Here is a 54,438-nt window from a genome sequence, read left to right as displayed (position 1 = left end):
GAGGACGGACGCCTCATCCGATCTCTGAGCCTGTCACCGGATCACGGGATCATCGAGAACATCGGGAAGCCCCTCTGTCGGCCGCCACCGTGCACAGTCAGTGATGCCAGACGCATCGTGGGCCTCCCGAGCGGTCACTAATCTGTTCACATGATCCCGAACGAAGACCGCCGGTTTCCCCCTGCGCTCGCTGCTGCCATGGCGGTCCGCCTCGACTGCATGGGCGAGGACGGCGTGGACTTCGAGCCCTACGAGTCCTTCGTGACTGCCGACGACACAACGGATTGGCTCCGTGCGTGGACGGGCAACAGCCACCTGACCGGCGATGACTTCCGTGTCTTCGGCCAGGACGGCACCGGCGGGAACGCGGCCTTCTGGCTCATCCGCCCCGGCCGGGACCTGGCAGAGCAGCCCGTTGTCTTCATGGGCTCCGAAGGAGAGACCGGCGTCGTCGCCCGCGACCTAGGCGCCTTCCTCTGGCTGCTGGCCGACGGCTTCGGCCCGTGGGAAGCGGCCGCCTTCCACGAACCCGAGCCCGACTGGACTCCGCAGGTCAACGAGGACCTAGCAGCCCTCGCGGAGCAGCACGCTCCCGACCGGCGGGCAGCGGCACCGGCGATCATCGCGGAGGCCGCGCAGGAGTTCCCCGACTTCGACGACATCATCATGGGACTGTGCCGCTGAGCCTCGTGTGAGATGTCAGTGCTCAAGGTCGTTCCGGCACCGCTCGTGCCGGCAGCCGTCGTCTCGCTAATGCAGCCGCCGAAGGTGCTGCAGAGCGGCGACGGGGAACGGGTGCCCCATCCACTTCTCCAGGTAGCCGTCCTCACCGTGATCCCGCAGTACGGGCTCGGCCGCTTCCATCACCGTGTGGCCCAGCGCGCTACGGGGCTGGGTTGAGCTCCAGGAAAGAGTGCCGCCCGTCTCGTCGGGCGACCCCCAGCTCGTCGCTCCGTCCGGGAACTGGTAGATGGCGATGGACACGTCCAGCTCCTGGCGCCGGAGTAGCCACCTCATCTCCACGGGTTCGAACCCCGTCACGGCATACAACAAGTCGGCAAGGGCGTCCGTGCAGTAGCCGATCTGGGCCATCCGGTTCACGACGCCGGCCCCGGCGTGCGGGTGTGCCCTCGGGAAGGACGATGAGCGTCCCGCCGGTGAGTGAGGTACTGCCGTCACTCATAGCCGTCAAAGGCCCCCAACCGTGATTGGTTGGGGGCCTTCGTGTTGGTGGGCGCGGACGGTTTCGAACCGCCGACATCTGCTTTGTAAGAGCAGCGCTCTACCCCTGAGCTACGCACCCGTGGATGAGTGGACAGCCTACATGCCGGGCACACCCCCCACGCAAACCCGTTCTCGTGGGGGAGAATGGACCGGGGCACGGCTGGCGCGGACGCGGTACGGGAGAGGGATTGTGACGACGGCATCCCGGCGTTGGTTCGGCGGGCGGGACGAGAGTCGGCGGGCTGACGCGCAGGCGGCGAAGGATGCCGCCGCCGCGGCGTTCTACGAGCTGGACACCGCGCAGCGGGATCTGCGGATCTCCATCGAGACCATCGCGGCGGCCGACGGGTCGCCCGCCGCGCGACAGGCGAGCGAGGGCTTCGCGGCGCTCGGGCAGCGGATCGATCAGGTCAGCCACGTGTACATCGAGGCGGTCGACGCGCACGACCTGGACCGGGCGGAGCTGGAGGCTTCGGTCGCCGCGCGCGCCCGGGAGCAGCTGACGCGGGCCCGGGACGAGCTGGTGCGGGTCAAGGGGGAGCTGGACCGGTTCGCGCAGGGGCTGCAGCCGCTGCTGGACAAGGCGGAGACGCAGCTGGCGCGGGTCGCGCCGGCCCGGGAGCGGGCCAAGGCGGCGCTGATCGGGGCGAGCGACGCGCTGGACGCCGTACGGGCCAAGGGGATGCGGGCCGACGACCTGGCGGCGCGGCTCGCCGCGCTGGGGCCGGAGCTGACCAAGCTGAACCAGGGCGCGGCCGTGCACGGGGTGCAGGAGACCGTGCAGCGCGCGGACCGGATCCTGCGGGACGCGGAGGCGATACGGGCCGAGGCGGCGCGGCTCCCGGAGCGGGCCGCGGAGATCGACCGGCGGCTGGTGAGCCTGCGTACGCGGGCGCAGGCCCTGCGCAACCGGGCGGACCGGGTGGATCCGGTGCTGAGCGAGCTGCGCCGGAGGTTCGCGGCGGCGTGCTGGCAGGACCTGCAGCACGTGCCGGACCAGGCGGTGCGGGACGTCGCGGAGGCGGAGGACCGGTTGTTCGAGGCCGGGCGGGCGCGGGACGAGCAGCGCTGGGCCGACGTGGCGGCGCTGATCGAGGCGGTCCGTACCTCGCTGGACGCGACCGACGAGGCGGTGTCGGCGGCGCAGGACCGGCTGACCCGGCTGGAGGCGGTGGCGCGGGATCCGCAGGCGGAGGTGGACCGGACCAGGTTCGCGATCCGGGACGCGCAGCGGCTGGCGATGGCGGGCCGCAGCGTGCCCGATCCGCGGCACGCGCGGCCGCTGGACGAGTCGGTGGCGCGGGTGGCGCGGGCGCTGGCCGGGCTGGAGGGGCGGCACCCCGACTACTGGCACTTCCTGCAGGAGATGGAGGAGGTCCGGGTGGCGGTGGGCCGGGTGGTGTCGGACATCCGGGACCAGCGCGCCGTCGGGTAGCCGAAGCCGGGCAGGCGCCAGCGGGCAGGCGAGGCCGGGCAGGCGACGTCGGGTAGCGCGACACCGGGCGGCCGCCGCCGGACGGGCGACACCGGACGGGCGACACCGGACGGGCGACACCGGGCAGGCCAGGCGCCACCAGGCAGGCGACGTCGGGTAGCGCGACACCGGGCGGCCGCCGCCGGACGGGCGCCACCGGACGGGCGACACCGGGCAGGCCAGGCGCCACCAGGCAGGCGCCAGCGGGTAGCGCGACACCGGGCGGCCACCGCCGGGCGGCCGCCGCCGGGCGGCCGCCGCCGGGCGGCCACCGCCGGGCAGGCGCCGCCGGGACCCGGAGTCCCCCGGTCCCCCGGTCCCCGGGTTCCGGAGTTGTCCCGGGGTGGGCAGCGGTGGATGCTGGAGGTTCCGGGAACGGAGCAGAGGAGGGCGGTATGGCTGCCCACGCTTTCCACACGTCGCACTCGTCCCACGGTCTCCGCAGGTCTCGTACGGGCCGTACGGGCCGTACGGCCCAGGCGCCTCCTGCGTCCCAGGAGTCCTACGTGCCGCACGCGCTCTACGGGTGCACCGAGCCCCACGAGCACTACGCGCCTTACATGCCGCACGAGAACCAGGCGCCCAGCGCGCCCCACGTGTCCCACGCATGGATGCGCCGCGTCATGCACCCCGTCAACGCCCGCCTCGACGAGCACCTGCCCACCGACCACAAGCTCAGCAAGATCTACCGGGTCGGCGCCGGCCTGACCGGGCTGCTGCTCGTCGCCTTCGGGGTCCTGGGGCTCATCGACCGGATCGGGTTCTTCGACACGGGCGGCGACACGGTGCTCGCCCTGAACACCAACGGCGCGCTGAGCGTCCTGTCGATCTGCATCGGCGGGCTGCTGTTCGTCGGGATGGTGATCGGCGGAACCTTCGCCTCCACCTTGAACATCGTGCTCGGGGTGGCGTTCATCCTGAGCGGCTTCGTGAATCTGGCCCTGCTGGACACCGGTTTCAACTTCCTCGCGTTCCACATCCAGAACGTGCTGTTCAGCTTCGTCGTCGGCGTGATGCTGATGTGGTTCGGGATGTACGGGCGGGTGGGCAGTGCCCTGCCGCACGACAATCCGTACTGGCGCGCCCGCCACCCCGAGCAGGCGGCTCGCGAGGATCGGGGGGAGCGGACCGCACGGGTGTAGGACTCCGCCTGCCACCGCCTACCCTGTGGCCATGCCTCGATACGAATTCCGCTGCCGGACCTGTGACGACACCTTTGAGGTCAGCCGGCCCATGGCCGAGTCGTCCGCCCCCGCCGACTGCCCCGCCGGGCACGCCGACACCGTCAAGCTGCTCTCCGCCGTCGCCGTCGGCGGGACGAGCAGTGCCCCCGCGCCCGCGATGGGCGGCGGGGGCGGGGGCTGCTGTGGTGGAGGGGGCTGCGGCTGAGAGCCGAACGGGGACGGCCTAGCGCTTGCGGGAGAGCGTGAGGCCGTCCGAGATCGCCAGCAGGACCGACTCCATGCGGGTGTCCGCGGAGACGTGGTCGTTGAAGGCGCGGACGCCTCGCGCCGAGGAGCCGGTGGCCGACTCGTCGACGACCGTGCCGTGGAACAGGGTGTTGTCCGTGACGATCAGGCCGCCCGGACGCAGCCGCGGCACGAGTTCCTCCCAGTACGCGATCTGGCTCTCCTTGTCGGCGTCGATGTAGGCCATGTCGACGTGCGGCTGCGCCGGCATGGCCCGCAGGGTGTCCAGCGCCGGGGCGATCCGCAGGTCGATGCGGTCCGCGACGCCGGCCTTCGCCCAGGCCTCGCGGCCGTACGCGGTCCACTTCTCGGAGATGTCGCAGGCGATGATCCGGCCGTCCTCGGGGAGGGCCTGCGCCATGGAGAGGGTGGAGAAGCCGGTGAAGGTGCCGATCTCCACGATGTGGCGGGCTCCCGTCAGCCGGACCAGGAAGGCCAGCAGCGGCCCCTGCTCCTCCGCCGACTGCATTCCCGCGACGTCGGGGAAGGTGGCGTACGTCGTCTCCACCAGCCCCCGCTGGATCGCGTCCAGCGGGGGGTTGTGGTCGAGCATGTACCGGTAGAGCTCGTCCGTGATCTTGGTCGTATTGCCCTTGGTCATGCGGACAGTGTCGCAACCGCCCGGCTGAATGCGCGGACGATTTCCTCACCTGCCGCCACTCCGGCCTCCGTCAGGGCCGTCACGTTCGGCGCCGTCCAGCCCGCGTCCGCCAGCTCGCCGTGGCCCGGGCGCCAGGCCCGGTCCGCCGCCAGCAGCAGGTCCGCGTCCAGCAGCGAGTCGCCGGCGGCGAGGGTGGCCGTGGCGCCGGTGCGGCGGGCCACCTCGCGCATGGCCGCGCTCTTGGTCAGCGGGCGCGGGACGGCGTAGATCTTCCGGCCCTGGAGCGAGATCGTCCAGCCGCGGGCCTCGGCCCACTCGGTCAGCGCCTTGAGCCACTCGTCGGGCACCAGGGCCCGCTCGACGACCAGGTAGGCGAACAGGTCCTCCGCGACCCGCGTCTTGCGCAGCCACGCCGGGTCGGCCACGGCCTGCAGGTGCCCGTGGACCTCCTCCAGCGGCGCGCACTCCTCCGCGAGCCGCCCGGCGACCGCGCGCCGCCAGTCCCGGTCGGGCACCCCGTCGACCAGCAGCTGACCGCCGTTCGCGCAGATCGCGTACGGGGCGGGGCGGCCGGGGAAGCGGATGCGCTGGTACTGCTTGCGGGTGCGGGTGGTGGTGGGGACGAAGACGACCGAGGGGTCGTCCTTGAGTTCCGCGAGCAGCGTCGCCGCCGTCTCCGTCATGTAGGACAACGGCTTGCTCTCGTGGACCTCGACGCACAGCAGCCGCGGGGCCACCGGGTCGGGCATGGTCAGGCCGAGCGCGGCCGTCGAGTAGATGAGCGTACGGTCGAGATCACTGGCTACGAGGACAGTCACTTCGAGGCCACAGCCTTTCCGTCGGCGCCGGTGGCGCCGCGCGTGAATCGGGGGTGGATGAGTCCCACGCAGGTGTAGGGGAGCCCGTCGACCTCTTCCACCGGGACCCCGCGCTGCTCGGCGAGCAGCCGTACGTGGTCCAGGTCGGCCCCGGCGCCGCGCTGCGCCAGGATCTTCCACGGGACCCGGCGCAGGAGCACGCGGGTGGTCTCGCCGACGCCCGGCTTGACGAGGTTGACGTCGTGGATGCCGTACTCCTCGCTGATCCGCTCGACGGCCGCCCAGCCCTCCCAGGTCGGCGTGCGGTCGGCCGCGAGGAGTTCCTTGACCTCGTCGTCGACGGCGTCGGCCACCTCGTCGAAGTGGGCGGCGACGGTGTCGACGAAGTCGACGGAGACGTCGGCTCCGGCGAGCTCGCGGTAGAACTTCGCGCCGTGGAAGTCGGCGGGTCCGACCAGGTCGGACCTCAGCACCGTACGCGAGATGAGGCCGGAGACCGTGGAGTTGAGACAGGCGGAGGGGATCAGGAAGTCCTCCCGGGTGCCGTACGTCTCCACGCAGGAGCCCGGGTCGGCCAGGACCACGATCTCCGGGTTGAAGCCCTCGAACTCGCCGAGGGCCACGCGCAGTTCGCGGGTGATGGCGCCCTTGCCCGTCCAGCCGTCGACGAAGACGACGTCGGCCGGGTCGTGGTGGGCGGCCAGCCACCGCAGGGCGTTGGCGTCGATGCCGCGGCCGCGCACGATGGAGACGGCGTAGTGCGGCAGGTCCAGGCCGTGCCGCGCCTGGGCCCAGCGGCGCATCAGCACGCCGACGGGGGTGCCGGCGCGGGCCAGGGAGACCAGGACCGGGGAGGGGGTGCGCTCGGCGAGGACGGTCTCGGTGACCGTGCCGACGGCCTTGGCCATGCGAGCGGCGGAGGCCTTCAGCGCGCTCTGGTAGAGCTCCTGGTACTGCGGGGAGGGCTGGTACTCGACGGGCAGGGACTCGGCGTAGTGCGCGCCGCCCGCCTGGATCGCTTCCTCGCGCTCCTCCGTCGGGGCCTCCAGTTCGACGTCGGAGAAGTCCTGGAGCAGCCAGCCGACGTCCTCGGCGGCGTACGAGGAGAAGTCGGGGCCGCGCAGGGGCTCGGGCATGATCGGCTCCTGCCGGTCGGGTACGTAGGAAGGGACCACCGCGAGCACGACGCGGCCGGTGTGCGGGGCGAGGGCGTCGAGCAGGCCGGTGCGGAGTTCGGGGGTGTCGCCGGCCGAGTCGACGACGGCGACGACGGCGTCGAAGCCGGCTCCGGCGACGTTGTAGGCGTACCGGTCGCCGGGGCCGTCGGCGGGGGTGTCGTGGGCCGGGAAGACGAGCCGGGTGCGGATGGCGTAGCCGGGGTCGTCGACGGCGAGCACCGGCGAGCGGGTGGTGGTGGAGAACCGGACCTCGCGGGCCGCGCCGGCCTCCTCCAGGGCCTTGGCCAGGCGCAGGGGGGCGTACATCAGCTCCTCGTTGCCGAGTACGAGGACCCGGCCGGCGTCCGCGCCGAGCGCTGCCGCGAGCTGGGCGGTCATCGCGGGCAGGGCCGCCTCCAGCTCCGCGCGGTGGGTCGCCGTGAAGCCGTGGCGGCCGCCGTCGGGGACGCCGGTGGGCCAGGCCAGCGCGACGCGCGTGACCGGCTGCGGGCCGTCTGCCGGGGCTCCGCCCCGGACCCCGCTCCTCAAACTCCCCCAGCTACCGCTGGGAGGTACCCCCTGGAGGGGCTGGATTTGCCCGGCCTCGCTCGGAACCTCGGCGGCGGCTTCGTGCTCCCCCACCAGCGCCTGGCCCCGTTCCAGCACCCCCTCCGGGAGGAGAACGGTGCCCGAGGCCAGGGATATGAGGTCCACGCGGGCACCGATCTCGGCAGCGAAGGCCGAGAGGCGGTCGCGGTCGGCCGGGGAGCGCATGTCGACCAGCGCCACGACGACGTAGTGGGTGCGCGGGTGGCGGGCGTGCAGGTCGCGGATGGTGTTCAGGACGGTGTTGCCGGTGGAGAACTCGTCGTCGACCAGGACCAGCGCCCCGGAGCCCGCGAGCAGCTTCGGGTCCTCGGGCAGCAGCAGGTGCGAGGTGGCGTGCGAGTGGGACTCCTCGAAGCCGCCCGCCTGCTCCACGCCCTCGACGGGCCGGCGGGTGGAGTGCAGGTAGGGGGCCGGGCCCAGGCCGTCGGCCACGCAGTGGCCCAGCCCGGTGGCGGTCTCCGCGTAGCCGAGGACCACCGCCGAGGCGGCCGCGTCCTCGCCGAGCAGGGCCCGTACGCGCTGTCCGAGCCCGTAGCCGGCGTCGTACACCGTCCGCGGGGACTGCGGGACGTGCTTGCCCAGCACCTGCGAGACGAGCAGGTGCGCCCGCTTGGGGTTGCGCCGCAGCGCCAGCCCGAGGAGTTCGGTGAGCCGCGGGCTCCCGGCCGCCTCCTCGGCGTCGTCCAGCCGCACTCCCAGGCGGTCCGCGACCCACGTTCCCGACCACACCGTGTCGATCTTCTTGCCTTCCCTCGTACCCAGCTCCGTCACCGGCCCGCTCACACCTGGAGCCCGGCCGTGAGGAGGTCGACGAAGCCGACCTCCTCCTTCGCCACACCGAAGACCTCGGCGCGCAGCATGGTGCGCTCGGCCCAGGCCCGGTGGGGCTTCACCTCGTTCATCTTGTTCGTGTAGGCGGAACGCATCACTCCGCCGCCGCCGCGCTCGGGGCGCAGGATGTCCTGCGCGTCGCTGAACTCCTCGTGGGAGACCACCGACAGCGCGTGGACGGGCGTGACGTGGGCCGGGTGGATGCAGGTCTTGCCGAGCAGCCCGTTGGCCCGGTCGAGCTCGATCTCGCGCAGCAGCCCGTCCAGGTCGTGCTCGATGAGCGCCGTGCGCAGTTCCTCCACGCCCTCCTCCAGGAAGGGGCTGCGGCGCAGCTGGGGCTTGAAGAGGCGCTGCTGGCTGCGGAAGTACTCCCAGACCGGGCCGGTGACGGTGAAGCCGGTGCCGTCGGCGCGGCTCAGCACGTTCACCACGTCCGCGATGACGCCCGCCACGATCTGGACGTCGTAGGCGGTCATGTCGGGGGTGCGCCGCAGCCCGTAGGCGGAGCAGAAGTCGGTCACGCCGAGCCGCAGGGCCAGGACGCGTTCGCGGTGGGCATTGACCGTACGGGAGATGCCCGCGAGGGCCGCGACGCGGGTTTCGAGGTGGAGGAGGTCCGGGGTCTCCAGGACCGGCATCGCGTACAGCCGGGACCGTCCGCTCGCGGCTTCCGCCTCGGCGACGGCCTCGAGGAAGGCGGTGCCGCGGCTCTCCGTGAACTTCGGGAGCACGAATCCGGCCAGGTGCCGCACGGTGCCCCCGAGGCGCTGCACCAGGTCGGGAATCTGCTCGGGCGTGCGGACGCGGACGAAGATCAGCGGGAACTCCGCTTCGTCCGCGTCGAGCGCGGCGAACTGCCGGACGAGGTTCTCCTCGGCACCGGCGACGTCCGCGTCGCTGATGGAATCCTCCAGGCAGAGGACCATGGAGACGACGCCGCGGCCGGCCTGCTTGCGGATGTCCGCGGCAAGGGCGGGGCGGGTCGCGGGGCTGTACAGCGTGGCGCCGAGCGCCGCCGCCAGGATCCGGGCGGGAGAGTCCCCTGTGAATTCCGCCGGTTCCTGGTGGAAGAGGTCCTTACGGACGCTGGGCGATATGTGCCCAAAGTGACGCATGTGCTTCCCCCGTACTCGCCTCGGCGGCCCAACTGGCGTGGCCGGTAATAGTACGTACGAACGTGGGTCAAAAATTCCTCAAGCACATGAAGTTCAGGTAACCCCCTTGCACCATGCCCAGCTCTTTCGTTTGAGACAAGGCCTTACGGGGGGCCGCATTGTCCCGCTCCACCCCGGGAGGGCAGGATGACGGGCATGACGCACTCGATGCAGAAGGGCTCGAACATCCCGGTGGCCGCCGTGGCGGTCCGGGCGGTGCTGCGCTGGACCGGCGGCCCCGACGTTCCGGACGTGGACGCCTCCGCGCTGCTCGTGGGCCCCGACGGCCGGGTGCGTTCGGACGAGGACTTCGTCTTCTACAACCAGCCCCGGCACCCCTCCGGCGCCGTCTGGCGGCTCGGCAAGAAGCAGCTCGGCGACGCGATCACCGACGCCGTGCAGGCGGACCTGCGCACGGTGACCCCGGGCGTGGACCGGATCCTGGTGGTCGCCTCCGCCGAGGACGTCCCCTTCGAGCGGGTGCGCGACCTGCGGATCCTGCTCTACGACGCCTCCCCGACCGGCGGCTCCGAGCCGCTGGCCTACTTCGACGTACGGCCCGAGACCGGCGCCGAGACGGCGCTGATCTGCGGGGAGCTCTACCGCCGGGGCGAGGGGTGGAAGTTCCGCGCGCTCGGCGAGGGCTACTCCAACGGCCTCGTCGGCCTGGCGACCGACCACGGCATCTCGGTCGACGAGAACGCCCCCGAGGCGGCGCCCCAGCCCTCCACCGGACCCACTTCCGAGCAGACGGCGGCCATGGCCCCGCCCACGCAGGCCCCGCCGGCCGTCCAGCCCGCCTACGGGTACCCCCAGCCGGTCTCCCCGGCCCCGGTCCCGAGCCCGGGCGGCGACCCGACGTTCCGCCTGCCGATCCAGGGCCCCCAGTTCATCCGCCGCTGACGCCGCACGACGCCCGGCCCCGGCGGGGCCCACCACTCGGGCCGGCCCAGGGCGGGGCCGCAGCGCGGGGCCTTCCCCCACCCCGCCCCTTCCCGGCGTACCGAATATGCGGCTCCGCCGCGTGGGGGCTCCGCCCGTACCCGGTCCTCGAACGCCGGACGGGCTGGAGGGTGCGGCCCGGCCGGAAAACCTGGGGCTCCGCCCCGGACCCCGCGCCTCAAACGCCGGCGAGGCTGGATACGCCCCGCAGCCCGCCCCGCCGGTCCCAGGCGCCAGGCGTCAGGCGTCAGGCCTTGGTGCTCTTGTAGCCCCGCCCCCACTGGAGCCCCCAGCCGTACAGCCGGTCCAGCTCGGCCTGGAACCCGTAGACGAACTTCACCTCGCGCCGCACGATCAGCTCGCCCTTCACCTTCTCGAAGGACACCACGGCGCAGGAGCGGGCCTCCGGATGGCGCTCCTCCAGCGCGATCTCGATGCGCGGTCCGGAGCTCGGGAAGAGGGTGACCAGGGCGTGGGTCCGGTCGAAGGCCGGGGTCTGGTCGTAGATGTAGACGAAGAACAGCAGCCGCTTGATCTCGTCGGCGTGGTCGAGGTTGACGTAGAGGGTCTCGCCGGACGCCGATCCGAACCGGTCGTCGCCGCTGAGCTTCACGTACGGCGGGTCGTTGATGTCGCCGAGGAGGTTGCCGAGCGGCTGCACGGCGCCCCGGGTGCCGTCGGTGAGCTCGTAGAGGCAGCCGAGGTCGAGGTCGACGTTGACCATGCCCTGGGTGTGCGCCTGCACCATGTCGGGCTTGAAGAGCTTGAACGGGTGCCGGAACAGCTGACCGCTCTGGCCCGAGCGGCCGCCGATGTCCGAGGTGCGCATGCGCCAGGACAGGTTGACGCGCAGATTGCCGTGTACCGCCCCCTGTTTGGTGAGCGACACCGTCGGATGTCGCCTGGTCAGCTCGATCGCGTTCGTCGAGGCGCTGCCCGACTGGAACTGGCCGGCCCGGCTGCCCATGATGCCGTCGAAGAAACCCATCCCCTACCCCCCTGGATACGTACGGAAAGCGGGGCGGCCCGCCGGGTCCGTGGACCCGCTGGGCCGCCCCGCAATGGAGCGTTCCGCATTACCGCCGCGGTCATGCCTCGGCGGCGGAACCCTCCAGTTCCAGCTTCTTGTTGCGCCGCACCGAGGACCAGAAGGAGGCCGCGATGAGGACCACTCCGACGAGGCCGGTGACGACCTCGTTGATCTCGTGCTCGATGGTGACCAGGAGGATCACGGCGAGCGCGCCGATCGCGTAGTGCGCGCCGTGCTCCAGGTAGACGTAGTCGTCCAGCGTGCCCTGGCGGACCAGGTAGACCGTGAGCGAACGGACGTACATGGCGCCGATGCCCAGACCCAGCGCCATCCAGAAGATGTGGTTCGTGATGGCGAACGCGCCGATGACCCCGTCGAAGGAGAACGATGCGTCGAGGACCTCAAGGTAGAGGAAGAGGAAGAACGCGGCCTTGCCGGCGAGGCCGACGGCGGAGACGGGCTTGCCCTCGGCCTTGGCCTTCTCCTCTTCCTCCTGCTCGCGCTCCTCTTCCTCCTCCAGCTTGTCCTCGAAGTACGAGGACAGGCCGCCGACGATGAGGTAGGTGATCAGGCCGGCGACGCCGGCGAGCAGCACGGTGGCGGACTTGTCCGCGTGGCCGGCGCTGGTGTGCGCGTTGACCGCGAAGGTCATCGCCGAGACCAGCAGCGCGATCAGGGCGATGCAGACCGACAGCATGTCGACCTTGCCGAGCTTGGCCAGCGGGCGCTCCAGCCACTGGAGCCACTTGATGTCCCGGTCCTCGAAGATGAAGTCGAGGAAGATCATCAGCAGGAACATGCCACCGAAGGCGGCGATGGCCGGGTGGGCGTCCGTAACCAGGGCCTCGTACTGATTGGGGTCGTCCAGCGCCAGCTCGATCGCCTCGATGGGACCGACCTTGGCGCTGATGGCGACGATCGCCACCGGGAAGACCAGCCGCATTCCGAAGACGGCGATCAGGATGCCGACGGTGAGGAAGATCTTCTGCCAGAAGGCGTTCATCTTCTTCAGGATTCCGGCATTGACGACCGCGTTGTCGAAGGACAGCGAGATCTCGAGGATCGACAGGATCAGTACGACCCCGAACGCCTCCCACCCCCACTGCCACGCGGCAAAGGCGAGGCCGATCGCCGTGATGGCGAACGACCAGCCGAAGGTTTTCAGAACCACTGGCACCTGGCACCCCATGCGTCTTGTACGGCTTTACGAAACGTTGACCCCGAAGTCTAGAGCGATGCCCCTGAGCCCCGACGCGTACCCCTGCCCCACCGCCCGGAACTTCCACTCGCCGCCATAGCGGTAGACCTCGCCGAAGATCATCGCGGTCTCGCTGGAGGCATCCTCGGAGAGGTCGTAGCGTGCCAGCTCCTGGCCGTCCGCCTGGTTCACCACCCGGATGAAGGCATTGCTGACCTGGCCGAAGCTCTGCCGGCGGGTGTCCGCCTCGTGGATGGAGACCGGGAAGACGATCTTGTCGACCTGGGCCGGCACCTTGGTCAGGTCGATGATGATCGACTCGTCGTCGCCGTCACCCTCGCCGGTGAGGTTGTCGCCGGTGTGCTCGACGGAGCCCTCGGGGCTCTTGAGGTTGTTGTAGAAGACGAAGTACTCGTCCCCGAGCACCCGGCCGCTGTTGCACAGCAGCGCGCTGGCGTCGAGGTCGAAGTCGGCCCCCGTGGTGGAGCGCGCGTCCCATCCGAGGCCGATCAGAACCCGGGTGAGGTTCGGTGCGGCCTTGGACAGGGAGACATTGCCCCCCTTGGCGAGTGTGACGCCCATGATGTGGTCCTCCCCGGACGACGGTGTGACGGCGGTGTGATGACGGCCTGACGCCGCGTACTGGTGGCGGAAGCCGGTCCGGCGCCGTACACACAGTGCACGGCGCCGGACGGTCGGACTGCTCTCGGATCAGATCAGACGTTGACGCCGAAGTCCTGCGCGATGCCGCGCAGGCCCGAGGCGTAACCCTGGCCGATGGCACGGAACTTCCACTCCGCACCGTTGCGGTACAGCTCGCCGAAGACCATGGCGGTCTCGGTCGAGGCGTCCTCGGAGAGGTCGTAGCGGGCGAGCTCGGTGTTGTCGGCCTGGTTCACGACGCGGATGTACGCGTTGCGGACCTGGCCGAAGCTCTGCTGGCGGGCCTCGGCCTCGTAGATCGACACCGGGAAGACGATCTTCGCGACATCGCCGGGGACGCCGGCGAGGTTCACCTTGATCGCCTCGTCGTCGCCCTCGCCCTCACCGGTGGTGTTGTCACCGGTGTGCTCGACGGAGCCGTCGGGGCTCTTCAGGTTGTTGAAGAAGACGAAGTTCGCGTCGCTGGCGACCTTGCCCTGGTCGTTGGTCAGGATCGCGCTGGCGTCGAGGTCGAAGTCGACGCCGGTGGTGGTGCGAGCGTCCCAGCCCAGACCGACGATGACCGCCGTCAGGTTAGGCGCGGCCTTGGTCAGCGAGACGTTGCCGCCCTTGCTGAGGCTGACTCCCACGGGTCCTCCATTGGGTTCTGTGTGGGGCAGTGCCCCGTCGTGCGGTTGCTATCGGATCAACGTTTCGATCCTAGTGACGGGTTCCCGCCCCGTAAGGGGTTTTCAGAGGCTGTCGAGAGCCTTGATGTACTCGTTCAGGTCACGGGCGTCGGGCAGACCGTTGACCACCGTCCAGCGCACGACGCCGTCCTTGTCGATGATGAAGGTGCCGCGGACCGCGCAGCCCTTCTCCTCGTCGAAGACGCCGTAGGCGCGGGAGGTCTCGCCGTGCGGCCAGAAGTCCGACAGCAGCGGGTACTCGAGGCCCTCCTGCTCGCCGAAGACCCGCAGGGTCGGCACGGAGTCGTTGGAGACCGCGAGGAGCTGCACGTCGTCGTTCTGGAAGCGCGGGAGCTGGTCGCGCAGCTCGCACAGCTCGCCCGTGCAGACGCCGGTGAAGGCGAACGGGTAGAAGAGCAGCACGACGGCCTTCTCCCCCCGGAAGTCGGAGAGCCGCACCGTCGCGCCGTGGTTGTCCTTGAGCTCGAAGTCCGGAGCCTTGTCGCCGACCTCGTGTCCCATCTCTCGCATCCCTTCGTTCCCGCATCCCTGCGTTGGGCTGTTCGGGTGAGTCAAAGCCTAGGGCCTGGGGCCCCCAGAGCCGGGAACGCACACACCCCGCCGACCGGGATCACCGGGTCGGCGGGGTGCGGTTGCGTGTCCGCTCGGCTGCGGTGCGGCTCAGCGCTTGGTCTTGGCCGCGGTCTTGGGCGTCACCAGCTTGGTGGCGGCCCATTCCTTGCCGACACTGATGCTCCTGGTCTGCGACAGGCCGGCCGTCTCGGCGGCCTCGCTGATGTCGCTGGCCTCGACGTAGCCGTCACGGCCCGTCTTGGGGGTCAGCAGCAGGATCAGGGCGGCGTCCTCGACCAGCTCTGTGGCGTCGACCAGCGCGTCCGTCAGGTCGCCGTCGTCCTCCCGGAACCACAGCAGGACCGCGTCGGCGACGTCGTCGTACTCCTCGTCGACGAGTTCGCCGACGAGCTCCTCGACGGCATCACGGAATTCCTGATCGACGTCGTCGTCGTAGCCGATCTCCTGGACCACCTGTTCGGACTGGAAACCCAGCCGGGCGGCCAGGCTCTCCGCGTGGTCCGCGGTCGCGCTCACGGGGTGCCTCCTGCTCATGTTCGGTGAATGTCTTCGGCGGCGCGCGTACGCGCAGCATTGGGCGTAGTCCACACGGGCGCGGCGGATCGCGCAAGTACCCGGCCGCCGAGACCGTCGAAACGGTGACGATTGCGGCCGTCTCGCCGCAACTTTCAGCCTTCCCGCACGGACCTCTGGTGATTCATCCCACACCATTCCAGCTGATTCGGCATCGCATGAGGACTTTCCTACCTGTTTGAGGGACGAACGGCCTTACGAAGGTGGTGACCGGCTTGGGCGTAAGGTTGCGATTTGGCCGGAACCGCCACCGATCCCTCCGTTGTCCTCCCCCTACGTTCCCTGCCGACTCCAGGGATTACCCAGCGGTAAAGATGACGATCTCGGCCGAGCGTAAGACCATGGGAGGCGGCGAACCCAAAAGGCACGACTCCCCCGACAGCGAAGGAACAGCGTGGCTTCCGCATCCGATCGCAATCCGATCATCATTGGCGGCCTGCCGAGTCAGGTCCCGGACTTCGATCCGGAGGAGACGCAGGAGTGGCTCGACTCCCTGGACGCAGCGGTCGACGAGCGGGGCCGTGAACGCGCCCGCTACCTCATGCTGCGGCTGATCGAGCGGGCCCGCGAGAAGCGCGTGGCCGTGCCCGAGATGCGCAGCACGGACTACGTCAACACGATCGCCACCAAGGACGAGCCGTTCTTCCCCGGCAACGAGGAGATCGAGCGCAAGGTCCTGAACGCCACCCGGTGGAACGCGGCCGTCATGGTCTCGCGCGCCCAGCGTCCGGGCATCGGCGTCGGCGGTCACATCGCCACGTTCGCCTCCTCCGCCTCCCTCTACGACGTGGGCTTCAACCACTTCTTCCGGGGCAAGGACGAGGGCGACGGCGGCGACCAGATCTTCTTCCAGGGCCACGCCTCACCCGGCATCTACGCCCGCGCCTACCTCCTGGACCGGCTCACCGAGCAGCAGCTCGACGCGTTCCGGCAGGAGAAGTCGAAGGCCCCGTACGGCCTTTCCAGCTACCCGCACCCGCGGCTGATGCCGGACTTCTGGGAGTTCCCGACCGTCTCGATGGGCCTCGGCCCGCTCGGGGCGATCTACCAGGCCCGGATGAACCGGTACATGGAGGCGCGCGGGATCGCGGACACCTCCAAGTCCCACGTTTGGGCGTATCTCGGTGACGGCGAGATGGACGAGCCGGAGTCGCTCGGCCAGCTGTCCATCGCCGCTCGCGAGGGCCTGGACAACCTGACGTTCGTGGTCAACTGCAACCTGCAGCGCCTCGACGGCCCGGTCCGCGGCAACGGCAAGATCATCCAGGAGCTGGAGTCGCAGTTCCGGGGCGCCGGCTGGAACGTCATCAAGCTGATCTGGGACCGCTCCTGGGACCCGCTGCTGGCCCAGGACCGCGACGGCATCCTGGTCAACAAGATGAACTCCACCCCGGACGGGCAGTTCCAGACGTACGCCACCGAATCGGGTGCGTACATCCGTGAGCACTTCTTCGGCGGCGACCAGCGACTGCGCGCGATGGTCGAGAACATGACCGACTACCAGATCCAGCACCTGGGACGCGGCGGCCACGACCACAAGAAGGTCTACGCTGCCTACGCGGCGGCCAAGGCCCACAAGGGCCAGCCGACGGTGATCCTGGCGCAGACGGTCAAGGGCTGGACGCTCGGCCCGAACTTCGAGGGCCGCAACGCGACGCACCAGATGAAGAAGCTGACGGTCGACGACCTCAAGCGCTTCCGCGACCGCCTGCACATCCCGATCACGGACGCGCAGCTGGAGAGCGGCGCCCCGCCGTACTACCACCCGGGCCCGAAGTCGCCGGAGATCCAGTACATGCACGACCAGCGCAGCGCGCTGGGCGGCTACGTGCCGACCCGCGTCGTGCGCGCCAAGCCGCTGCAGCTGCCGGACGACGCGACGTACGCGGCCGCCAAGAAGGGCTCGGGCCAGCAGTCGATCGCCACCACGATGGCCTTCGTCCGCATCCTGAAGGACCTGATGCGGGACAAGGAGATCGGCAAGCGCTTCGTGCTGATCGCGCCCGACGAGTACCGCACGTTCGGTATGGACGCCTTCTTCCCGAGCGCCAAGATCTACAACCCGCTGGGCCAGCAGTACGAGGCGGTCGACCGCGACCTGCTGCTCGCGTACAAGGAGTCCCCGACCGGCCAGATGCTGCACGACGGCATCTCGGAGGCGGGCTGCACGGCCTCGCTGATCGCCGCGGGTTCGGCGTACGCGACGCACGGCGAGCCGCTGATCCCGGTCTACGTCTTCTACTCGATGTTCGGTTTCCAGCGCACGGGTGACCAGTTCTGGCAGATGGCCGACCAGTTGGCGCGCGGTTTCGTCCTCGGCGCGACCGCGGGCCGGACCACCCTGACGGGTGAGGGCCTCCAGCACGCCGACGGTCACTCCCAGCTGCTGGCCTCGACGAACCCGGGCTGCGTCGCGTACGACCCGGCCTACGGCTACGAGATCGCGCACATCGTCCAGGACGGTCTGCGGCGGATGTACGGGCCGGAGGCGGAGGACGTCTTCTACTACCTGACGGTCTACAACGAGCCGATCCAGCACCCGGCCGAGCCGGCGGACGTCGACGTGGACGGGATCCTCAAGGGCATCCACCGGGTGTCGACGGGGACGTCGGGCACGGTCGGGGCGCAGATCATGGCCTCGGGCGTGGCGGTGCCGTGGGCGCTGGAGGCGCAGCGGCTGCTGGCGGCGGACTGGAACGTCCGGGCGGACGTCTGGTCGGCGACCTCCTGGAACGAGCTGCGCCGCGAGGCCGTCGAGGTGGAGGAGTACAACCTGCTCCACCCGGAGGAGGAGCAGCGCGTCCCGTACGTGACGCGGAAGCTGTCGGGTGCGGAGGGTCCGTTCGTGGCGGTGTCCGACTGGATGCGGTCGGTCCCGGACCAGATCTCGCGCTGGGTGCCCGGCACGTACACCTCGCTGGGCGCGGACGGCTTCGGCTTCGCGGACACGCGCGGTGCGGCGCGGCGCTTCTTCCACATCGACGCGCAGTCGGTGGTCCTGGCGACGCTCACCGAGCTCGCCAGGGAGGGCAAGATCGACCGCTCGGTACTGAAGCAGGCGGTGGACCGCTACCAGCTGCTGGACGTCACGGCAGCCGACCCGGGCGCGGCCGGCGGCGACGCGTAACGCCTGCGGCGCGCTCGGCCGACAACGGCGGGCCGTACCGGGCGACGGGCCGCGCCCGGGCTCCCGCCACGGCTGACGGCCGGCCCGGGCCGTGCCGGGCACTGGCGCGCCGGCCGGGCCCGGCACCCGGCCCGGCGGCCGGGCCGCGGTCGGCGGCCCGGCCCACGGGCCGGCCGGACGTCCCGGCGCTGTCCGTCGGCCGGGCCCGGGCGGGCCGCTGAACCCGGCCCGGCGCGGGCCCGGGCAGGGCCACGGGCTGCTGCCCAGGCTCACCGCCCCGCGGGGTTGCCCTCCTCGGCCGTCCGGCTCCACTGGGGGGCACCTGCGCTTTACTCATTCCTTACGATGCTCCGCATGAAGGAACCCTCCCTCCAGGCTCGCTGGGAGCGGTGGAGCCAGACCCCGCTGCTGATCCTCGCCCTGGGCTTCGCCGTCGCCTACGCCGTGCCGATCGTCGTCCCCGACGCGAGCCCCGAGGTCCACCGGGCCTGCACCCACGCGGAGTGGGTGGTGTGGGGGGCCTTCGCCCTGGACTACCTGGTACGGCTCGCCCTCGCGCCGGACCGGAGGCGGTTCATCCGGACGCACTGGCTGGACCTGGCCGCGGTGGTGCTGCCGCTGGTCCAGCCGTTGCGGCTGCTCCGGCTGGTCGCCACGCTGCTGCTGGTGGGCCGGCGGGCCCGGATGGCTCCGCAGATCCGGCTGACGACCTACGTGGCCGGGGCCGTCGTGGGGCTGCTGATGTTCGGCTCCCTCGCGGTGCTGAGCGTGGAGCGGGACGCACCCGACGGGAACATCAAGAACCTGGGCGACGCGGTGTGGTGGTCCTTCACCACCATGACGACCGTCGGCTACGGCGACCACTCCCCCACCACGGGCCTGGGCCGGGTGCTGGCCGTCGGGCTGATGCTGTCGGGGATCGCCCTGCTCGGTGTGGTCACCGCGAACATCGCGGCCTGGTTCATCGCCCGGTTCGAGCGGGACGACCAGGTGGAGCGGCTCCAGCTGGCCGCCCTCCAGGAGCTCCAGACGGAGGTACGGGCGCTGCGCGCCGAGGTCGCCCGGCTGGGCGGCGAGGCCGCCGGCCGGCCGGGGGCCCCGGCGCCGCGCGAGGTCGCGCCGTCTAGTTCTCCCACACCTTGAACGCCCTCACCTGGTAGGGCGACTGGGGCAGCCAGACCCCGTCGCCCGGGTAGGTCTGGAACTCGCCGGTCTCCGCGCACTCGACCGACTGGTAGGTGGTGACCGGGCGCCCCGTCCGGTTGGTGAGGGACTGCGCGGTCGTCCCGGCGGGCAGCGCGGTGCAGCTGTTGATGTCGAGGCCGCTCAGCTCGAAGGTCTGCCGCTTGCCCTTGAACTCCGCCTTCGCCCACAGGCACAGCTGCCCGGTGGCGCAGCCTGTCAGCGTCGGCGGGCCGGCGGCGTGCGCGGAGCCGGCTGTGCTCGGGATCAGGGCGGTCAGGGTCAGGGCGACGGCGGCGAAAGTGGTGCTCCACGTACGCATGACGGGTCAACTCCTTGTGGACGGGCGGCCCCCGGACCGTTTCCGGGGCTTCGCCGCTACCCACGCTGACCTGCGAAGACGGGCGGGCGGAAGGGGGCCGGGGCAGGTCCACCCTGATAGGCGACAGCCCCGCCGGAACCGTCCGGCGGGGCTGTCGTACGTACGGAGTTGACGCCTCAGACGTGGGCCGCGCCCGCGCCCTGGGCGGCGTTCTCGCCGCGCTTGGTGAAGCAGGCGACGACGGCGGCGAGGACCGCGACGACGCCCGCGACGGTGAAGGCGGTGCCCATGCCGTCCACGAACGTGCCGTGGGCGACGTCGGTGATCTTCTGCGCGATCTCGGCCGGGACTCCCTGGGGCACCGGCGCGATGCCGACCTGGACGCCCTTCTCCGCGAGCTCGGTCTGCTCCGGGGTGAGCGGGGGCAGTTCGGCGGCCCGCCAGTTGTCCCCGAACGAGTTGCCGACCGTACTGGCCATGACCGCGCCGAGGACGGCGGTGCCGAGGCTGCCGCCGACCTGCATGGCGGCCTGCTGGAGCCCGCCGGCCACGCCGGACAGCTCCAGCGGGGCGTTGCCGACGATGACCTCGGTGGCGCCGACCATGACGGGCGCGAGGCCGAAGCCGAGCAGCGCGAACCAGAGCGACATGGTGAGGGTGCCGGTGTCCGGGGTGAGCTGGGCCATCCCGAAGCAGGCGGCCGCGGTGGCGACCATGCCCGCGACGAGCGGGATGCGCGGGCCGAGCTTGGTGATGGCCGCGCCGGCCAGCGGCGAGCCGATGATCATCATGCCGGTCAGCGGGAGCAGGTGGAGGCCGCTGTCGACGGGGCTCATGCCGTGGACGTTCTGCAGGTAGAAGGTGACGAAGAACAGGCCGCCCATGAAGGCGAAGGCCATCAGCACCATCAGCACGGTGCCCGCGGACAGCGGCAGCGAGCGGAACATGCCCAGCGGGATCAGCGGTTCGGAGACCTTGGTCTCCCAGAACGTGAAGAGGAAGAAGCCGAGCACGGACGCGGCGAGGAACAGAAGCGTCCGGGAGTCGCCCCAGCCCCATTCCGCGGCCTTGATCAGGGCCCAGATGAGGGAGAACATCGCGGCCGACAGCAGCAGGATCCCGAGGACGTCGAAGGAGCGCGGGGCGTTCTCCGCCCGGTGGTCGACCAGGATGAACAGGCCGAAGATCAGCGCGACGATGCCGACGGGCACGTTGATGAAGAACACGGACTGCCAGCTGACGTGCTCGACGAGCAGGCCGCCGACGATCGGCCCGGCCGCGGTCGAGGCGCCGATGACCATGCCCCAGATGCCGATGGCCATGTTGAGCTTCTCGGCCGGGAAGGTGGCGCGCAGCAGGCCGAGCGCGGCGGGCATCAGCAGCGCGCCGAACAGGCCCTGGGCGACGCGGAATCCGATGACGAGCTCGACTCCGGTGGACAGGCCGATCGCGGCGGAGGAGAGCGCGAAGCCCGCGATGCCTATGAGGAAGGTCTGGCGGTGGCCGAAGCGGTCGCCGAGCTTGCCCGCGGTGATGAGCGAGACCGCGAGGGCGAGCAGGTAGCCGTTGGTGATCCACTGCACCTCCGCGAGCGAGGCGTTCAGGTCCTGCTGGATCGCGGGGTTGGCGACGGCGACGATCGTGCCGTCGAGGGTGACCATCATGACGCCGATGGCCACGGCGAACAGGGTGAACCATGGATGGCCACGCAACCCGGAGCGGACCGGTGAGGTCCCCGCTTCCTTGGCCAGGGTGATCTGACTAGTCATGCGGACAGGCTAGTGACAGCGACTGACACTTCACAGACGGCTTAACGAGACGGTCACTGTCAGGTCTGTCACAGGTACCCTGACCGCTCACTCAGGCAGAGAGGACCCCTCCGGTGATGGGCGGACTGCGCGAGCGCAAGAAGCGGCGCACCCGGGACGCGCTGCTGCGCGCCGCCCTGCTGCTCTTCGCAGACCAGGGGTACGAGCAGACCACGGTCGACGAGATCACCGATTCCGTGGCCGTGTCCCAGCGCACCTTCTTCCGCTACTTCGCCAACAAGGAGGAAGTGGCCTTCGCCGTCCAGGACCTCGTCGAGTCGCACTTCGTGGCGGCACTGCGGTCCCGGCCGGCCGGGGAAGGCCCCTTCGAGGCGATGCGGGCGGCGGTGCTCGACGCGTGGGACACCCTCGACGAGGCCATCTCGGAGGTGGTCCCGGTCGACCTGTACATGCGCACCTACCAGTTGATCGAGTCGACCCCGGCGCTGCTCGCGGTGCACCTGCGGCGCTCGACGGAGCTGGAGGAACGGGTCGCCCGGCTGATCGCGGAACGCGAGGGACTGGACGTGGAAGCCGACCCGCGACCGCGGGTGGCTGTCGCCGCGTTCACCGGCGTGATGCGGGTCACGGGACGGCTCTGGGGCCAGGGCGAGGACACCAGCGTGGCGGCGATCCGGCGGATGACGGAGGCCTACCTCGACCAGATCGGCCCCGCCCTCTCCACTGCGTGGCGCCCGCCGGTGTGATCACAACAGCGGCCTGCCGGCCGTCCCGGGTGACCTGCGTCACCCCCCGGCCGGGAACCCCCAACGGGCCGCCGCCGGGCGGGCGTACGGGTACCACGGTCGGACGTGAAGCCCGTCACCCGGCACGCCGCAGGCTGAAGGCGTCTCATACGCTGGTCGTAGTGAACGTGCCCGGCCTCGCCCACCCCCCCGCCCCCGGCGCCGACCCGCGCCCTGCCGCCCTGCGTGTGCTGCTCGCGCTCGCGGTGGTCTTCGTGCTGCTCGCCACCACCGGCTGGACGGCCGTGCACCGCCCCGAGGGCGGGACCCCGCTGCGGGCGGCCGCGCTCGCCGCCTGGGCGAGCGCCCGGATCGACGGCCGCCCCGTGCCGGCCGCGGACGCGGACGCGTCGACCGTGGCCCACTTCTTCGCCGGCCTCGACGGCGTCCAGCGGACCCGCCTCGCCGAGGCCTACCCCCTCGTCGTCGGCAACCTCGACGGCGCCCCCGCAGCCACCCGCTACCGGGCCAACCTGCTCGGCCTCCAGCAGGCCGGCCGGGTCGAGGAGGCCCGCAGCCGCGACGTCGCCCTCACCCCCGCCGACCGCGCGACGGCCACCCGCCGCTCCCACCGCTTCGCCTCGCTCGCCGAGCCCGGCCGGCAGATCCTCGCCTTCGACCCCACCGGCAGCGGCCTGGTCGCCGAGGTCTTCGGCGACCTCGACCGGGCCCGCCGGGTCTCGGTGATCGTCCCCGGCGTCGACACCGACGTGATCACCTTCGAGCGCACCCAGCGCCAGTTCACCGCCCCCGTCGGCATGGCCGAGTCCCTGTACGAGGCCCAGCGCGCGGCGGCGCCCCGCAGCCGGACGGCGGTCATCGCCTGGGCCGGCTACACCGCCCCCACCGGGGTCGGCATGGACGCCGCCACCGGCCACATGGCCGTCGACGGCGCCGTCCGGCTGAAGTCGTTGACCGCGGCCCTGCCCGGGGACTCCGGCGTGGCGCTGTTCTGCCACAGCTACGGATCGGTGGTGTGCGGGGTCGCCGCGCGTGAACTGCCCGCCCGGGTGACGGACATCGTGGTGGCCGGCAGCCCCGGCATGCGCGCGCAGAACGTCGCCGGACTGCACACCTCGGCGCGGGTCTGGGCCACCCGGGACGAGGGCGACTGGATCGCGGACGTACCGCACCTGGAGGTCGGCGGGCTGGGCCACGGCGCCGACCCGGTGTCGCCGGACTTCGGCGCGCGGCTGCTCTCCTCGGCCGGCGCCAAGAGCCACACCGGCTATTTCACGCCAGGCACGGATTCGTTGCGCAACTTCGCCGAGGTCGGAAGCGGCGCGTTCGGTTCCATCGGCTGCGCGACCGGGGACGACGCGTGCCGCCGCGGAATTTCCGGGGCAGAGCAGGACCGACGCGCGTAGAGGGCCGGAAATCGGTCCCCGCAGCGAGGGGGACGCGCGGGGGCGCCTCCCTTTACGATGTGCCGCATGGGTGACGTACTGGCCGGAAACCATGCCGTCTGGGAGTTCGACCTCGACTCGGACTCGGTGCTCATCCGCTTCGCACGGGGGATGCGAACGCCAAGGCTCTTCCACGCCCTCGGCCCGCGCCGGATCCCCCTGGAAGCGGTGTCCGCGGTGACCGTGACCGCCGGGAAGCGCGACTCCGTGGTGCTGCGTGCCGTCCCGCGGCCGGGCGCGGACCCGCTGATGGAGGCAGCCGCCGGGCAGCTGCGGGAGGCCTGCGACCCGTACCGGCTGGTGCTGCCGGGCGAACGGGCCCCGCACGCCGCCGCCTTCGCCGACGCGCTGCTGTCGCGGCTGGGGCCGGATCCGGCCGAGCCGGCGGAGCGCTTCCTGGTGGACGCGCCCCGGCCGCCGCTGTACTTGAAGGCGTACGACGCGCGGGTGGGCTTCGACGGGTCGGCGATCGATTTCCGCTGGTCCCGTACGGGCGCCACGAGCACCAAGTGGAAGGCCTGCGACCAGCGTTACCCGATCGCCGCGCTCACCGGCGTGGAGTGGCGCTCCCCCGAAGGGCCCGGCGGCCACCTGCGGCTGCTGCTGCGGGACGCCGCGGGGGATCCCCGGCCGAGCCACGACCTGGCGGCGGCCGTGTTCGCCGTCGGGTACGGGGCGGTGCACGAGTCGCTGCCGTTCGCCGCGGCGGTGCTCGCCGCGGTGCGGGGGCGGGCCGCGGTGTCCTCGGTGCCGGGGGCTCGCGCGGGCGACCGGCTTCATCACCTGAGCGAGCTGCACAGCGCGGGGCTGCTCACGGACGCCGAGTACGTCGCACTGCGGGATCGTTTCTCCGCCGAGGCGTAACCGCTGCGCGGAGCCTCTCCCCGCCCCGCCCTTCCACCGTTCCCCGGGCTCCGCCCGGACCCGCGCCTCAAACGCCGGCGAGGCTGAAATTGCCCTGCGGGCAATCCAGCCGCGCCTGGCGGGCGGCACCAGCCACATCCAGCCCCGCCGGCGTTTGAGGCGCGGGGTCTGGGGCGGAGCCCCAGGAGGCCGTCAGGCTTCCCGGGGGACCGACGTGAAGGCCATGTCCGGGTAGCGGTCCCCCGCGACGCCGGCGGCGATCGGCTCCAAGAGGGCGAGCTCTGCCCCCGTCAGGGTGATCCCCGTCGCGGCCGCGTTCTCGCGGAGGCGGGCCGGACGGCGGGTGCCCGGGATCGGGATCACCGTCAGCCCGTGCACCTCCGCCCGCTGCTGCACCCAGGCCAGCGCGATCTGCGCCGCGCTCGCGCCGCGCCCCGCCGCGACCTCCCGGACGGGGGCCAGCAGGTCCGCGTTGGCCTTCGCGTTGTCCCCGCTGAAGCGGGGCTGGGCCCGGCGGAAGTCCCCCTCGGAGAGCTCCGCGGCGGCGTCCGCGAAGGCCCCGGCCAGGAAGCCGCGCCCCAGCGGGGAGTACGGCACGAAGGCCACGCCCAGTTCCGCCGCCGCGCCCACCGCGCTGCGCTCCACGTCCCGGCTGAAAAGCGACCACTCGGACTGCAGCGCCGCGATCGGGTGCACGGCGTACGCCTCCCGCAGCTCCGCCCCGGTGACCTCGCTCAGCCCCAGGTGGCGCACCTTCCCCTCCTGTACCAGCTCGGCCATGGCTCCCACCGATTCGGCGAGCGGTACGGCCGGGTCGCGGCGGTGCATGTAGTAGAGGTCGATGACGTCGACGCCGAGCCGCCGCAGGCTGCCCTCGACGCAGCTCCGTACGTAGGCGCGGTCGTTGCGGATCCGCCGGTTCCGGGGGTCGTCGTCGGTGCGCTCGATGGCGAACTTCGTGGCGAGGGTGATCTCGTCCCGGTGCGCCGCCACGAAGGGCGCGAGGAACTCCTCGTTCGCGCCGCGCCCGTAGACGTCGGCCGTGTCGAAGAGGGTGACCCCGGCGGCGAGCGCCGCCTCCAGGGTCGCGCGGGCCGCCGTCTCGTCGGTGCGCCCGTACCACTCGCTCATGCCCATGCAGCCGAGGCCCTGGACTCCGACCAGTGGGCCGCCCCTGCCGAGCTCTGCCTGCTCGATCCGCTCGATCTTCTTCCGCTCCGTCATGGCCGTGCCCTCCCCGAGTAGATGCCGATCTTGTAGTCCAGTACGGCGAGCGCGTCCGTCAGCTCCGTGAGCCGCGCCCGCACCTCGCTCCGCGTCCGTTCCAGCAGCGCGCGGCGCTCGTCGAAGGTGTGGTCCCCCTCGCGCACCAGCTCGGCGTAGCGGACCATGTCCGCCACCGACATCCCGGTGGCCCGCAGCTTGCCGACGAAGGACAGCCAGCGCAGGTCCTCGTCGCTGAAACGGCGCTGTCCCGAGTGGGAGCGGTCCACGTGCGGCATCAGGCCGATCCGCTCGTACCAGCGCAGGGTGTGCTGGGTCAGGCCGGTCCGGGCCTCGACCTCGCTGATCGTGTACCGCGTCTGCGTCAGGCTCTGGCTCATGGCCCCACGCTAAAACCCTTGAGTGCACTCCAGGCAAGTAGGCTCGGCGGCATGGACAGCATGGAAAGCCTGCGGATCATCGAGACCTGGCCGGTGGACACGGCCGCGGCGGCCGTCGTACGCGCCGACGGGAGCCTGGCCGGCTCCCACGGGCCCGTCGGCCACCGCTTCCCCCTGGCCTCGGTGACCAAGCCGCTCGCCGCCTACGCCGCCCTCGTCGCGTACGAGGAGGGGGCGATCGAGCTCGACGAGCCGGCCGGGCCCGAGGGGTCGACGGTCCGTCACCTCCTCGCGCACACCAGCGGTCTGGCCTTCGACGAGCACCGGGTGACGGCCCCGCCCGGGGACCGCCGGCTGTACTCGAACGCCGGTTTCGAGGTGCTCGGCGACCACATCGCCAAGGCCACCGGGATCCCCTTCGCCGAGTACCTGCACCAGGCGGTCTTCGAGCCGCTCGGCATGGTCTCCAGCAGCCTGGAGGGCTCCCCCGCCAAGGACGGCGTCTCCACCGTCGCCGACCTGCTGCTCTTCGCCGCCGAACTGCAGGCGCCCCGGCTGCTCGACGTCCGCACGGTCGCGGAGGCCACCTCGGTCGTCCACCCCGGCCTCAAGGGCGTCCTGCCGGGCTACGGGCACCAGTCCCCCAACGACTGGGGGCTCGGCATGGAGATCCGCGACGGCAAGTCCCCGCACTGGACGGGCGCTTCCTCCTCGCCGCGCACCTTCGGCCACTTCGGCCAGTCGGGCACCTTCCTGTGGGTGGACCCGGACGCCCGCGCCGCGTGCGTGGCCCTGACGGACCGGGCCTTCGGCCCGTGGGCCGTCGCGGCCTGGACCCCCTTCACCGACGCGGTCCTCGCGGAGCTCCGCCGGTCCTAGTGCTGTGACCGGCAAGGTTCACCGGGTCACGGCGCCCGGCACGGCACCTCGCTGCGTTGTCGGACCGCGCAAGTACGTCCAGTACGAGCCGCGGCCCTCCGCCTTGCGATGCACCGCACCGGACACCGCGACCCGGCAAACCTTTCCGGCCACAGCACTAGCCGGGCAGTTCCCAGATCAGCAGCTCCCCCGGGGATCCGGCCGTGACCACCAGGCCCTCCTCGCCGGTGATCCGCACGGAGTCCCCGGGGCCGAGCTCGGCCCCATCCAGGCGCAGGTCCCCGCGGACCACGTGCACGTACACCCGCTCCGCGGCCGGTACGGGGACCCGCTCCCCCGCGCCCGGACGCCGGACGTGCAGGACGGCGCCGGCCGCGGGGATCTCGTACGCCGTCCCGTCCGGGATGCCGCCGACCACCTCGTACGAGGGCTCCCCGCCGGCCGTGAGCGGCGCGAGCCACATCTGCACGAAGCGCAGCGGCCGCTCGCCGTCGTTGCGCTCCACGTGCCGGGCCCCGGAGCCGGCGCTGAGCCGCTGGACGTCCCCGGGCCGGACCAGGCCCTTCTCGCCCGTGCTGTCCTCGTGGGTGAGTTCGCCCTCGACCACCCAGGTGACGATCTCGGTGTGGCTGTGCGGGTGCTCGTCGAATCCGGCGCCCGCGGCGAGGGTCTCCTCGTTGCAGGCCAGGACGGGTCCGAAGCGCAGGTTGTCCGGATCGTAGAAGGCCCCGAAGGAGAAGGCGTGGCGGCTGCTGATCCCGGCGGCCGGGTCCCCGCCCTCGTACCGGTCCGTACCGCGGCGCACATCAATCATGGGAGCCACCGTAGCGCCGGCGTGGCGGCGGGCACGGGACCGGACTCCGCGCAGCCCCGCCGATAAGGCAGTCTTGTCACGTGCCCCAACCCGAACGTGAGCATTCCCCCGCGACACAAGCCGCGCATCCCGCTCCCGCCCATCCGCACGCCGCGACGCTGCGCCGACTGGAGAAGTCCTCCGGCCGGCTCGCCGCCAACGCGATCGCGCGCATGGACGAGACCCTGCCGTGGTACCGGGCGATGCCCCCGGAGAACCGGTCCTGGATCGGCCTGGTCGCGCAGGCCGGCATCGCCGCGTTCACGGAGTGGTTCCGGCACCCCGAGACCCCGCAGGCGATCTCCACCGACGTGTTCGGGACGGCTCCGCGCGAGCTGACCCGGGCGATCACCCTGCGCCAGACGGTGGAGATGGTCCGCACCACGATCGAGGTCATGGAGGCCGCGATCGAGGAGGTGGCGGCCCCGGGCGACGAGTCGATCCTGCGCGAGGCGCTGCTGGTCTACGCCCGGGAGATCGCCTTCGCGACGGCCCAGGTGTACGCGCAGGCCGCCGAGGCGCGCGGCGCGTGGGACGCCCGGCTGGAGTCCCTCGTCGTCAACGCGGTGCTGTCCGGCGAGGCCGACGAGGGTGCGCTGTCGCGCGCGGCGGCGCTCGGCTGGAACTCTCCGGAGCACGTGTGCGTGGTGCTCGGCACCGCGCCGGAGGGAGACAGCGAGCTCACCGTCGAGGCGATCCGGCGGGCGGCCCGCCACCACAAGCTCCAGGTCCTCACAGGCGTGCTGGGCGACCGTCTGGTCGTCATCGCGGGCGGCAGCGACAACCCGATCCAGGTCGCGAAGTCCCTGATCGGGCCCTTCGCGGCCGGTCCGGTCGTGGCCGGTCCGGTGGTGCCCGACCTGCTGAACGCGACGAAGTCGGCGCAGGCCGCGGCGGCCGGGCTGAAGGCCTGCACGGCCTGGCAGGACGCCCCGCGACCGGTGCTGGCGGACGATCTCCTGCCGGAGCGGGCCATCGCCTCGGATCCAGCTGCCCGCGAGCAGCTGGTGGAGGAGATCTACAGACCGCTGGAGGAGGCGGGGTCGGCGCTGCTGGAGACGCTGAGCGTCTACCTGGAGCAGGCCAGCAGCCTCGAAGGCGCGGCGCGCATGCTGTTCGTGCACCCCAACACGGTGCGCTACCGGCTGCGACGTGTGACCGACGTCACCGGGTGGTCGCCTTCGGATGTCCGCTCGGCGTTCACGCTGCGGATCGCCCTGATTCTGGGGCGCCTGGCCGACGGAGATCCCCAGTCCTAGACTTTTGTCGGACATCAACAATTACCCCGACCGTTCTTGGTCCCTGTCCCCACGGGCGGCAGGGACCATCCACAAGAGAGAGTGTGAGGGTGCTCGTACTCGTCGCTCCCGGCCAAGGCGCTCAGACGCCCGGCTTCCTGACTCCCTGGCTCGACCTTCCCGGTGCCGCCGACCGCGTCGCCGCGTGGTCGGACGCCATCGGGCTGGACCTCGCCCACTACGGCACGAAGGCTGACGCCGACGAAATCCGCGACACGGCCGTGGCACAGCCGCTGCTGGTCGCCGCGGGTCTGCTGTCCGCTTCGGCACTGGGTTCCACCTCGGCCTTCGGTGCCGTCTCGGGCCACAGCGTCGGTGAGATCACCGCCGCCGCGGTCGCGGGCGTGCTGTCCGAGGCCGACGCGCTGTCCTTCGTCCGGACGCGCGGCCTGGGCATGGCGGAGGCCGCCGCGGTCACCGAGACCGGCATGGCCGCAGTCCTCGGTGGCGACCGCGACGTCGTCGTCGCCCACCTGGAGAAGCTGGGCCTGACCCCGGCCAACATCAACGGAGCGGGCCAGATCGTGGCCGCCGGCACCATGGAGCAGATCGCCGCTCTGGAGGCCGAGAAGCCCGAAGGCTCCATGAAGGTCGTCGCCCTCAAGGTCGCGGGCGCCTTCCACACGCACCACATGGCCCCGGCCGTCGCCACGCTGGAGGAGGCCGCGAAGGCCCTCTCCCCGGCGGACCCGGCGCTGAAGTACGTCTCCAACAAGGACGGCCTCGTCGTCACTTCGGGCGCCGATGTCGTCGCCCGCCTGGTCGGCCAGGTCGCGAACCCGGTCCGCTGGGACCTGTGCATGGAGACGTTCGGCGAGCTGGGCGTCACGGGAATCATCGAGCTCTGCCCCGGCGGCACCCTGACGGGCCTGGCCAAGCGCGCGCTGAAGGGCGTGCCGAGCGTGGCCCTGAAGACGCCGGACGATCTCGACAAGGCCGCGGCGCTCGTCGCCGAGCAGTCGGCCTGAGCGAAGGAGCCCACACAGCATGTCAAAGATCAAGCCGGCCAAGGGCTCCCCGTACGCCCGCATCCTCGGCGTCGGCGGCTACCGCCCGGCCCGTGTGGTGCCCAATGAGGTCATCCTGGAGACGATCGACTCGTCCGACGAGTGGATCCGCTCCCGTTCCGGCATCGCGACGCGTCACTGGGCCTCGCCCGAGGAGACCGTCGCCGCGATGTCGGTGGAGGCCTCCGGGAAGGCGCTGGCCGACGCCGGCGTCTCGCCCGAGCAGATCGGTGCGGTGATCGTCTCGACGGTCTCGCACTTCAAGCAGACCCCCGCCGTCGCGACCGAGATCGCGCACCGGATCGGCGCGCCCAAGCCCGCCGCCTTCGACATCTCCGCCGGCTGCGCCGGGTTCGGCTACGGCCTGACCCTGGCCAAGGGCATGGTGGTCGAGGGCTCGGCGCAGTACGTGCTCGTCATCGGTGTGGAGCGGCTTTCGGACCTGACCGACCTGGAGGACCGCGCGACGGCCTTCCTGTTCGGTGACGGCGCCGGCGCAGTGGTCGTCGGTCCCGCGGACGAGCCGGCCATCGGCCCCACGGTGTGGGGTTCGGAGGGCGACAAGTCCGAGACCATCAAGCAGACCGTGCCGTGGGACGAGTACGCCGGCAAGGACGGCGGCGAGAAGTTCCCGGCCATCACGCAGGAGGGTCAGGCGGTCTTCCGCTGGGCCGTCTTCGAGATGGCCAAGGTGGCCCAGCAGGCGCTCGACGCCGCCGGGATCACCGCGGAGGACCTGGACGTCTTCATCCCGCACCAGGCAAACATGCGGATCATCGACTCGATGGTGAAGACTCTGAAGCTGCCGGACCACGTGACGGTCGCCCGTGACGTGGAAACCACCGGCAACACCTCGGCCGCCTCGATCCCGCTCGCTATGGAGCGGCTCCTGGCGACCGGAGCGGCGAAGAGCGGCGACACCGCGCTCGTCATCGGCTTCGGGGCGGGACTCGTCTACGCCGCGACGGTCGTTACCCTCCCCTAGGGCCGGGATCCTTTCCCGCCCTGTTCCACTCAGTAGCTATAGAAGGAGCGCCACATGGCCGCCACGCAGGAAGAGATCATCGAGGGTCTCGCGGAGATCGTCAACGAGATCGCGGGCATCCCCGTCGAGGACGTCGAGGCCGGCAAGTCCTTCACCGACGACCTGGACGTCGACTCGCTGTCCATGGTCGAGGTCGTCGTCGCCGCCGAAGAGCGCTTCGACGTCAAGATCCCGGACGAGGACGTCAAGAACCTCAAGTCGGTCGGCGACGCCGCGGACTACATCCTGAAGCACCAGGCCTGAGCCTGACGAGCGTTTGTCGCCACCCGGCGGTGGCGCCGTGACAATTCAGCACCCCCTGAGACGTGGAGAAAGAATTCCTGTGAGCCCGACCAATCGCACCGTGGTCGTCACCGGTATCGGCGCAACCACTCCGCTGGGTGGCGACAGCGCTTCGACCTGGGAAGGTCTGCTTGCCGGCCGTTCCGGCGTGAAGCCCCTCGAGGGTGAGCGCTTCGCCGAACTCCCGGTCCGCATCGCCGCCCCGGTCGCCGTGGACCCGAGCGAGGTCCTGCCCCGCCCGCTGGCCCGCAAGCTGGACCGCTCGGCGCAGTTCGCCGTCATCGCGGCCCGTGAGGCCTGGGCCGACGCGGGTTACACCGCCCCGGCCGGCGAGGACGAGTCCATCGTCCCCGAGCGCCTGGGCACCGTCATCGCCTCCGGCATCGGCGGCGTGACGACCCTGCTCGACCAGTACGACGTACTGAAGGAGAAGGGTGTGCGCCGGGTCTCCCCGCACACCGTCCCCATGCTGATGCCGAACGGCCCCTCGGCCAACGTCGGCCTGGAGGTCAACGCCCGTGCGGGCGTGCACACTCCGGTCAGCGCCTGCGCCTCCGGCGCCGAGGCCATCGGCTACGCCGTCGAGATGATCCGTACCGGCCGTGCCGACGTGGTCGTCGCGGGCGGCACCGAGGCGGCGATCCACCCGCTGCCGATCGCCGCGTTCGCCAACATGATGGCGATGTCCAAGAACAACGAGAACCCGACCACGGCCTCCCGCCCGTACGACAAGGCCCGTGACGGCTTCGTCCTGGGCGAGGGCGCGGGCGTCGTGATCCTCGAGTCCGCCGAGCACGCCGCCGCGCGTGGCGCCCGGGTCTACTGCGAGGTGCTGGGCCAGGGCCTGTCCGCGGACAGCCACCACATCGCGCAGCCGGAGCCGACGGGCCGCGGTGTCGCGGCCGCCGTGCAGAACCTGCTCGACAACACGGGTCTCGACCCGGCCGAGCTGGTCCACGTGAACGCGCACGCCACGTCGACCCCGCAGGGTGACACGGCCGAGCTGAAGGCCCTGCGCAAGGTGCTGGGCGACGACCTCGACCACATCGCGATCTCCGCGACGAAGTCGATGACCGGTCACCTGCTCGGTGGCGCCGGCGGCATCGAGACCGTGGCGACCGTGCTGGCGCTGTACCACCGGCTGGCCCCGCCGACGATCAACTGCGACGACCTGGACGAGGACATCGACGCGGACATCGTCCGCGACGAGCCGCGCAAGCTGCCGGCCGACGGCCCGATCTCCGCGATCAACAACTCCTTCGGCTTCGGCGGTCACAACGTGACCCTCGCCTTCCGAAGCGTCTGACGGACAACGTGAAGGGCCCCTCCCGGCATCTGCCGGGAGGGGCCCTTCACGTTGTCCGGGTTACACGACCTGGTGGAGCCAGCGGACCGGGGCGCCCTCGCCCGCGTAGCGGAAGGGCTCCAGTTCGTCGTCCCAGGGCTTGCCGAGCAGCTTGGCGATCTCCGCCTCCAGGTCGGTCTCGCCGCGGGCGGACCGGGCGAGGGCGGCGCGCAGCCGGTCCTCCGGGATCAGGATGTCGCCGTGCATGCCGGTGACGGCGTGGAAGATGCCCAGTTCCGGGGTGGAGCTGTAGCGCTCGCCCTCGGAGGTCGGGCAGGGCTCCGCGGTCACCTCGAAGCGCAGCAGGTGCCAGCCGCGCAGTGCGGAGGCGAGCTTCGAGGCGGTGCCCGCTTCGGCCTGCCAGGAGAACTCGGCTCTCCAGGTGCCGGGGGAGGCGGGCTGCCGGATCCAGTCGAGGTTCACCCGCACCCCGAGCACGCCCGCAACAGCCCATTCCACGTGCGGGCAGAGCGCGCGCGGTGCGGAATGCACGTACAGAACTCCACGTGTCGTCACCTGGACCTCCAGTGTAGGACGAGGTCGGGAATAAACTCCAGAAAACGGACAGTATGTGACGTGATGTAATGTAACGGAAATTATTTGACATTGCGCTACGGGACCTGCGGCCGAAACGCCACGGGAAAAAGCTACCGTGCGCCAGGGGTCATGGTGTGACGTACGGTCGCTCCGAGGCCCGTAAACACAGAGCTTTCACTCAGCAGGACCCCCCGGGGCACGCGGGGCGACGAGGAGGGGACCCACCCATGCGCACCACCCCCGCACGCCGACGCGCGCGCCGCGCAATCGCGGGCGCGGGCGCGGCGGCCGCGCTGCTGGCCGGGGCGATCACCGGGTGCAGCTCGGGCGGGTCGGGCGACGAGGGCGGCCAGGGCGCGCAGGCCGCGCCGCGCTGGAACACGGCGCCCGCCTCCATCGCGGCGGTGGGCGACTCGATCACCCGTGGTTTCGACGCCTGTTCGGTCCTGGCCGACTGCCCCGAGGTCTCCTGGGCCACGGGCAACGACCCGGCGGTGCGGTCCCTGGCCACGCGCCTCATCGGGGACGCCGAGGCGCCCGCGCGCAGCTGGAACTACGCGGTGACCGGCTCGCGCATGGCGGACCTGCCGGCGCAGCTGGCCGGCGCGGCCGGGCACAAGCCCGAGCTGGTCACGGTCATGGTGGGCTCCAACGACGCCTGCCGGCCCACGGCTTCGTCGATGACTCCGGTGGCGGATTTCCGGGCCGGTTTCGAGAAGGCCCTGGCGGGTCTGAGGGCCGCCTCGCCGGCCTCCCAGGTGTACGTCTCCAGCGTGCCTGACCTCCAGCGGCTGTGGGAGCAGGGCAAGGACAGCCCGATGGTCCGGCAGATCTGGAAGCTGGGCATCTGTCAGTCGATGCTCGCCGATCCGCTGGCGGCGGGGACGGGCGCGACGGCCCGGCGGGAGCAGGTGCGGGCGCGGGTGGTGGAGTACAACGAGGTGCTGCGCGAGGTCTGCGCGAAGGACGCGCTGTGCCGTTACGACGGCGGCGCGGTGTTCCAGTACCCCTTCTCGGCGGATCAGTTGAGCCGCTGGGACTGGTTCCACCCGGGCAAGGACGGGCAGGCGCGGCTCGCGGAACTGGCGCACCGACAGGTGACGGCGGCCGAACCGCCGCGTTGACGCTCATATGCGCGAAGGACCGGGGAAGGGGGTCAGGACCCTCCCCCGGTCCGGCTTCTCACCGGCCCCGACAGGGGTGATTTCCGGCCATACGGTGTGTCAGCGTGTCACGCGAGGTCGAGCGTCGCCGTCAGCCGCGTGTCTCCGTGCGAGTGGCTCGCGCGGACCTCGTAGGCGCCGCCGATCCGCCGCCAGCCGCGGACTTCCTCGTCCCAGATCTCGAAGGCCCGGGCGGGCAGGGCGATCTCGGTCTCGACGCTCTCGCCGGGGCCCGCCTCGACGCCCGCGAAGGCGGCCAGCCAGCTCGCCGGGCGCTCCACGGTCGCGCTCTGCGCGCTGTCGGACGCAGTGTCGACCGGGGCGAGGTAGACCTGCACGACCTCGCGGCCCGGCCGGGTGCCGGTGTTCGTGAGGCGGACGCGGACCGTGTCGGCGGTGGCCTCCAGGGACTCGTACGCCCAGTCGGTGTAGCCGAGGCCGTGCCCGAAGGGGAAGGCGGGCTCGACCGACTGGGCCTCGTAGGCCCGGTAGCCGATGAACAGCCCCTCGGTGTACTCCAGGCGCCCGTCGGTGGGGACGACCTCGGTGACGGGCGCGTCGGCGAACCGGGCGGGCCAGGTGGTGGGCAGCCGCCCGCCCGGCTCCTCCTTCCCGAGGAGTACGTCGGCCAGCGCGGCCCCGCCCTCCTGTCCGGGGAACCAGGTCAGGAGCACGGCGGCGACCTCGTCGCGCCACGGCAGCTCGACCGGGGAGCCGGCGTTGACCACGACGACGGTGTGGGGGTTGGCGGCGGCGACGGCGCGGACCAGGTCGTTCTGACGGCCCGGCAGCTCCAGGTCCTTGCGGTCGAAGCCCTCGGACTCCACGCGCTCGGTGGTGGCGACGACCACGACGGCGGTGTCGGCGGCTCGGGCGGCCGCCACGGCCTCGGCGATCAGCTCGTCGGCCTCGCGCTGCGGGCCGAGGTGGAGCAGGGAGAACATGATGGCCTTGAGCGGCAGGGCGGTCGTGTCGGGGACCTGGTAGGTCAGCGACACCTCGACCGGTTCGCCCTCGGTGAGGGTGACCCGGCCCCGCTCGCTGGGCGCGCCGAAGAAGGCCTCGAAGGGGTCGGCCTCGCTGCCCAGTTCCTGGACGCCCTCCCACAGGGTCTCGCCGCCGACGGTGAGGGTGAAGGCGCCGAGCCCGCGGGTGCCGAAGGCGTGTTCGCCGTTCTCGCGCGGCAGGAACGTTCCGGTGACCTCGATGCTCGCCATGGTCTCGTACGAGGCGCCCTCGGGCAGGTCGTCGCCGATCCACTGGACCTGGCCCGAGGGCAGGCTGCCTTCGCCGAGGACGGCGCCGGAGGCGTCGCGGCAGACGGCGCGCAGCTCGAAGCCCTGGCCGGCGGGGGTGAGTTCGTCCGAGGGGTCGGCGCCGATGGTGTAGGTGAGCGCCCCTTCGGGGAGGGCGGCGGTGAGGCCGTCGAGCGGGGAGACGATCCGCTCGGGAAAGACGGTGGCGGAGCCGCCGCCGAGGACGCGGGCGTCGCGGGCCGCGGCGCCGATGAGGGCGACGGTGCGGCCGGCGGCGGCGTCGAGCGGCAGCGCACCGTTCTCGTTGCGCACGAGGACGAAGCCGCGGACGGCGAGTTCGCGGGCCAGTTCCTGGCCGTCGATCGGTGCGGGCGCCTCGCCGACCACGGCGGGGGCGCCTTCCAGGGCGCCGACGCGGGCCGCGAGGCGCAGTACGTTGCGGACGGCCGTGTCGACGGCGGACTCGGGGACCTCCCCGGCGCGCACGGCTTCGGCGAGGGCGGGTCCGTAGACGGTCTGCGGGCCGGGCATGGCCACGTCCATGCCGCCGAGGATGTCCCCACTGGTGGAGCGGGCGGCCATCCAGTCGGACACGTTGTAGCCGTCGAAGCCCCACTCGGCGCGCAGGACGTCGTTGACCAGGTACTGGTGCTCGGTCATCGTCGTGCCGTTGACCCGGTTGTAGGCGGTCATGATGCCCCACGGGTGGGCGTTGGCGACGATGGCCTCGAAGGGCGCCAGGTACAGCTCGCGCAGCGGGCGCGGGGCGATGACGCTGTCGACGGTGAACCGCTCGGTCTCGGCGTCGTTGCCGACGAAGTGCTTGACGGTGGTGCCGACGCCGCCGTCCTGGACGCCGCTGACGTAGCCGGTGCCGATGGCGCCGGTGAGGTAGGGGTCCTCGGAGTAGCACTCGAAGTGCCGGCCGCCGAGCGGGGAGCGGTGCAGGTTGACCGTGGGGGCGAGGAGGACGTGGACGCCCTTGCGGCGGGCCTCCTGGGCGAGGAGCCGGCCGGCCCGGCGGGCCAGCGCCGGGTCCCAGGCGGCGGCGAGCGCGGTGGGCGAGGGCAGGGCGATGGACGGGTCGTCGGCGGTCCAGCGCACGCCGCGCACCCCGATGGGGCCGTCGGACATGACGATCGACTCCAGCCCGATCTCGGGGATCGCGGGCAGGGACCACATGTCCTGGCCGGAAAGCAGGCGGGCCTTGGTGTCGAGATCCAGCTTGTCCAGAGCCGCTTCCACGGCGTCTTCACGGATCTGCTCGCGGGCCTGATCGGCATCGGTCACGGCCGTGCCTCCTCGTTGAGTGCGGTGCGGGTGCTGTGCGGTGCCCCCATCGTGGACCCGTTCCCTGTAGAGCGGTAGGGTTCGTAATGTGTTCGTGATGTGGGGATGACGTACGGTCCTGCTGAAGGCGGCGAAGGGAAGGGGTGCGGGGCGATGGTCCGAGCCAGGAGCGAGGAGCGCCGCGAGGAGATCGTCCTCGCGGCGCTCGAAGTGATCGCGGAGCGCGGCTACCGGGGCGCGTCCCTCGGCACGGTCGCCGAGCGCGTGGGCCTGACCCAGCAGGGGCTGCTGCACTACTTCCCGACCAAGGAGGCCCTGCTGGTCGCGGTGCTGGAGGAGCGCGACCGGTGGGACACGGGCGGCGGCTCGCGCGCCGCGGCAGGCAGCTGGCGCCTGGACCTGCTGGACTCGCTGGTCGAGTACAACGCCATGCGCCCGGGCATCGTGCAGACCTTCTCGGCACTGCTCGGCGAGAGCGTCACCGAGGGGCATCCGGCCCGCGCGTTCTTCACCGAGCGCTACCAGCAGGTCCGCGTGGAGATGGCGGCGATGCTGCGCGCCGAGTTCGGCGAGCGCCTCCCGTCGGGCCTCACCCCGGAGCAGGCGGCCCCGCTGCTGACGGCGGTCATGGACGGCCTGCAGTACCAGTGGCTCCTGGCCCCCGAAGCGGTGGACATGCCGGCCGCGTTCCGCTCCTTCCTCACCTTGTTGCGGGGCCCCGAGACCCGCCCGTGACCGGCGCCGGACCGGCGGATACCTTGATCGTCCATACGAACCGAGGACGAGGGGCGGCAGGTCCGTGGGAATGTCGGGACCGATGAAGAAGATCGCCGGGGCGGTGACCGCGCTGCTGCTGGCCGCAGCGCTCGGCACGCCCTCGGCCGCGGCCGCCGAGGCCGTAAGCGACTGGCCCGAGGCCGTACGCACCTGGCCCGAGGCCGGGTACGCCACGGCGAAGAACCTCCAGGTCATGTCGTGGAACATGTGCGGCTCGCAGCGCTCCACCTGGCACTGCGAGGGGACCGGCACGCCTCAGCAGAAGATCGACGTGGTCAAGTACCACGTGCAGAACAACTACGTCCACGCCGCGCTCCTCCAGGAAGTGTGCGAGGACGATCTCACCGAGCTGATGGCCCAGTTGGGCCCGGAGTGGAGCAAGAGCTTCGCCCCGTACCAGTGGTCCCAGGGCGCTTCCGGCAAGTGGAACAGCCGCTGCGGTGAGGACACCGGGCGGGCCGACCGCATCGGGACGGCGATCGTGCTCAAGGGCCAGCTGGCGGACGCCCGGGAGTACCCGCTGACACAGCCGTACGTCGGCCAGCAGCGGCCCTTCCAGTGCGCGACGGCGGTGTACTGGAACGTCCGGCTGTGCAACGTCCACCTCTCGCCCCTGGGCAGCAACCCGGACCACCCGACCTGGGACTATCGCGACGACCAGCTCGCGGAGATCAAGGCCATCGCGAGCACCTTCCCCAGGACGGTCTTCGGCGGGGACTTCAACGCGCTGCCCCCGGACGACCCGAACAACAAGGACGCCTGGGTGTGGCCCGCCGGCCTCTACTCCACCGGTCCGGGCACCGAGGGCTACCAGGAGTGCGACCAGACGGGCGCCTCGCGCACCGGCCGGGCCACCCACGGCTCCGGCGTGAAGATCGACTACCTCTTCAGCAGTGAGACCCGGCGCTGGTGCGCGGTGGCCGACTCGGCCTTCTCCGACCACCACGTCGTGATCGAGTCCGTGGCCGTCCCCGCCTGACGGACCGGGCCGGAGGAACGCCGGGGCCCTGATGCGGGGCCCCGGCGCACGGCCGCGCGATCCGCCCGTGCATCCTTCTCCCGACGGCCTACCGGGGGGAGTTCGGGATGGAGACGGAAAAGAAGGTCGCGTGGTCGGAGCTGTTCTTCGACCTCGTGCTGGTGTTCGCCGTGACCCAGGTCTCGGCGCTGCTGCACCACGACCACGGCTGGAGCGGCACCGGACGGGCGGTGATCGCCTTCGTCCCCATCTACTGGGTGTGGGTCGGCAACACCGTGTACTCCAACACCCATGACGCGGACCGGCCGCTGAACCGGCTCGCGCTCTTCGGCGCCGGGCTCTGCGGCCTGATGATGGCCCTGGCCCTGCCCGACGCCTTCGGGGACCGCGGACCGCTGTTCGCCGGGGCCTACTTCTGCGCCCGCCTGCTCCTCGCGGCGCTGGCTCACGGCGGCCGAGGGCGCCCCAAGGTGACTCCGGCGATCCTGTCGGTGCTGATCAGCGGCCCGCTGCTGCTGGCCGGCGGGTTCCTCGACGGAGGGGCCCGGACGGGGCTGTGGGCGCTGGCCGCCGCCGTGGACCTGGCCGCGCCCCGGCTGACGCGCCGCAACATGATGCGCCTGGACTTCGACTCGGGCCATCTCGCGGAGCGGTTCGGCCTGTTCGTGATGATCGCGCTGGGCGAGTCGATCGTGGCGGTCGGCGCCCCGGTGGCCTCCGCCCCGACGCTCGGGGCCGGCTCGCTCGCGGCCGTCGCGATGGCGTTCGTACTGGTCTGCAGCCTGTGGTGGGTGTACTTCCACCTGGCCGCGGGCGCGGTCCGGCACGGGCTGGAGACCGCGGACGTACGGGCGGACGTGGCCCGGCAGGTCCTCTCGTACGGCCACCTCTCGCTGATCGCCTCGATCATCGCGGTGGCCGTCGGCATGGCCGAGGCCGTCGCCCACCCCGGCGAACGGCTCCCGCTCGGCGTGGCCGCCCTCCTCTACGGGGGCTGCGCCCTCTACCTCGCCACCTTCGGGTACACGCGCTGGCACCTGTTCCGGTCCTGGTCGCTGACCCGGCTGGTGACCGCCGCGGCCACCCTGGCCCTGCTGCCGGCGGCCGTACTGCTGCCCTCGCTGGGCGCCCTGGCGCTGCTGACCGCCGTGGTGACCGCCCTCAACCTGACGGAACTCGCCCTCGTCCGCGGCCGCGGCGACCTCCCCGGCGGGCCGGCCCCCACCAGCTAAGGGCGGATGCGGGAGAGGTCCTGGCCGGCGAGGTCCGGGCGGGCCGTGAGGGTGGCGCGCACCGCCTCCAGGATCGGGAGCGGGGCCCGCCCGGTCGCCAGGGCCACGTCCTTCGCGGCCAGGGCCACCGGGAAGTGGGAGGCGTCCGCGAACGTGCGGGCCACCGCGCCCGCCAGCGGCCCGCGGGCCAGTTCGGCGCGGACCAGCTCCTCGGGCAGGCCCAGCTCCCGGCCGAGCAGCAGCGCCTCGGACACCAGGCCGACGCCGCCGACCACCGCGTTGATCAGCACCAGCTTGAGCGCGGCGCCCGCACCGGCCGGGCCGCACTCGGTGACCTGGCCGAGCTCGGCCAGCACCGTGCGGACTTGGCCGGGCAGCGGTCCCCCGGCGAGCACCCACAACTCCCCCGTGGCCGCCCGGTCCACGCTCCCCATCACGGGCGCGTCGGTCAGGGTCACCCCCGCGGGCAGCCGGCCCGCCAGCTCGTGCACGGCCTCGGGGCCGACCGTCGAGGTGTCTATCCAGTGGACGCCGGGCCGCAGGGCGGGCAGCACGTCCTCGGCGACGGCCCGCAGGGCCGCCGGGTCGGCCAGCATCGTGATGACGAGGTCCGCCCCCCGGACCGCCTCGGCGGGGGTGCCGGCGACGGCCGCGCCGGCCTCCCGAAGGCTCCGCGCCCTGCCCGGCGTCCGGTTCCACACCGTCAGTGCGTGGCCCCTGCCCAGCAGGTGACGGGCCATCGGGGCGCCCATGTTCCCGAGGCCAAGGAAGGCGATCTTCTGCGCTGTCCGGGACTGCGCCTGCGTCTGCGTCTGCGTCTGCTCCATGCCTCGACGCTAGATCCCGCTCTGGCATGCGACAAGCGAATGTCTAGCATGGTCGCCATGCCCACTCCGCATGGATCGCCCTGCTCGCACGGTTCGCACGGCCTGTACGAGGTCTTCCTCCGCGTGGCCCGGCTGGCCTCCTTCACCGCCGCCGCCCGCTCCCTCGGCTACACCCAGTCCGCGGTCTCCCGGCAGATCCAGACCCTGGAGGACGAGTGGGGCACCCCGCTCTTCGACCGCCTCCCGCGCGGGGTCCGGCTCACCGAGGCCGGCCGGATCCTGCTCCCGCACGCCGAGGCCGTCGGCGAGCGGCTGCGCGCCGCCCGCGCCGAGCTCGACGCGCTGCGCACCCTCGGCACGGGCCGGCTGCGGATCGGCGCCTTCGCCACCGCCGACGCCGCGCTCCTGCCGCGCACGCTGGCCGCGTTCCGGGCCCGCCACCCCGCCGTCGAGGTCACCCGCACCGAGGGCCTCTCCGCCCGGCACCTGGCCCTGCTGGCCGCCGGGGACCTCGACCTCGCCGTCGTGGCCGACACCTCCGGGGAGCCGCCGCAGGGCTGCACCCCGCACCACCTGCTGGACGAGCGGATGTACGTGGCCCTGCCGCGCGGGCACCGGTTCGCGGACCGCGCCGCGCTGCGGCTGGCCGAGCTCGCCGACGAGGAGTGGATCACCGGCGGCGCCCGCCCCGAGGACACCCTGATGCGCTCCGCGCTGGCCCGGGGCTTCCGCCCGCGCGCCGGCCTGTTCGCCGCCGACTGGATCGCCAAGCAGGGCTTCGTCGCCGCCGGACTCGGCGTCACCCTGGTGCCCGAGCTCGCCGCCTCCTCCGCGCGGGCCGACCTCGTCCTCGTCCCGCTGCATCCGGACGACACCCCGCGCCGCCAGGTGTACGCCGCCACCCCGCACGGGACCTCCCCCTCCCCGGCGGCCGCGGCCTTCCTGGCCCTGCTGAAGGAGACCGCCGCCGGGCTGGCATCCTGAGCCGGTGAAGATCGCCGCAGCGCAGCTGGCCTGCGTACCCGCCGATGTCCCCGCCAATGCCGCACGGGCCGCCGCGCTGGCCGCCCGGGCCCGGGAGCAGGGCGCCGAGCTGGTCGTCTTCCCCGAGTTCACGCTGACCGGCTACGAGTTGGCGGCGCTGGCCGCCGACCCGGGGCTGTGGACGGGCGCCGACGACCCCCGGCTGGACCCGCTGCGCTCCGCCGGGATCGCCACCGCGGTCAACGTCGCCCTGCCCACGGGCGGCCCGCGACCCGCCATCGCGACGCTGGTGCACGACGCGGACGGCGCGCACGTGACGACGTACGAGAAGCAGCACCTGTACCGGCACGAGCAGGACGTCTTCCAGCCGGGCGAGGGCGACGGCTGCTTCGAACTCGGCGGGATCCGCTTCTCGTTGGGGATCTGCTACGACAACCACTTCCCCGAGCTGCCCGGCCGGGGCGCGGCCTCCGGCTGCCGGGTGCACTTGGCGAGCTCCCTGTACGGGACGGGCGAGGGGATCGGCGAGCGCGCCACCGTCCACCCCGGGATCGCGAAGGAGCACGGCCTGTACGTGGTCCTCGCCAACCACGTCGGCCCGGCGGGCCCGTGGACCGGCTGCGGGGGCGCGGCCGTCTGGGCCCCGGGCGGGGAACTGCTGGCCGAGGCCGATGACCGTACGCCGTCCGTGGTGACGGCCGATGTGATGAGCTGAGCCCATGAGCGCTTTCGCCTTCGAGACGATCACGGTTCCGGAACACCTGCACGGCTACCCGGGGGTGGCCTACGGCGGCTATGTGGCGGGCCTGCTGGCCGGCCGGGCCACCGCGAAGACGGTACGGGTGGACTTCCGGCGCCCCGTGCCCACCGAGACTCCGGTCCGGCTCGCCGGGACCCCCGAGGGCGGCTGCGAGCTGACCGACGGCGAGCTGCCGCTGGCCGTGGCGACGCCCGCGGCGCCCCTGGAGACGGACGCGCCCGGGGCGCCCTCCTGGGAGCAGGCCGTGGCAGCGGCCGAGGCCTACCGGGCGGCCCCGCCGGAAGGGCAGGTCGACTGCTTCGGCTGCGGCCTGGACCGGACGCCCGCCACTGGGCTGCGCCTGCACTGCGGAGCGGTGCCGGGCCGGGAGCTGGTGGCCACCGCCTGGACCCCCGGCCGGGAGCTCGCCGGCGCGGACGGGCTGCTGCCGGACGAGCTGGTGTGGGGCGCCCTGGACTGCCCGGGGAACGCGGCCGGGCGGCTGCTCGACGGCCGGCCGGCCGGTGCGGTCACGGCCTCGCTGACCGCCCGGCTGCTGCGGCCGGTGCCGGTGGGCGAGGGGCTCGTTTCGTACTCCTGGCTGCTGACGAGCTCGGGCCGCAAGTACACGGTGGGCACGGCCCTGGCCACCGCCAGCGGAGAGCCGTGCGCGGTCGGCGAGGCCCTGTGGGTGCAGCCGCGGGGCTGATCCCCGCGCCTCCTACGCCGAATCGGGCAGGAGGTGCTTGGCGCCCCACGCGCCGAGGGCCTCCAGGGCCTCGTTCAGTTCCTGGCCCAGCGGGGTGAGGGAGTACTCGACGCGCGGCGGGACCTCCTCGTACACCTCGCGGTGCACGATGCCGTCCGTCTCCAGCTCGCGCAGCTGGGCGGCGAGCACCTTCTCCGAGACGCCCGGGACCAGCCGGCGCAGTTCACCGAAGCGGCGGCGCGGGCAGCGCTCCAGCTCCCACAGGAGCGACACCTTCCACTTGCCGTCGATCACGGACATCGCCGCGGCGATCCCACAGTGATCGGCGCCGGGCCTTCGTGTCACCGCCATCGCACACCCCTCCCACCTGCTCGCTCACCTCGGAGTAACCACCCACTCCGAAGTGCGTACTTGAGCGCCTCGCGGCCTGCGACCAGGCTAATCGGCATGACCGACAACACACCTCAGAACTCGCTCACCCTGCTCGGACTCGGCGACATGGGCACCGCGCTCGCCCGCACCTGGCTCGCCGCCGGGCACCGTCCCACCGTCTGGAACCGCACCGCCGCCAAGGCAGAGGTCCTGGCCGCCGAAGGAGCCGTCACCGCGGCGAGCCCCGCCGAGGCGGTGGCCGCGAACCGGCTCGTCGTGGTCTGCCTGCTGGACGACGCCAGCGTCGGCTCCGCCCTGGACGGCATCGACCTGACCGGCAAGGACATCGTCAACCTCACCACCGGCACCCCGGCCGAGGGGCGCGCGCGGGCCGCCTGGGCGGAGGCGCGCGGGGCCCGGTTCGTGGACGGCGGGATCATGGCCACGCCGACGATGATCGGGGTCCCCGAAGCCGGCGGGTACGTCTTCTACAGCGGGTCCCGCGCCCTCTTCGACACCCACCGGGCGACGCTGGAGGTCCCGGCCGGGGCCCGCTTCGTCGGCGAGGACCCGGGGCACGCCGCCCTGCACGACGTGGCCCTGCTCAGCGCGATGTACGGGATGTTCGCCGGCGTCTCGCACGCCTACGCGCTGACCGAGGGCGAGGACATCGCGCCGGAGGACCTGGCCCCGCTGCTGTCCGAGTGGCTGGGCGCGATGGGCTTCTTCATCGGGAACGCCGCCGAGCGGCTGACCTCCCGGGACTTCACCAGTGGGGTGGTCTCCAACCTGGCCATGCAGGTCGCGGGCAGCGGCACCCTGCTGCGCACCGCCGAGGAGCAGGGGGTGAGCGCCGAGCTGATCTCCCCGTACCTGGAGCTGATGCGCTCGCGGCTGACCGCGGACCCGGCCGCGCACGGCGGGGAGGACACGGCCGGGGCGATCACCCTGCTGAAGCGGTAGCTACGAGTACGCGGGCGGGGGCGGGCCGAAGCCGGCGGGAGCGTCGGCGGCCGGGGCCCCGGAGGGCTCCTCGGAGGGCTCCTCGTCGACCCGCATGAGGTCCCGCACCATCAGCGTGGCGCCCGCCACCGCGCCGGGCATCAGGAACACCGCGACCAGCGGCACCAGGAAGGCCAGCACCAGCGGCACGCCGAAGCCCAGCACCAGCATCCGCCGCGAGCGCAGCAGCGCCAGCCGCTCGGGCAGTTCCACCTTGCGGCGCTGGAGGGCGACGGAGGTGAGCTCCTGGGTCAGGAAGTAGCCGGAGACGCAGAAGCCCAGCGCCGGGACCACGGTCTGCCCGATCACGGGGATGAAGCCGAGGGCGAAGAGCACCAGCCCGTACAGGACCACCCGCCCGAGCACCTTCACGCTGTCCCGGGCCGAGACCCACAGCTCCAGCCAGAGCGGCATCCCGGACTCGGGTGCCTCGCCGCCCTCGCTGCGGTCGACCTGCTCGGAGAGGGACTCGTAGAAGGGCTGGCCGATCAGCAGGGTCACGGCGGTGAAGGTGATCACCGCGAGGAACAGCCCCAGGCAGAAGACCAGCGCGGTCAGGAAGCCGCGGAAGAGGCCGAGCCAGGGCGAGCCCCAGCCGTCGGCGAAGGGCGTGGCCCAGGCCGTGAAGTCGTCGGCGCCGTAGCCGAGCCCGATGAGGGCGCCCGCGTACAGGACGAGTGAGACCAGCCCGGGCAGCAGCCCGAAGCCCAGCCAGCGGCCGTGCCGCAACACCCATCGCTGGCCGGCCAGCAGATACCGGAAACCCCCCGCAAGATCACGCATGGGGCCAGTTTAAACGGCGAAGGCCGCACCCCATCGGGGTGCGGCCTTCGGCGAGCGGTGCCGGATCAGACGGCGAGCTCGACGGTGATGTTGCCGCGGGTGGCCTTCGAGTACGGGCACACCTCGTGGGCCTTCTCGATCAGGTCCTTGGCGGTGGCGGCGTCCACGTTCGGGATCACGGCGGAGATCTTGACGATCAGACCGAAGCCCTCGTCGTTCTTGCCGATGCCGACCTCGGCGGTGACGGTGGAGCCGGAGATGTCGGCGTTCACGTTCTTCGCGACGACACCGAGGGCGCCCTGGAAGCAGGCGCTGTAGCCGGCGGCGAACAGCTGCTCCGGGTTGGTGCCGGCGCCGCTGCCGCCGAGCTCCTTCGGCGGGTTCACGACGACGTCGAGCTGACCGTCGTTGGTGGCGACGCGGCCGTCGCGGCCGTTCTCGGCGGTGGCGACAGCGGTGTACGCGACGTCGGACTGCTGGATCGACATGTAAGAAAATCCTCCTGATATTCGTCGCGACTCGCGCCCACGGTCACAACGGTGTACAGAGAGACTAACCGGTGAAAGAAACGATCATCTTTCCGGTGTTCTCGCCGCGCAGCATCCCGAGGAACGCGGAGGTCGCGTTCTCCACGCCCTCGACGACCGTTTCGTCGTACCGGAGCTCCCCGGAGCGCAGCCATCCGGCGACGTCCTGGACGAACTGCTGCTGGAGGCCGGCGTGGTCGTTGACGAGGATGCCCTGCAGCCGCAGCCGCTTGCCGATGACCTGCATCAGGTTGCGCGGGCCGGGCGCGGCCTCGGTGTCGTTGTAGCCGGCTATCGCGCCGCACAGGGTCGCGCGGCCGTTCACCTTCATCGAGGAGATCGCGGCCTCCAGGTGGTCGCCGCCGACGTTGTCGAAGTAGACGTCGACGCCCTCGGGGGCGGAGGCGGGGAGCTGCTCGGCGACGGGGCCGTTCTTGTAGTTGAAGGCGGCGTCGAAGCCGTACTTCTCCGTGAGGAGCGTCACCTTCTCGTCCGAGCCGGCGGAGCCGATCACCCGGGAGGCGCCCTTGATCTTGGCGAACTGGCCGACGAGGCTGCCGACGGCTCCGGCCGCGCCGGAGACGAAGACGGAGTCGCCCTCCTTGAAGGAGGCGACCTCGAAGAGGCCGGCGTAGGCGGTCAGGCCCGGCATGCCGAGCACGCCGAGGTAGGCGGAGAGCGGGGCGAGCGAGGCGTCCACCTTGGTGGCGTGCTGCGCGTCGAGCTCCGCGTACTCGCGCCACCCCAGCATGTGCAGCACGTGGTCGCCGACGGCGAAGCCCTCGGCGGATGAGGCGACGACCTCGCCGACCGCGCCGCCCTGCATCGGCTCGTCGAGCTGGAAGGGCGGGATGTAGGACTTCACGTCGTTCATCCGGCCGCGCATGTACGGGTCCACGGACATGTGGAGGTTGCGTACGAGGATCCGGCCTGCGGCGGGCTCGGCCGACACGGGGACCTCGCGCAGGGCGAAGTCCTCGGCGACGGGCCAGCCCTGCGGGCGACGGACGAGGTGCCACTCGCGGCTCACGGCGGGGATCTCAGACATGCGGCGCTCCTGGTAAGAACGGAATTGCTTCACTAGGTGAAACAACCATGCGCCTGGATATTTCATGTTGTCAAGTAAATGGGTACGCTGGATCCATGCCCAGTCGTCGCACAGACCCAGTGACCGTCGAGGTCGTCGAGCTCATCGGCGACGTCGTGGCCCGGTACCACATGGAGTACGAGCACGCGGCCGCCAGCCACCAGCTGACCGGCGCGCAGGCCAAGGTGCTCACCATGCTCGCCCTGGAGCCGATGCCGATGCGCCGCATCGCGCAGAAGCTGCGCTGCGAGCCCTCGAACGTGACGGGGATCGTCGACCGGCTGGAGACCCGCGGCCTGGTCGAGCGCCACCCGGACCCCGCGGACCGCCGGGTGAAGCTGGCCGCGCCCACCGAGGAGGGCCGGCAGACCGCGGAGCGGCTGCGCGAGTCGCTGGACTTCGCGCGCGAGCCGCTGGCCGGGCTGTCCCCGGCCGAGCGGTCCGTGCTGCGGGACCTGCTCAAGCGGATGCTGGGCTGACCCGCCGGGTCAGCAGAAGATCCAGAGCACGCACTCGTTCGTCGGCTTCGGCTTCGGCGTCTGCGTCGGAGGCGCCGGGGGCGGCTGCGTCGCACCGCCGGAAGGGTTCGGCGAGGCCGTCCCCGATGGCATCGGCTGTCCGGACCGTCCCGGGCCGGGCGTGCCGGACGCCGACCCCGACACCGTGGGCGAGGGGGCCGGGGCACTCGGACCCGGCGTGAGGCTCACCGTCCCGGACTTCTTCGGGGGCCCGGCGGCGACCTTCGCGGTGGCCTTGCCGGACGGGCCCGAGGGCGGTCCGGAGGTCGGCAGGTCGGGCAGCGGGGCGGGCTGCTGCGGGCCGTCGTCGGTCAGCACCACCGTGGAGGCGCGGTCGCTGCGCTCCCCGTCCGCGACCATATTGACCACCACCAGCGAGGCCGCGCTCGCGAGCAGCACCCCGAGCCCGACGGTCAGCGTCGTACGGCTGCGCCGGCGGCGTTCGGCACGGCGGCGGGCGCCGGCCCTGCGCTCGTTCGGGGCGGACAGGGTGACGAGCGAGTCGGCGTAGACGTCGGCCAGCGCGGTCGGCAGTTCGGGGGCGGGCGGCACCGCGGGGCCGGGCATCCCGGCGTCCGGGGCGGTGGTCAGGTACTCGGCCGGGGTTCCGCACCCCGCGCACGCGAGTGCGCCGTTGAGGTGCCTCCGGCAGGCGGGGCAGTAGTTCATGGCGCCCGCAGGCTACGTGGTGATCGGATACATCCGGATCCCGGGAACGTAAGGATCCTGTGTGGAATCGTTACTCGCATGACAACCTTCGGCCCGGCCGCCTTTCAGTTGGTGCTTCTGCGGCGGATGGCCGACTTCCAGCCGGAACTCGCGGACGAGGCCCGCCGCCGGCTCGGCGCCTCCCTGGCGGACCAGCGCGAGGCCAACAAGCGCTGGCAGGCCATGGTGCGCTCACCCCGCTCCCGCGGCGCCCTGGCCCGGTACCGCTCGGTGCTGGGCCCGCCGGAGTCCGCCGAGCGCCGCACGATCGGCGATCTGGAGTGCGAGGCCCTGCTGTGGCCGGTGCCGCTCTGGCCCGACCTGCGCTTCGAGGTGCTGGCCGCGCCGGACGGGGCGGTGTGGAACGAGTGGCTGGTACGGGCCCCGGGCGCGCGCGGGCCCGTACTGGATTCGCCGGACGATCTGCGGCCCTGGTCGGCGACGGTGGACGAGGTGGCGCGGGCCTTCGCCCCGGTGCGGCCGATGGAGGGCACCGCCCCGACCCGCTGGCGCCTCGCCTTCGAGGCACCGGCGGGCCGGGGCTGCGTGGCGGAGTTCACGTACGGCCTGCTCCAGCGGGTGTCCGTACAAGACGCGCCACAAGACGCGCTCTAGGAGGCGAGGAAGGCCCGGACGCCCGCCGAGGTGCCGTCGTCGCCGAGGAGGTCGTTGTGCTTCAGGCAGCCGACCGGCGTGTTGGCCGCCCCGGTCAGCGGGACGCTGTCGTCCGGGTTGACGACCTCGTCGCAGTTGGACCAGAAGGTCGCGTACTTCACGGCGCCCGGGGTCTCGTCCCCGCCGTTCAGGTTCCTCACCACGTACGACCCCGGGGTCATGTCCCGGCACGCCTGGTCCCACAGGGCGCAGGCCCACGCGGTGGAGGTGCCGCGGTTGGGGCCGGCCAGCGAGACCCAGTGGTCCACGGTGGCCCCGCCGCCGCCGAACTTCACGTACCAGCGGCTGACCAGCGAGCCGAAGGAGTGCGCGACGACGTCGACCTTGGCGGCACCGGTCTGCCTGCGGACGTCCTCGACGTAGGCGGCGAGCCGGCCGGAGAGCACCTCGTTGACCGACTGGTGGGTGTCGTAACCGAAGGAGAACAGCTCCGAGTCGGCGTATCCGGCGGCGCGCAGGTCCCCGCGCAGGGCGCCCCAGACGCCCGGGTCGGCGTTGTAACCGTGCACGAAGACCACCGGATTGCGTGATGCCGCCTGCTCAGAGGCCGCGACCGTGCCCCGGTCGGCGGCATGGGCCGCCGCGGGCGCGAGCAGTGCCGGGCAGAGCGCCAGGAGCGCGAGCAACCTCTGGCGGGTCGTCAGCATCGGGTCCCCTTTACCTTGTTACGCGCGAGTAGCGCGTGCGGTGCGGGCATGGTGCTGCCTGTCGGTACAGAAATCCACCCCCATGCAGCCGCGACACACCCCCCGGCCGGAGCAACCCAACGGGCGGTTAGTCCCAAATGCCCGAGATGATACGAAAAGCGACCGGCAGTTCGCCGGTCTTCTTGCGTCAGCGCTCTCGGGAGGATCTGCCGTGACCGTCAGTCTTGAGCAGTTGCGCCGCTGCCACGTCGCCGTCGACCTGGGGGCGGCAAGGACCCGCGTGTACGTCAAGGGCGCCGGCCTCGTGGTCGACGAGCCCAGCGTCGCCGCGGTGAACACCCGGACCGGCGCACTCATCGCCGTCGGGACCTTCGCCGAACGGATGACCGGCCGCACGCCCGACTACATCCGCGTCGTGCGCCCCGTCTCCGGCGGCACCGTCGTCGACATCGAGATGGCCCAGCGCATGCTGCGCCACCTGCTCGGCGAGAAGCTGCGCCGCGCCCTGCGCCGCAAGCCCCGGCTGCGGGCCGCCGCCTGCACCCCGCACGACGCGGACCCGCTCGCGCAGCGGGCGGCCGTGGAGACCCTCGTCGGGCTCGGCGCCCGCCGCGTCGAACTCGTCGACACCCTGATCGCGGCGGCCGTCGGCTGCGGCCTGCCCGTGGAGCAGCCGACCGCGACGATGATCATGGTGTGCGGGGCCGCGGCCACCCAGGTCGCCGTCCTCTCCCTCGGCTCCATCGTCACCGCCGTCCGGATCCCGGTCGGCGGCGAGGCCATCGACCACGCCGTCGTCCAGCACCTGCGCCACGCGCACGAGCTGATGCTGCCCAGCCAGGCCGTCCGGCCGCTCCAGCTGGCCCTGCACGGCGCCGGGATCACCGGCGACGGCCCCGCCTCCACCCTGATCCACGGCCGCGACGTCGCCACCGGACTGGCCCGCTCCGTCCACGTGGACACCGCCGCCGTACGGGACGCCATCCACACCCCGCTGACCGCCGTGCTCGACGGCATCGGCAAGGTGCTGCGGGACTGCCCGCCCGACCTGGTCGCGGACCTGACGGACCGGGGGATCATGATGGTGGGTGGCAGCGCCCTGCTGCCCGGGCTGGACCAGATGCTGCGCGACGCCACCGGAATGCCCGTCGCCATCGCGGAACGGCCGGACGTGTGTGCCGTGCTCGGTCTCGGCGCGATGCTCGAAGGGAAGATCGCCCCCATGGTCCTCAACCCGCTGGCCGAATGACGAACACCGGGCCGGGGCCCGAATCCGCCGGGGCTCCCGGGGAGCCCGAGGAGGAGGGCGCCAGCCTCCCCGTGCTGCTGGAGGCGGTGCTCAGCGTCGGCTCCGAGCTGGAGCTGCGCACCACCCTCCAGCACATCGTGGACTCGGCGACCGAGCTGTGCGCGGCGCGGTACGGAGCGCTCGGGGTGGTCGACCCCGAGCGCTCCGTGCTGACCGAGCTGTTCACGGCCGGGATGACCGAGGCGCAGCGGGCCGCGATCCCGCACCTGCCCGACGGCCGTTCCGGGGTGCTCGGCGCCCTCGTCAGCGACCCCCGCCCGCTGCTGCTGGAGGACCTGACGAAGGACCCCCGCTCGGTCGGCGTCCCGCCGGGCCACCCGCCGATGCGCAGCTTGCTGGGCGTCCCGATCCGGGTGCACACGCAGGTCTTCGGCAACCTCTACCTCACCGAGAAGCGCGGCGGCGGGTCGTTCACCGAGGAGGACCTCGCCCTGCTGCGGGTCCTGGCCTCCCAGGCGGGGATAGCGATCGGCAACGCCCGGCTGTACGAGACCGCGCGCCGCCGGGAGCGGTGGATCGACGGCGCCGCCGCCGTCACCACCACCCTGCTGGCCGGCCGCCCGGCGGCGGACGCGCTGATGTGCGTGGCCGAACGGGCCCGGCTGCTCGCGGACGCCGCGGCGGGGGTGGTGCTCCAGCCGACGCCGGAGGGCGGCATGGAGATCGTGGCCGCCTCCACCCACGGGGACCCCGGGGACCTGGTCGGTACGGCGATCGCCCCGGGCAGCCCGGTGCTGAAGCAACTCCTGGGCGGCGAGCCGGTCTTCATAGAGGACTCGGCGACCGACCCCCGGATGACCACGCACGTCCGGGAGCGGTTCGGCCCCAGCATGATGCTTCCGCTCCAGAGCGGCGGCCAGCTGATCGGCACCCTCGCCCTGCCGCGGGCCCGCGGCGGGCCCGCGTACGACGCCGTGGACCGGCTGCTGGCCTCGCAGTTCGCCTCCCAGGCCGCGCTGGCCCTCGTACTGGCGGACGCGCAGCACGACCGTGAGCAGCTGGCGGTCTACGAGGACCGCGACCGGATCGCGCGGGACCTGCACGACCTCGTCGTCCAGCGGCTGTTCGCGACGGAGATGATGCTGGAGTCCACCCGGCGGCGCTCCTCGAACGCGCCGAGCGGGGACACCGTCGGCGAGGAGCTGAGCCGCGCCGTGGACGAACTGGATTCCACCATCCAGGAGGTCCGGACGGCCATCTTCGCCCTCCAGCAGCCGCCGTCCGACGCCCCGACGACCTTCCGGGGCCGGGTCCTGCGCGAGACGGGCGGGGCGGCGGTCCTGCTCGGCTTCCAGCCGTCGGTGCACTTCGCGGGCGCGGTGGACGCGCTGCTCCCGGAACCGGTCGCCGGCGACCTGCTCGCCGCGCTCCGCGGCGCGCTGGCGGCGGCGCACCGGCGCTCGGAGGTGGCCTCCATCGACGTGGAGGTCGACGCGGTCGCCTCCCGGGTACGGCTCACGGTGTCGGACGACGGCCGCACGGAATCGGGCGCGCGGGGCACGACGGTGACGTGGGAGTCGGCGCTGTAGCCCTCCCGGGCCGCTTCGGCTGCGCCGCGCTCGGTGGGGCCGGGTGCGCAAAGTGGGTGGGCCGCGCCACGAAGCCCGGCTCGGCCCACCCCCGCCCAGGGGGTCAGCGCGGGGCCGGGCGGGTGGCGGCGCGGAGCGCGATCCGGGTGCTGGACTGGGCGACCCCGGCCTCCCGCTTGAGGCGCCGCAGCAACGTGTCCAGCGCGGCCGGATCGGCGGCCCGGGCCCGTACGAGGTAGTCGTACTCCCCCGTCACGTGCACCACCTCCGTGATCCCCGGCAGCTTCGCGACCCGCTGCTCGAACTCCTCGTTGGTGGTGTCCTGGCGCAGCGTGAGGTCGATGAAGACCACGAGCCCGCCGCGGGTGTCGGCGGCCGGGTCCACGACGACGGTGAACCCGCGGATCACCCCGTCCCGGCGCATCCGGCGCACCCGGTCGGCGGTGGCGTTGGCACTGAGGCCGACGCGGACGCCGAGGTCCCGGTACGAGATCCGCGCATCCTCCTGCAAGATGCCGAGGATTTCCCTGTCGAGGCGGTCCATGCCGCGATTCTCGCAGTCGGGCCCGATATTCGCCCGCGTCCGCGGCCCCGGGCACCGGAGCCTCTCGGCATGACCGAACTCCTCTCCCCCACCCTGGGCGGCGCGGTGGCGGGCCTGGGCGTGGCGATGCCGATGGGCGCGATGAGCGTGCTGCTGCTCCAGGAGGCGATGCGCCACCGCCGCACGGCGGCCGCCGCGGCCGCCGGCATCGCGGCGGTGGACCTCGCCTACGCGGGCCTCGCCACCGCACTCGGCCCCTGGGTGGCCTCCCACGTCTCCCCGATCGAAGCCTGGGTCCGCCTCGCCTCGGCCGCCATCCTCCTGACGATCGCCGCGCACGGCCTCACCAAGTCGAATCCAGCCCCTCCGGCGTTTGAGGAGCGGGGTCCGGGGCGGAGCCCCGGCACTCCGACCCCGCCCACACCATCCGGCCCCGCCGAGCCACCAGCTCCGCCGGCCCAGCCGGCCAAGGCGTTCGCGCGGTACGTCGGGCTCACCGCCCTCAACCCCACCACCGCCCTCTACTTCGCCGCCCTCACCACCGCCCAGGGCGCGAGCCTCGGCACCGGCGCGGCCGGAGCCGCCTTCCTCTTCGGCGTCGGCGCGGCCTCGCTCCTCTGGCAGCAGACCCTCGTCGCCGTCGGCGCCCTCGCCGGCACCCGCATCTCCGACACCACCCGCGTCTGGACGTTCCGCCTCGGCTACGGCCTGGTCGCCGCCTACGCCCTCAAGATCGCTTTCCCGCTGCCGACCCTGGGGTGACGGGCCGGGGACCCGCCAGGGCCCGCTCGGGGCGGTCTCAGGGTGATGCCGGATACGGTCCCGCACCCCCGCCGACATGATCGGTGCATGACCAATCAAGCGCTGGAACACCGCCGGCCGGCCACCCTCACCCGGGCCGCCTTCATCACCGCCCCCCTGTGCATCCTGGCCTACGGGGTCATCCGGCTCAGCGATCCCGAGCACGGGCCGGGCCCCGCCTGGACCGTGGGCCACCTCGCCCTGCTCGCAGGGGTCTTACAGTTCGCCCTGGTCTTCCCGGCCCTGCGCCGGATGACCGGGCCGAACCGGCCGGGCACCGCCGCCGCCCTGCTCGGGCTGACCGGCACCCTGGCGGTCGTCGCCCAGGCGGCCATCGACCTCGTCGTCGGCATCCGTGCCACCGACCGGCCGGGAATGGAACGGCTCTTCGAGGAGGTCCAGAGCCAGCCCGGGGTGCTGCCCGCCGTCTACACCGTCGGCCCGATGCTGTTCTACGTCGGCCTCGTCTGGCTCGTGGTCCAGCTCGCCGTCCAGCGCCGGGTCAGCCCCTGGCGCCCCGTCCTCGTCGTGCTGGGCACGGTCGCCATGGCCGCGAGCCTCGACCTCATGCCGCTCGGAGCCCTCCTCTTCGCCGTGGCACTCTCCCCCCGGGGCCTCCCCTCTTTTCTCCCGGCCCGATCGGCCCGACACCCCCTAGGGTGACCCCGTG

The 54,438-nt window shown here is 72.2% G+C and carries 57 protein-coding genes, 1 tRNA gene and 1 pseudogene (2 of these 59 only partly in view); 32 read left to right on the top strand and 27 right to left on the bottom strand.

What is annotated here, in order from left to right; all coding sequences use genetic code 11:
* Positions 1-75, top strand: a pseudogene (locus tag AB0O21_RS22480) (hypothetical protein); its annotated part reaches 352 nt to the left of the window's first position; the annotation flags it as partial.
* Between the two features lie 75 nt (positions 76-150).
* Positions 151-684, top strand: a complete 534-nt coding sequence (locus tag AB0O21_RS22475; protein WP_365173034.1) for an SMI1/KNR4 family protein — start codon at positions 151-153, stop codon at positions 682-684.
* Between the two features lie 66 nt (positions 685-750).
* On the opposite strand, the gene AB0O21_RS22470 is transcribed toward AB0O21_RS22475, so the two are convergent.
* A complete protein-coding gene (locus AB0O21_RS22470) occupies positions 751-984 on the bottom strand; it encodes a hypothetical protein (RefSeq protein ID WP_365173032.1) in 234 nt (77 codons plus the stop codon).
* Between the two features lie 244 nt (positions 985-1,228).
* Positions 1,229-1,303: transfer RNA gene (locus AB0O21_RS22465), tRNA-Val, on the bottom strand.
* Positions 1,304-1,414: 111 nt separating this feature from the next.
* Here AB0O21_RS22465 and AB0O21_RS22460 point away from each other — a divergent pair.
* From AB0O21_RS22460 to AB0O21_RS22450, 3 genes are all read left to right on the top strand, one after another.
* Positions 1,415-2,659 (top strand): hypothetical protein, encoded by a 1,245-nt coding sequence (locus AB0O21_RS22460; protein WP_365173031.1) that lies wholly within the window; start codon positions 1,415-1,417, stop codon positions 2,657-2,659.
* A gap of 650 nt (positions 2,660-3,309) precedes the next feature.
* Positions 3,310-3,840, top strand: a complete 531-nt coding sequence (locus AB0O21_RS22455; protein WP_365173067.1) for a DUF4383 domain-containing protein — start codon at positions 3,310-3,312, stop codon at positions 3,838-3,840.
* A 31-nt stretch (positions 3,841-3,871) separates the two neighbouring features.
* Positions 3,872-4,087 (top strand): zinc ribbon domain-containing protein, encoded by a 216-nt coding sequence (locus AB0O21_RS22450; RefSeq protein WP_329386049.1) that lies wholly within the window; start codon positions 3,872-3,874, stop codon positions 4,085-4,087.
* 18 nt (positions 4,088-4,105) lie between these two features.
* Here AB0O21_RS22450 and AB0O21_RS22445 read toward each other — a convergent pair whose 3' ends face one another.
* From AB0O21_RS22445 to AB0O21_RS22430, 4 genes are read right to left on the bottom strand one after another with little or no spacing between them, the layout of a single operon-like run.
* Positions 4,106-4,768, bottom strand: coding sequence for an O-methyltransferase (locus AB0O21_RS22445; protein WP_365173030.1), 663 nt, complete (start codon positions 4,766-4,768; stop codon positions 4,106-4,108).
* Positions 4,765-5,586 carry an HAD family hydrolase gene (locus AB0O21_RS22440; protein WP_365173029.1) on the bottom strand — a complete coding sequence of 274 codons (822 nt, stop codon included), beginning with the start codon at positions 5,584-5,586 and terminating at the stop codon, positions 4,765-4,767. Before AB0O21_RS22440 ends, AB0O21_RS22445 begins: the two co-directional genes overlap by 4 nt.
* The gene (locus tag AB0O21_RS22435; RefSeq protein WP_365173028.1) at positions 5,583-8,123 is read right to left on the bottom strand and encodes a phosphoribosyltransferase; all 2,541 of its coding nucleotides are present in this window, start codon (positions 8,121-8,123) and stop codon (positions 5,583-5,585) included. The genes AB0O21_RS22440 and AB0O21_RS22435 overlap by 4 nt, the downstream gene beginning before the upstream one ends.
* An 8-nt stretch (positions 8,124-8,131) precedes the next feature.
* Positions 8,132-9,298: an HpcH/HpaI aldolase/citrate lyase family protein gene (locus AB0O21_RS22430; RefSeq protein ID WP_365173027.1), complete on the bottom strand. Its 1,167-nt coding sequence runs from the start codon at positions 9,296-9,298 to the stop codon at positions 8,132-8,134.
* A 195-nt stretch (positions 9,299-9,493) separates the two neighbouring features.
* Here AB0O21_RS22430 and AB0O21_RS22425 point away from each other — a divergent pair, with 195 nt between their 5' ends.
* Complete coding sequence (locus tag AB0O21_RS22425) at positions 9,494-10,240, top strand: TerD family protein (RefSeq protein WP_365173025.1); 747 nt, start codon at positions 9,494-9,496, stop codon at positions 10,238-10,240.
* 286 nt (positions 10,241-10,526) lie between these two features.
* Here the strand turns inward: AB0O21_RS22425 and AB0O21_RS22420 are convergent, their stop codons facing one another.
* From AB0O21_RS22420 to AB0O21_RS22395, 6 genes are all read right to left on the bottom strand, one after another.
* Positions 10,527-11,267 carry a Tellurium resistance gene (locus AB0O21_RS22420; protein ID WP_365173024.1) on the bottom strand — a complete coding sequence of 247 codons (741 nt, stop codon included), beginning with the start codon at positions 11,265-11,267 and terminating at the stop codon, positions 10,527-10,529.
* Between the two features lie 100 nt (positions 11,268-11,367).
* Positions 11,368-12,480 carry a DUF475 domain-containing protein gene (locus AB0O21_RS22415; protein WP_365173065.1) on the bottom strand — a complete coding sequence of 371 codons (1,113 nt, stop codon included), beginning with the start codon at positions 12,478-12,480 and terminating at the stop codon, positions 11,368-11,370.
* Between the two features lie 33 nt (positions 12,481-12,513).
* The gene (locus tag AB0O21_RS22410; protein WP_365173022.1) at positions 12,514-13,089 is read right to left on the bottom strand and encodes a TerD family protein; all 576 of its coding nucleotides are present in this window, start codon (positions 13,087-13,089) and stop codon (positions 12,514-12,516) included.
* Positions 13,090-13,223: 134 nt separating this feature from the next.
* The gene (locus AB0O21_RS22405; RefSeq protein WP_365173020.1) at positions 13,224-13,799 is read right to left on the bottom strand and encodes a TerD family protein; all 576 of its coding nucleotides are present in this window, start codon (positions 13,797-13,799) and stop codon (positions 13,224-13,226) included.
* Positions 13,800-13,901: 102 nt separating this feature from the next.
* Positions 13,902-14,360 carry a peroxiredoxin gene (locus AB0O21_RS22400; RefSeq protein WP_365173018.1) on the bottom strand — a complete coding sequence of 153 codons (459 nt, stop codon included), beginning with the start codon at positions 14,358-14,360 and terminating at the stop codon, positions 13,902-13,904.
* A 159-nt stretch (positions 14,361-14,519) separates the two neighbouring features.
* Positions 14,520-14,948, bottom strand: a complete 429-nt coding sequence (locus AB0O21_RS22395; protein WP_365173017.1) for a DUF3052 domain-containing protein — start codon at positions 14,946-14,948, stop codon at positions 14,520-14,522.
* Between the two features lie 451 nt (positions 14,949-15,399).
* Between AB0O21_RS22395 and aceE the strand changes: the two genes are divergently transcribed.
* A complete protein-coding gene (gene aceE / locus AB0O21_RS22390; RefSeq protein WP_365173015.1) occupies positions 15,400-18,132 on the top strand; it encodes a pyruvate dehydrogenase (acetyl-transferring), homodimeric type in 2,733 nt (910 codons plus the stop codon).
* A gap of 354 nt (positions 18,133-18,486) precedes the next feature.
* Positions 18,487-19,275 carry a potassium channel family protein gene (locus AB0O21_RS22385; protein WP_365173013.1) on the top strand — a complete coding sequence of 263 codons (789 nt, stop codon included), beginning with the start codon at positions 18,487-18,489 and terminating at the stop codon, positions 19,273-19,275.
* Here AB0O21_RS22385 and AB0O21_RS22380 read toward each other — a convergent pair.
* Positions 19,256-19,636 carry a peptidase inhibitor family I36 protein gene (locus AB0O21_RS22380; RefSeq protein WP_365173011.1) on the bottom strand — a complete coding sequence of 127 codons (381 nt, stop codon included), beginning with the start codon at positions 19,634-19,636 and terminating at the stop codon, positions 19,256-19,258. The two genes, AB0O21_RS22385 and AB0O21_RS22380, sit on opposite strands and share 20 nt — an antisense overlap.
* Positions 19,637-19,812: 176 nt before the next feature.
* Positions 19,813-21,405, bottom strand: a complete 1,593-nt coding sequence (locus tag AB0O21_RS22375; RefSeq protein ID WP_365173009.1) for an MFS transporter — start codon at positions 21,403-21,405, stop codon at positions 19,813-19,815.
* Positions 21,406-21,521: 116 nt separating this feature from the next.
* Between AB0O21_RS22375 and AB0O21_RS22370 the strand changes: the two genes are divergently transcribed.
* From AB0O21_RS22370 to AB0O21_RS22360, 3 genes are all read left to right on the top strand, one after another.
* The gene (locus AB0O21_RS22370) at positions 21,522-22,151 is read left to right on the top strand and encodes a TetR family transcriptional regulator (RefSeq protein WP_365173008.1); all 630 of its coding nucleotides are present in this window, start codon (positions 21,522-21,524) and stop codon (positions 22,149-22,151) included.
* A gap of 245 nt (positions 22,152-22,396) precedes the next feature.
* Positions 22,397-23,557 carry an alpha/beta hydrolase gene (locus AB0O21_RS22365; protein ID WP_365173064.1) on the top strand — a complete coding sequence of 387 codons (1,161 nt, stop codon included), beginning with the start codon at positions 22,397-22,399 and terminating at the stop codon, positions 23,555-23,557.
* A 66-nt stretch (positions 23,558-23,623) separates the two neighbouring features.
* On the top strand, positions 23,624-24,460 hold the full coding sequence (locus AB0O21_RS22360; protein WP_365173006.1) for a DUF4429 domain-containing protein: 837 nt from the start codon (positions 23,624-23,626) through the stop codon (positions 24,458-24,460).
* Between the two features lie 192 nt (positions 24,461-24,652).
* On the opposite strand, the gene AB0O21_RS22355 is transcribed toward AB0O21_RS22360, so the two are convergent.
* Positions 24,653-25,684 carry an aldo/keto reductase gene (locus tag AB0O21_RS22355; protein ID WP_365173004.1) on the bottom strand — a complete coding sequence of 344 codons (1,032 nt, stop codon included), beginning with the start codon at positions 25,682-25,684 and terminating at the stop codon, positions 24,653-24,655.
* Positions 25,681-26,064, bottom strand: a complete 384-nt coding sequence (locus AB0O21_RS22350) for a MerR family transcriptional regulator (protein ID WP_365173002.1) — start codon at positions 26,062-26,064, stop codon at positions 25,681-25,683. The genes AB0O21_RS22355 and AB0O21_RS22350 overlap by 4 nt, the downstream gene beginning before the upstream one ends.
* A gap of 60 nt (positions 26,065-26,124) precedes the next feature.
* Here AB0O21_RS22350 and AB0O21_RS22345 point away from each other — a divergent pair, with 60 nt between their 5' ends.
* Positions 26,125-26,943: a serine hydrolase domain-containing protein gene (locus AB0O21_RS22345; RefSeq protein WP_365173062.1), complete on the top strand. Its 819-nt coding sequence runs from the start codon at positions 26,125-26,127 to the stop codon at positions 26,941-26,943.
* Positions 26,944-27,100: 157 nt separating this feature from the next.
* Here AB0O21_RS22345 and AB0O21_RS22340 read toward each other — a convergent pair whose 3' ends face one another.
* Positions 27,101-27,757 (bottom strand): pirin family protein, encoded by a 657-nt coding sequence (locus tag AB0O21_RS22340; protein WP_365173000.1) that lies wholly within the window; start codon positions 27,755-27,757, stop codon positions 27,101-27,103.
* Positions 27,758-27,837: 80 nt separating this feature from the next.
* Here AB0O21_RS22340 and AB0O21_RS22335 point away from each other — a divergent pair, with 80 nt between their 5' ends.
* From AB0O21_RS22335 to fabF, 5 genes are all read left to right on the top strand, one after another.
* On the top strand, positions 27,838-29,055 hold the full coding sequence (locus tag AB0O21_RS22335; RefSeq protein WP_365172998.1) for a helix-turn-helix domain-containing protein: 1,218 nt from the start codon (positions 27,838-27,840) through the stop codon (positions 29,053-29,055).
* An 89-nt stretch (positions 29,056-29,144) separates the two neighbouring features.
* Positions 29,145-30,062 (top strand): ACP S-malonyltransferase, encoded by a 918-nt coding sequence (locus AB0O21_RS22330; RefSeq protein ID WP_365172997.1) that lies wholly within the window; start codon positions 29,145-29,147, stop codon positions 30,060-30,062.
* 19 nt (positions 30,063-30,081) lie between these two features.
* Positions 30,082-31,086, top strand: coding sequence for a ketoacyl-ACP synthase III (locus tag AB0O21_RS22325; RefSeq protein WP_365172996.1), 1,005 nt, complete (start codon positions 30,082-30,084; stop codon positions 31,084-31,086).
* 54 nt (positions 31,087-31,140) lie between these two features.
* Complete coding sequence (locus AB0O21_RS22320; RefSeq protein ID WP_365172995.1) at positions 31,141-31,389, top strand: acyl carrier protein; 249 nt, start codon at positions 31,141-31,143, stop codon at positions 31,387-31,389.
* Positions 31,390-31,468: 79 nt separating this feature from the next.
* Complete coding sequence (gene fabF / locus AB0O21_RS22315; RefSeq protein WP_365172993.1) at positions 31,469-32,734, top strand: beta-ketoacyl-ACP synthase II; 1,266 nt, start codon at positions 31,469-31,471, stop codon at positions 32,732-32,734.
* Between the two features lie 60 nt (positions 32,735-32,794).
* Here the strand turns inward: fabF and AB0O21_RS22310 are convergent, their stop codons facing one another.
* Positions 32,795-33,289 carry a DUF3145 domain-containing protein gene (locus AB0O21_RS22310; protein ID WP_031150765.1) on the bottom strand — a complete coding sequence of 165 codons (495 nt, stop codon included), beginning with the start codon at positions 33,287-33,289 and terminating at the stop codon, positions 32,795-32,797.
* Between the two features lie 248 nt (positions 33,290-33,537).
* Between AB0O21_RS22310 and AB0O21_RS22305 the strand changes: the two genes are divergently transcribed.
* A complete protein-coding gene (locus AB0O21_RS22305; RefSeq protein WP_365172992.1) occupies positions 33,538-34,434 on the top strand; it encodes an SGNH/GDSL hydrolase family protein in 897 nt (298 codons plus the stop codon).
* Positions 34,435-34,541: 107 nt separating this feature from the next.
* Here AB0O21_RS22305 and AB0O21_RS22300 read toward each other — a convergent pair whose 3' ends face one another.
* Positions 34,542-37,019 carry a glycoside hydrolase family 3 C-terminal domain-containing protein gene (locus AB0O21_RS22300; protein WP_365172990.1) on the bottom strand — a complete coding sequence of 826 codons (2,478 nt, stop codon included), beginning with the start codon at positions 37,017-37,019 and terminating at the stop codon, positions 34,542-34,544.
* Between the two features lie 153 nt (positions 37,020-37,172).
* Here AB0O21_RS22300 and AB0O21_RS22295 point away from each other — a divergent pair, with 153 nt between their 5' ends.
* From AB0O21_RS22295 to AB0O21_RS22285, 3 genes are all read left to right on the top strand, one after another.
* Complete coding sequence (locus AB0O21_RS22295; protein ID WP_365172988.1) at positions 37,173-37,754, top strand: TetR/AcrR family transcriptional regulator; 582 nt, start codon at positions 37,173-37,175, stop codon at positions 37,752-37,754.
* An 82-nt stretch (positions 37,755-37,836) separates the two neighbouring features.
* Positions 37,837-38,775, top strand: coding sequence for an endonuclease/exonuclease/phosphatase family protein (locus tag AB0O21_RS22290; RefSeq protein ID WP_365172986.1), 939 nt, complete (start codon positions 37,837-37,839; stop codon positions 38,773-38,775).
* 107 nt (positions 38,776-38,882) lie between these two features.
* Positions 38,883-40,007, top strand: a complete 1,125-nt coding sequence (locus tag AB0O21_RS22285; protein WP_365172985.1) for a low temperature requirement protein A — start codon at positions 38,883-38,885, stop codon at positions 40,005-40,007.
* Here AB0O21_RS22285 and AB0O21_RS22280 read toward each other — a convergent pair.
* On the bottom strand, positions 40,004-40,834 hold the full coding sequence (locus AB0O21_RS22280) for an NAD(P)-dependent oxidoreductase (protein WP_365172984.1): 831 nt from the start codon (positions 40,832-40,834) through the stop codon (positions 40,004-40,006). The genes AB0O21_RS22285 and AB0O21_RS22280 overlap by 4 nt on opposite strands.
* Positions 40,835-40,891: 57 nt before the next feature.
* Here AB0O21_RS22280 and AB0O21_RS22275 point away from each other — a divergent pair, with 57 nt between their 5' ends.
* From AB0O21_RS22275 to AB0O21_RS22265, 3 genes are read left to right on the top strand one after another with little or no spacing between them, the layout of a single operon-like run.
* Positions 40,892-41,818, top strand: coding sequence for a LysR substrate-binding domain-containing protein (locus tag AB0O21_RS22275; RefSeq protein WP_365172983.1), 927 nt, complete (start codon positions 40,892-40,894; stop codon positions 41,816-41,818).
* A gap of 4 nt (positions 41,819-41,822) precedes the next feature.
* Entirely contained in the window at positions 41,823-42,533 is a 711-nt protein-coding gene (locus tag AB0O21_RS22270; protein ID WP_365172982.1) for a carbon-nitrogen hydrolase family protein, read from the top strand.
* Positions 42,534-42,537: 4 nt separating this feature from the next.
* A complete protein-coding gene (locus AB0O21_RS22265; RefSeq protein ID WP_365172981.1) occupies positions 42,538-43,266 on the top strand; it encodes a hotdog fold domain-containing protein in 729 nt (242 codons plus the stop codon).
* A 12-nt stretch (positions 43,267-43,278) separates the two neighbouring features.
* On the opposite strand, the gene AB0O21_RS22260 is transcribed toward AB0O21_RS22265, so the two are convergent.
* Positions 43,279-43,617, bottom strand: coding sequence for a helix-turn-helix domain-containing protein (locus tag AB0O21_RS22260; protein WP_365172980.1), 339 nt, complete (start codon positions 43,615-43,617; stop codon positions 43,279-43,281).
* Between the two features lie 96 nt (positions 43,618-43,713).
* On the opposite strand from AB0O21_RS22260, the gene AB0O21_RS22255 reads away from it, so the two are divergent.
* On the top strand, positions 43,714-44,601 hold the full coding sequence (locus tag AB0O21_RS22255; RefSeq protein WP_365172979.1) for an NAD(P)-binding domain-containing protein: 888 nt from the start codon (positions 43,714-43,716) through the stop codon (positions 44,599-44,601).
* Here AB0O21_RS22255 and AB0O21_RS22250 read toward each other — a convergent pair whose 3' ends face one another.
* The 3 genes from AB0O21_RS22250 to AB0O21_RS22240 form a co-directional block, all read right to left on the bottom strand.
* The gene (locus AB0O21_RS22250) at positions 44,602-45,423 is read right to left on the bottom strand and encodes an EI24 domain-containing protein (RefSeq protein ID WP_365172978.1); all 822 of its coding nucleotides are present in this window, start codon (positions 45,421-45,423) and stop codon (positions 44,602-44,604) included. It lies immediately after the preceding gene.
* Between the two features lie 65 nt (positions 45,424-45,488).
* Positions 45,489-45,911, bottom strand: coding sequence for an organic hydroperoxide resistance protein (locus AB0O21_RS22245; RefSeq protein WP_030011104.1), 423 nt, complete (start codon positions 45,909-45,911; stop codon positions 45,489-45,491).
* A 64-nt stretch (positions 45,912-45,975) separates the two neighbouring features.
* On the bottom strand, positions 45,976-46,998 hold the full coding sequence (locus AB0O21_RS22240) for an NADP-dependent oxidoreductase (RefSeq protein WP_365172977.1): 1,023 nt from the start codon (positions 46,996-46,998) through the stop codon (positions 45,976-45,978).
* Between the two features lie 95 nt (positions 46,999-47,093).
* On the opposite strand from AB0O21_RS22240, the gene AB0O21_RS22235 reads away from it, so the two are divergent.
* Complete coding sequence (locus tag AB0O21_RS22235) at positions 47,094-47,516, top strand: MarR family transcriptional regulator (protein WP_365172976.1); 423 nt, start codon at positions 47,094-47,096, stop codon at positions 47,514-47,516.
* Positions 47,517-47,525: 9 nt separating this feature from the next.
* Here the strand turns inward: AB0O21_RS22235 and AB0O21_RS22230 are convergent, their stop codons facing one another.
* A complete protein-coding gene (locus tag AB0O21_RS22230) occupies positions 47,526-48,224 on the bottom strand; it encodes a hypothetical protein (RefSeq protein ID WP_365172975.1) in 699 nt (232 codons plus the stop codon).
* A gap of 78 nt (positions 48,225-48,302) precedes the next feature.
* On the opposite strand from AB0O21_RS22230, the gene AB0O21_RS22225 reads away from it, so the two are divergent.
* Positions 48,303-48,878, top strand: coding sequence for a hypothetical protein (locus AB0O21_RS22225; RefSeq protein ID WP_365172974.1), 576 nt, complete (start codon positions 48,303-48,305; stop codon positions 48,876-48,878).
* Here AB0O21_RS22225 and AB0O21_RS22220 read toward each other — a convergent pair.
* Entirely contained in the window at positions 48,875-49,585 is a 711-nt protein-coding gene (locus AB0O21_RS22220; RefSeq protein ID WP_365172973.1) for a triacylglycerol lipase, read from the bottom strand. The genes AB0O21_RS22225 and AB0O21_RS22220 overlap by 4 nt on opposite strands.
* 211 nt (positions 49,586-49,796) lie before the next feature.
* Here AB0O21_RS22220 and AB0O21_RS22215 point away from each other — a divergent pair, with 211 nt between their 5' ends.
* Entirely contained in the window at positions 49,797-50,834 is a 1,038-nt protein-coding gene (locus AB0O21_RS22215; RefSeq protein ID WP_365172971.1) for a rod shape-determining protein, read from the top strand.
* A complete protein-coding gene (locus AB0O21_RS22210; protein WP_365172969.1) occupies positions 50,831-52,423 on the top strand; it encodes a GAF domain-containing protein in 1,593 nt (530 codons plus the stop codon). The genes AB0O21_RS22215 and AB0O21_RS22210 overlap by 4 nt, the downstream gene beginning before the upstream one ends.
* Positions 52,424-52,526: 103 nt before the next feature.
* Here AB0O21_RS22210 and AB0O21_RS22205 read toward each other — a convergent pair whose 3' ends face one another.
* Positions 52,527-52,967, bottom strand: a complete 441-nt coding sequence (locus tag AB0O21_RS22205) for an Lrp/AsnC family transcriptional regulator (protein ID WP_365172967.1) — start codon at positions 52,965-52,967, stop codon at positions 52,527-52,529.
* Positions 52,968-53,036: 69 nt separating this feature from the next.
* Between AB0O21_RS22205 and AB0O21_RS22200 the strand changes: the two genes are divergently transcribed.
* The 3 genes from AB0O21_RS22200 to AB0O21_RS22190 all read left to right on the top strand — a co-directional run.
* Entirely contained in the window at positions 53,037-53,729 is a 693-nt protein-coding gene (locus tag AB0O21_RS22200; RefSeq protein ID WP_365172966.1) for a LysE family transporter, read from the top strand.
* Between the two features lie 87 nt (positions 53,730-53,816).
* Positions 53,817-54,431 (top strand): hypothetical protein, encoded by a 615-nt coding sequence (locus AB0O21_RS22195; protein WP_365172965.1) that lies wholly within the window; start codon positions 53,817-53,819, stop codon positions 54,429-54,431.
* Between the two features lie 4 nt (positions 54,432-54,435).
* Positions 54,436-54,438 carry the 5' end (the start) of a carboxyl transferase domain-containing protein gene (locus tag AB0O21_RS22190; RefSeq protein WP_365172963.1) on the top strand. Its footprint extends 1,350 nt past the window's final position, so 3 of the gene's 1,353 nt are visible here — the first part of the coding sequence; the start codon lies at positions 54,436-54,438; its stop codon lies beyond the right edge, outside the window.

This window comes from Streptomyces sp. NPDC091371, from assembly GCF_040684275.1.
GTDB lineage: Bacteria > Actinomycetota > Actinomycetes > Streptomycetales > Streptomycetaceae > Streptomyces.
Note: the sequence above shows the minus strand (reverse complement) of the source record. Positions and strands in the feature narration are given on the sequence as shown.

Bases quoted from the DNA above. Each gene is read 5' to 3' on its own strand.
- AB0O21_RS22475 (WP_365173034.1), top strand. From the start codon at position 151: ATGATCCCGAACGAAGACCGCCGGTTTCCCCCTGCGCTCGCTGCTGCC.
- AB0O21_RS22455 (WP_365173067.1), top strand. From the start codon at position 3,310: ATGCGCCGCGTCATGCACCCCGTCAACGCCCGCCTCGACGAGCACCTG.
- AB0O21_RS22450 (WP_329386049.1), top strand. From the start codon at position 3,872: ATGCCTCGATACGAATTCCGCTGCCGGACCTGTGACGACACCTTTGAG.
- AB0O21_RS22445 (WP_365173030.1), bottom strand. From the start codon at position 4,768: ATGACCAAGGGCAATACGACCAAGATCACGGACGAGCTCTACCGGTAC.
- AB0O21_RS22430 (WP_365173027.1), bottom strand. From the start codon at position 9,298: ATGCGTCACTTTGGGCACATATCGCCCAGCGTCCGTAAGGACCTCTTC.
- AB0O21_RS22425 (WP_365173025.1), top strand. From the start codon at position 9,494: ATGACGCACTCGATGCAGAAGGGCTCGAACATCCCGGTGGCCGCCGTG.
- AB0O21_RS22420 (WP_365173024.1), bottom strand. From the start codon at position 11,267: ATGGGTTTCTTCGACGGCATCATGGGCAGCCGGGCCGGCCAGTTCCAG.
- AB0O21_RS22410 (WP_365173022.1), bottom strand. From the start codon at position 13,089: ATGGGCGTCACACTCGCCAAGGGGGGCAATGTCTCCCTGTCCAAGGCC.
- AB0O21_RS22400 (WP_365173018.1), bottom strand. From the start codon at position 14,360: ATGGGACACGAGGTCGGCGACAAGGCTCCGGACTTCGAGCTCAAGGAC.
- AB0O21_RS22385 (WP_365173013.1), top strand. From the start codon at position 18,487: ATGAAGGAACCCTCCCTCCAGGCTCGCTGGGAGCGGTGGAGCCAGACC.
- AB0O21_RS22380 (WP_365173011.1), bottom strand. From the start codon at position 19,636: ATGCGTACGTGGAGCACCACTTTCGCCGCCGTCGCCCTGACCCTGACC.
- AB0O21_RS22375 (WP_365173009.1), bottom strand. From the start codon at position 21,405: ATGACTAGTCAGATCACCCTGGCCAAGGAAGCGGGGACCTCACCGGTC.
- AB0O21_RS22370 (WP_365173008.1), top strand. From the start codon at position 21,522: ATGGGCGGACTGCGCGAGCGCAAGAAGCGGCGCACCCGGGACGCGCTG.
- AB0O21_RS22360 (WP_365173006.1), top strand. From the start codon at position 23,624: ATGGGTGACGTACTGGCCGGAAACCATGCCGTCTGGGAGTTCGACCTC.
- AB0O21_RS22355 (WP_365173004.1), bottom strand. From the start codon at position 25,684: ATGACGGAGCGGAAGAAGATCGAGCGGATCGAGCAGGCAGAGCTCGGC.
- AB0O21_RS22350 (WP_365173002.1), bottom strand. From the start codon at position 26,064: ATGAGCCAGAGCCTGACGCAGACGCGGTACACGATCAGCGAGGTCGAG.
- AB0O21_RS22345 (WP_365173062.1), top strand. From the start codon at position 26,125: ATGGAAAGCCTGCGGATCATCGAGACCTGGCCGGTGGACACGGCCGCG.
- AB0O21_RS22340 (WP_365173000.1), bottom strand. From the start codon at position 27,757: ATGATTGATGTGCGCCGCGGTACGGACCGGTACGAGGGCGGGGACCCG.
- AB0O21_RS22325 (WP_365172996.1), top strand. From the start codon at position 30,082: ATGTCAAAGATCAAGCCGGCCAAGGGCTCCCCGTACGCCCGCATCCTC.
- AB0O21_RS22320 (WP_365172995.1), top strand. From the start codon at position 31,141: ATGGCCGCCACGCAGGAAGAGATCATCGAGGGTCTCGCGGAGATCGTC.
- AB0O21_RS22305 (WP_365172992.1), top strand. From the start codon at position 33,538: ATGCGCACCACCCCCGCACGCCGACGCGCGCGCCGCGCAATCGCGGGC.
- AB0O21_RS22295 (WP_365172988.1), top strand. From the start codon at position 37,173: ATGGTCCGAGCCAGGAGCGAGGAGCGCCGCGAGGAGATCGTCCTCGCG.
- AB0O21_RS22290 (WP_365172986.1), top strand. From the start codon at position 37,837: ATGAAGAAGATCGCCGGGGCGGTGACCGCGCTGCTGCTGGCCGCAGCG.
- AB0O21_RS22285 (WP_365172985.1), top strand. From the start codon at position 38,883: ATGGAGACGGAAAAGAAGGTCGCGTGGTCGGAGCTGTTCTTCGACCTC.
- AB0O21_RS22280 (WP_365172984.1), bottom strand. From the start codon at position 40,834: ATGGAGCAGACGCAGACGCAGACGCAGGCGCAGTCCCGGACAGCGCAG.
- AB0O21_RS22275 (WP_365172983.1), top strand. From the start codon at position 40,892: ATGCCCACTCCGCATGGATCGCCCTGCTCGCACGGTTCGCACGGCCTG.
- AB0O21_RS22265 (WP_365172981.1), top strand. From the start codon at position 42,538: ATGAGCGCTTTCGCCTTCGAGACGATCACGGTTCCGGAACACCTGCAC.
- AB0O21_RS22260 (WP_365172980.1), bottom strand. From the start codon at position 43,617: ATGGCGGTGACACGAAGGCCCGGCGCCGATCACTGTGGGATCGCCGCG.
- AB0O21_RS22255 (WP_365172979.1), top strand. From the start codon at position 43,714: ATGACCGACAACACACCTCAGAACTCGCTCACCCTGCTCGGACTCGGC.
- AB0O21_RS22250 (WP_365172978.1), bottom strand. From the start codon at position 45,423: ATGCGTGATCTTGCGGGGGGTTTCCGGTATCTGCTGGCCGGCCAGCGA.
- AB0O21_RS22245 (WP_030011104.1), bottom strand. From the start codon at position 45,911: ATGTCGATCCAGCAGTCCGACGTCGCGTACACCGCTGTCGCCACCGCC.
- AB0O21_RS22240 (WP_365172977.1), bottom strand. From the start codon at position 46,998: ATGTCTGAGATCCCCGCCGTGAGCCGCGAGTGGCACCTCGTCCGTCGC.
- AB0O21_RS22235 (WP_365172976.1), top strand. From the start codon at position 47,094: ATGCCCAGTCGTCGCACAGACCCAGTGACCGTCGAGGTCGTCGAGCTC.
- AB0O21_RS22230 (WP_365172975.1), bottom strand. From the start codon at position 48,224: ATGAACTACTGCCCCGCCTGCCGGAGGCACCTCAACGGCGCACTCGCG.
- AB0O21_RS22225 (WP_365172974.1), top strand. From the start codon at position 48,303: ATGACAACCTTCGGCCCGGCCGCCTTTCAGTTGGTGCTTCTGCGGCGG.
- AB0O21_RS22220 (WP_365172973.1), bottom strand. From the start codon at position 49,585: ATGCTGACGACCCGCCAGAGGTTGCTCGCGCTCCTGGCGCTCTGCCCG.
- AB0O21_RS22210 (WP_365172969.1), top strand. From the start codon at position 50,831: ATGACGAACACCGGGCCGGGGCCCGAATCCGCCGGGGCTCCCGGGGAG.
- AB0O21_RS22205 (WP_365172967.1), bottom strand. From the start codon at position 52,967: ATGGACCGCCTCGACAGGGAAATCCTCGGCATCTTGCAGGAGGATGCG.
- AB0O21_RS22200 (WP_365172966.1), top strand. From the start codon at position 53,037: ATGACCGAACTCCTCTCCCCCACCCTGGGCGGCGCGGTGGCGGGCCTG.
- AB0O21_RS22195 (WP_365172965.1), top strand. From the start codon at position 53,817: ATGACCAATCAAGCGCTGGAACACCGCCGGCCGGCCACCCTCACCCGG.